Genomic DNA, 57,671 nt, shown 5'->3' on the forward strand with positions numbered 1-57,671 from the left:
CTCGGCGGCAGACGCCGCGGCGGTTTCGGGCTCGGGTGCCGCGACCGGCTCAACAGGTGCGACCTCGGTCGGCTGCCACTCCGGCGGCTCGGCGACCAGTTCGGGCTGCGCCAGCGAGGGAGCCGGCTCCGCATCATGGCTATCGAAATCGGCGACTGCGTCGGAGGCCTCCGACGTCGCCGCCGGGGTCAACTCATCGGAGATCGATCCGGCGAGGCCGTCATCCGGTCCGCCACTGCCGCGCCGGCGGCGGCCGCCACGGCGCCCGCGGCGCCGCGGACGGCGATCGCCATTGCCGGCCTGGTCGTCGCGGGCAGCGGTCTGCTGTTCGTCGCCTTCGTCCTCATCACCTTCGGCATCGGCGGCGGCAACCGCCTCGGTACCTTCTGGCAGGACATGCATGAGATCGCCGTCCTCGCGCGGCTGCTGGGCGCCTTCACGCGCCTCGCTGCCGCCACCGCGGCCGCGGCGCCGGCGGCGACGCTTGCGGCGCTGACCGTCGCCTTCGCCCTCGGCAGAGCCCGATTCATCACCGGCCGCCCGCTCGTCGGCGAGACCCTCGGTCTCGTCGGTCTCGATCTCGGCCTCGTATTCGAACAGTTCTTCCTCGTCATCGGCCTCTTCGGCCTGGGCCGGAGCCGCAGCAGTCTGCGCAGCAAGCAGCGCCTTGGCGGCTTCGAGCGTATGCACCTGCTCGCCGCGGTCGATGATGTAGGACTGCTGGCCGTGCACTGTGGCGTCCGCGACGATCGACAGCGAAACCCGGAAGGAGTCTTCGAGGTCGCGCAGATGGCCGCGCTTGTGATTGAGCACGTAGAGCGCGACGTCGGTACGGGTGCGGACCACCAGATTGTGGGTCGCGCCCTTCATCAGGATTTCCTCGATGCCGCGCAGGAGCTGCAGCGCCACCGACGAGACCGAACGGACGTGACCGCTTCCGCCGCATTGCGGGCAGGGCTCCGTCGAGCTTTCGAGCACGCTGGCGCGGATGCGCTGGCGCGACATTTCCAAGAGGCCGAAATGCGAGATGCGGCCGACCTGGATCCGCGCGCGGTCCTGGCGCAGGCAGTCGGACAGCTTGCGCTCGACCGCGCGGTTGTTGCGCTTCTCGTCCATGTCGATGAAGTCGATGACGATCAGGCCGGCGAGGTCACGCAGGCGCAATTGGCGCGCGACTTCTTCCGCCGCTTCCAGATTGGTCTTAAGCGCGGTGTCCTCGATATGGTGCTCGCGCGTGGCGCGGCCGGAGTTGACGTCGATCGAGACCAGCGCCTCGGTCTGGTTGATCACGATGTAGCCGCCGGAGCGCAATTGCACGGTCGGCGAGAACATCGCGTCGAGTTGGCTTTCGACGCCCATGCGCGAGAACAGCGGCTGGCCGTCGCGATATTGCTTCACCGCGCGCACATTGGCCGGCATCAGCATCTTCATGAAGTCGCGCGCTTCGCGGTAGCCGGCTTCGCCCGCCACCTGGATCTCGTCGATCTCCTTGTTGTAGAGGTCGCGCAGCGAGCGCTTGATCAGCGAGCCTTCCTCGTAAACCAGCGTCGGCGCCTGCGACTTCAGCGTCAGGTCGCGCACCGTTTCCCACATCCGGATCAGATATTCGAAGTCGCGCTTGATCTCCGGCTTGCTGCGGGAGGCGCCGGCGGTGCGCAGGATGATCCCCATGCCCTCGGGCACGTCGAGATCCTGCACCACTTCCTTCAGCCGCGAACGGTCCTGGGCGGAGGTGATCTTGCGGCTGATGCCGCCGCCGCGCGCGGTGTTGGGCATCAGCACGGCGTAGCGGCCGGCGAGCGACAGATAGGTGGTCAGCGCGGCGCCCTTGTTGCCGCGCTCTTCCTTGACGACCTGCACCAGCATCACCTGCCGGCGCTTGATCACTTCCTGGATCTTGTACTGGCGGCGCGGACGGAACGGGCGCTCCGGAACCTCCTCGAGCACGTCGTCGCCGCCAACTGACTCGACGACGTCCTCTTCCTCGCCTTCCTCGCCGTCATCCTCTTCGTCGTCTTCGCCGGCCTCGTCGCCCGGCCCGGTCTCGGGCGCGACCACCTCGGCGAGCGCGCCATATTCGGCGACCGCGTGCTCATCGGCGGCGGCGTGAACCTCGTCGGAAGCCACGTGCGGCGCGTCGTCGGCATGCGCGGCGTTTTCCTCGATCTGCTCCTCATGGGCGCGCTCGGGCTCATGATTGACCTCGACCGTGTCGATGGTCTCGGGCGCGGCCGACGCGGCGGAGGCTTCGACCACAGCAACGACGGGGTCGGACGGGGCGTCGGCAACCGCCGCCTCGCTCACCTCGGGGGCGCGGTCGTGATCATGTGCATGATCGTGGTCGTGATGGTCGTCGTGACCATGATCGTGGTGGCCATGATCGTCGTGGTCATGATCATGCTGATGCTCATGGTCCTCGTGATGCGCATGATCATGCGCCTCATGTTCGTGGCCTTCCTGGGCGACCACGCCGTGATCGTGGTGCCCGGCATCATGTTCATGATGCTCGGCATCGACGGGATGTTCGTGGGCCTCGATGGTAGGCAGCGCCTGCGTGTCGTTCGCGCCCTCGATCACCTCGCTCTGGACGCGCTCGCCATGGCCGCGGCGACGGGCGTTGCGATGGCGCGACCGGCGGCGATGGCCGCGGTTCTCGTGCTCTTCCTCGGCCTCGCGATGGGCGCGCTCGTCGGCTTCAATCAGCGCCTGACGGTCGGCGACCGGGATCTGGTAATAGTCGGGATGGATTTCGCTGAAGGCCAGGAAGCCGTGCCGGTTGCCGCCATACTCGATGAAGGCGGCCTGCAGCGACGGCTCTACGCGCGTAACCTTGGCGAGATAAATGTTGCCGCGCAGCTGCTTGCGCTGGGCGGTCTCGAAATCAAACTCTTCGACGCGATTGCCACGGACCACGACGACCCGGGTCTCTTCCGGGTGGGTGGCATCGATCAACATCTTGTTGGGCATTTTGGAGCTCTTGACGGCGGCGGGCGCGGATCATGGCGCGCGCAAACTGCGCCGCCCGGTGACGCGACGGTCCACCTGATTCGGGGGTGAGGGGAAGGCCGAAACGCATCTCGCGGCGCAGCGCCGGACGGGAACTCACCGGGATGATGCGACGGGCGAAGTTTTCACCTCGCGTCAGCGCGATCATTCGGGGGATCCTGGTCGGCAATACAGTCTGGCGCATTAAGCGTCGGCCCGTCTAAACATGTTGGCGGCGAAAAATACCGCCGTATCTTTTGCTGAAAGCCCCGCCTGGCGCCGAAGCGCCCGCCGGCCATCGCATATCGAGGCCCCAAGGGACCGGATAATCGGTTATGCCGTGTCTCAAACCGTCCCTCTGGCGAGGGAGTGTGCCTGGGACCGGACGCCGCTCGGGCTTGAATCCGCCACTCCGTGTCAGCCGCGCGCGGCGCTGGCTGGGGAGGGACCGGAAAAACACGGCGGGATCTTCGATCAGGAAGGTTCCACCGCTGCACCGGGAGGCTGAACGCGACACAACCGGGAGTACTAGCCGTCAGCACCTCGTACATACGTGGATTGACCGCCGCGTGCAAGGGAAGCGTCACGCCGCCGCAACACTCGGTTCTTTTCGCCGGAGCGTCATTAGGGAGCGATTAACCGTGTGGTTCTAATGCGGTAAGAAGCAGCTGGGAGGCTACGAATCGGGTGGCGAACCGCGCAAAACACCTTGTTTTTCTGGGATGCGGGCTGTTGTGCGCCGCAACATGGGTGTTTGCCATTGCCGGCGCCCCGAGCGCCGCCGAGGGACCGCAGAACGGCCAGCCTGCGCCGGCCGCGAGCGCCCCGAATTTCCCTGTCGCATCCGGCGCCAGGCTCGCCGGCGACGCCAAGCAGACCCGATTCATCCTCGACCTCGACCGCAAGATCGAATTTCGCGCCTTCCCGCTGGCCGACCCCTACCGCGTCGTGGTCGATATCCCGCAGGTCGATTTTCAGCTCGCGGCCGGCACCGGCTCGGCGGGGCGGGGCCTGGTGAAGGCGTTCCGCTATGGTCTCGTGATGCCCGGCGGCTCGCGGATCGTGTTCGACCTGACCGGACCGGTGAAGATCGCCAATTCCTACGTGCTCGATGCCGCCAACGGCCAGCCGCCGCGGCTGGTGCTGGACTTCGAGGAGGTCGACCGCACCAGCTTCGTGCAGTCGCTGGCGCCCGCGAGCCGGCCCGAATCGAAACCGGCGATTTCCGAATCCACCACGGCGACCATTCCGGCCGTTACGTCTGCGGCGCTGCCGCCGGTTGCGGTCACTGACGCGCGCCCGCTGATCGTGATCGATCCGGGTCACGGCGGCATCGACAACGGCACGCAATCCGGCGACCAGACCGAGAAGAACCTGGTGCTGGGCTTTGGCCTTGCCCTGCGCGACCGGATCGAGAAGTCGGGCAAGTATCGGGTGGTCATGACGCGGTCCGACGACACTTTCATCCCGCTCAACGATCGGGTGAAGATTGCGCGCTCCCAGTCCGCGGCACTGTTCGTCTCGATCCATGCCGACGCCCTGCCGCGCCGCGAGGGCGATGCCCAGGGCGCCACGATCTACACGGTGTCGGACAAGGCCTCCGACGCCGAGGCGGAACGGCTGGCGGAGGCGGAAAACAAGGCCGACGCCATCGCCGGCGTGAACCTGACCGACGAGCCGACCGAGGTCGCCGACATTCTGATCGACCTCGCGCAGCGTGAAACCAAGACGTTCTCCAATCGCTTCGCGCGTCTTCTGATGGACGAGATGAAGACCACCGTGCGGATGCACAAGCATCCGCTCAAATCGGCCGGCTTCCGGGTGCTGAAGGCGCCCGACGTGCCGTCCGTGCTGGTCGAGATCGGCTACGTCTCCAACAAGGGGGACCTCGAGCACCTGGTCTCCGAGAGCTGGCGGAACAAGGCGGTCGGCTCGATGGTGCAGGCGATCGACACGTTCTTCGCCAAACGGCTGGCAACTGCCGGGTCGGCAAAGTGAAATCGGCTCGCTGAAAAGCCGGGGCCGTTGCGCCGAAGCCCTAGTTTGGCCACAGCCGCGACGGTATAGACAATGGACCGCAGGTCCGCAGAATCGACCATATTGTCCGGCGGCTCTTGTATACTCGCGTGCGCAAGGTGGCTCGCTGGGCCCAAGCTTCGTTGTGTGAGGCTTTCGCACTTTTGGACAGGCGCTTCTGACGACTGAGCGCCGGAGGGTAGGAACGGAACGTCGATAATGCGCCTGCTCGTGCGGTTTATGGGTTTCTTGTTCGCCGCCGGAACCGTCGTGTTCCTGGTCGGTGTCGCCGCCGTCGCTGGCGCCATCTGGCATTTCTCCAAGGATCTGCCTGACTACTCGCAGCTGCAGGACTATGAGCCGCCGGTGATGACCCGCGTACATGCCGCCGACGGCGCGCTGCTCGGCGAATACTCCAAGGAGCGCCGGCTCTATCTGCCGATCCAGGCGGTGCCGAAACTCGTGATCAACGCCTTCCTCGCCGCCGAAGACAAGAACTTCTACGAGCACGGCGGCATCGACTATCAGGGCATGGCGCGCGCCGCGATCCTTTATGCGCAGAACTACGGCTCGAACCGTCGCCCGCAGGGCGCCTCGACCATCACCCAGCAGGTCGCGAAGAACTTCCTGCTCACCAACGAGGTCTCGTTCAGCCGCAAGATCAAGGAGGCCTTGCTGGCGATGCGCATCGAGCGCGCCTATTCCAAGGACCGCATCCTCGAGCTCTATCTGAACGAAATCTATCTCGGCCTCGGTGCGTACGGGATCGCGGCGGCGTCGCTGGTCTATTTCGACAAGTCGGTCAACGAGCTGACGATCGCGGAAGCGTCCTACCTCGCGGCGCTGCCGAAAGCGCCGGCGGCGCTGCATCCGGTGCGCAACCGTGACCGCGCGATCGAGCGCCGTAACTATGTGATCGATCGTCTGCTGGAGAACGGCTGGATCAAGCAGGCCGACGCCGACAAGGCGCGCAAGGACCCGCTCAACGTCACCAGCCGCTCGAACGGCGCGCACATCTTCGCCGGCGAATATTTCGCCGAGGAGGTCCGCCGTGACATCTTCGAGCGTTATGGCGAAAAGAAGCTCTACGAGGGTGGCCTGTCGGTGCGCACCACGCTCGATCCCAAGATCCAGGTGATGGCCCGCAAGACCATGGTCGCGGGTCTCGTCAATTACGACGAGGCTCAGGGCTGGCGCGGGGCGCTGCACAAGCTCGACATTTCCGGTGACTGGGGCGTCAAGCTTGCCGACGTGAAGTCGCTGTCCGACATCTCGCCGTGGCGGATGGCCGTCGTGCTCGAGACCAGCGATCAGTCGGCGCGGATCGGCTTCCAGCCGGGCCGCGAGCTCGGCGGCGCGGTCAGCAAGGAACGGCAGACCGGCATCATCACGATGGACGGTGTGCGCTGGGCCAAGACCAAGGGCAAGGCGCCGAGTGCGGTTTCGCAGGTGCTGCAGCCGGGCGACGTGATCTACGCTGACCCGCTGGTGACCAAGGACGGCAACGCGGTCGAAGGCCAGTATCGCCTGCGGCAATTGCCTGAAGTGTCCGGCGCCATGGTGGCGATGGATCCGTGGACCGGCCGCGTGCTCGCGATGGTCGGCGGCTTCTCGTTCGACCAGAGCCAGTTCAACCGCGCGACGCAGGCCTACCGGCAGCCGGGCTCGTCGTTCAAGCCGATCGTATACTCGTCGGCGCTCGACAACGGCTACACACCGTCGACCACCGTGATCGACGCGCCGATCGAGATCGATCAGGGGCAGGGCGCCGGCGTGTGGCGTCCGGAGAACTATTCGACCGGCAAATATTACGGCCCGACCACGCTGCGCAACGCGCTGCAGCGCTCGCTCAACACCGTCACAGTGCGGCTCGCGCAGGACATCGGCATGCCGCTGGTCGGCGAATACGCCAAGCGCTTCGGCGTCTATGACGAATTGCCGAACTATCTGTCGTATGCGCTCGGTGCCGGCGAGACGACCGTGATGCGCATGGTCACGGCCTATTCGATGTTCGCCAATGGCGGCCGCCGGGTGAAGCCGACGCTGATCGATCGCATCCAGGATCGCTACGGCCACACCATCTTCAAGCACGACACCCGCGAATGCCGCGGCTGCGACGCGCCCGGGGGCTGGAAGAGCCAGCCGGAGCCGCAGCTCGTCGACCGCCGCGAGCAGGTGCTCGACCCGATGACCGCCTATCAGATCACCGAGATGATGGAAGGCGTTGTCCAGCGCGGCACCGCGACCGTCGTGAAGGAGGTCGGCAAGCCGATCGCCGGCAAGACCGGCACCACCAACGACGAGAAGGACGTCTGGTTCGTCGGCTTCTCGCCAGATCTCGCAGTCGGCGTCTACATGGGCTACGACAAGCCGCGCAATCTCGGCCGCGCCGCCACCGGCGGCCACGTCGCCGCGCCGATCGCCCGCGACTTCCTCAAGCTTGCGCTCGCCGACAAGCCGCCGACGCCGTTCAAGGTTCCGGCCGGTATCAAGCTGATCCGCGTCGACGCCAAGACCGGCATGCGCGCCGGCCCCGGCGACGGCGGCAACACCATCCTCGAAGCCTTCAAGCCGGGCACCGCGCCGCCGGAGAACTATTCGGTCATCGGCGTCGCCGATGCCGATGGGCGCGGCCCAGCACCTGGCCCGCAGCCGTCGCAGAATGGGGCCCAGCCCGATGGCGGCTTCTTCATGCGTCCGGGAACCGGGGGGCTTTACTAGCGCGTTTTCAAGCGAAGTGGATACCGGTTCGCGTGAAGAAAACGCGTCAAAACAAAAACCTAGAGCCCCGTTTCGATCCAATCGGAACGGAAACAGCTCGGGCCTCCGGCACGGCCAAATCGCCGGGATATTGCGGCCAAGCCGATTGCGCTTTGCTGCGCCGGTCGCTACATCCCCCGGAACCTTTTTAGCCAACACCTGAAAGACCATGCGCGCGGAAATCGAACGCCTTGTTGAAGAGATCAAGCAGTCAGTCGGGCTGCTGAGGAGGCATCTTTGACGTCGAACAATCGACGGCACGTCTCGCCGAGCTGAACAAGCTCGCTGAAGACTCCAATCTCTGGAACGATCCCCAGAAGGCCCAGCGGCTGATGCAGGAGCGTACCTCGCTGGAGGACGCGCTCTCAGGCATCGGCAAGGTCGAGCGCGAGCTCGAGGACCAGGTCGGCATGATCGAGCTCGGCGAGGCCGAGAACGATGAGGGCGTGGTCGCCGAGGCCGAGAAGGCGCTCAAGGACCTCAAGAAGGAGGTCGCCCGGCGCGAGCTGGAGGCGCTGCTGTCGGGCGAGGCCGACAAGTTCGATTCCTATCTCGAAGTCCATGCCGGCGCCGGCGGCACCGAGAGCCAGGACTGGGCGCAGATGCTGCTGCGCATGTACACGCGCTGGGCGGAGAAGCACGGCTTCAAGATCGAGTTCCTGGAAGAGTCCCAGGGCGAAGAAGCCGGCATCAAGTCCGCCACCATCCAGATCAGCGGCCACAACGCCTATGGCTGGCTGAAGACCGAGGCCGGCGTGCATCGCCTGGTGCGCATCTCGCCGTTCGATTCCAACGCGCGGCGGCACACCTCGTTCTCGTCGGTGCAGATCTTCCCGGTGATCGACGACTCCATCAAGATCGAGATCAAGGAGTCCGATGTCCGCACCGACACCATGCGGTCGGGCGGCGCCGGCGGTCAGCACGTCAACAAGACTGAGTCGGCGGTGCGCCTCACCCATATTCCGACCGGCATCGCGGTGGTCTGCCAGGCCGGCCGCTCCCAGCACAAGAACCGGGCGCAGGCCTGGGACATGCTGCGCGCGCGGCTCTACGAGATCGAGCTGAAGAAGCGCGAGGAGCAGGCCGCTGCCGATCAGGCCGCCAAGACCGATATCGGCTGGGGTCACCAGATCCGCTCCTACGTGCTGCAGCCCTATCAGATGGTGAAGGACCTGCGCACCGGTGTGCAGACCTCCGATACGTCGGGGGTGCTCGATGGCGATCTCGATGAATTCATGGCGGCGACGCTGGCGCAGCGTGCCTTCGGCACCGGGCCCGGCTCCGTCGAGGATGTGGATTAGCCCATGCCGCGCGTCGCTTTCATTGGATTGGGACGCATGGGCCACGGCATGGCCGGCCGTTACCTCGATGCCGGCTTCACGGTCGCGGTGTGGAACCGGAGCAAGGCCAAGGCCGCCGACCTGATCGCCCGCGGTGCGCTGTGGGCGACCTCGCCGGAGGATGCCGCGATCGACGCCGATGCTGTCGTGACCATGGTCGCCGACGACGAGGCCTCGCGCGCGGTCTGGCTGACCAAGGACGGCGCTTCCGCCAACATGAAGGCCGGCACGCTCGCGATCGAATGCTCCACGGTCTCGTACCAGCACACGCTCGAGATGGCGCGCGAGCTCAACAGCCGCGGCCTGATCTACATCGATTGTCCGGTCACCGGCCTGCCGGAGGCGGCGGCCGCCGGCAAGCTGACGCTGCTGGTGGGGGCCGATCCGGCCGATCTGGAACGCGCGCAGCCTTATCTCGCGCCGATCGGCAGCACGATCCGGCATTTCGGCCCGGTCGGCACCGGCACCGTGTTCAAGCTGATCAACAACCTGATCGGCGCGGTGCAGATCGCAAGCCTCGCCGAGGGCGTCGCGATCGCCGAGCAGGCCGGCCTTGACATGCAACTGGTGGCCGAGGCGCTGGCGACCGGCGCGGTGGCAAGCCCGCAGGTGATCCGCCACTCCAAGCGGATGATCGACCGCAACTTCTCCGGCGCATCGTTCACCGCGGCGCTGCGCCACAAGGACGCCGATTACGCCGTGCGGCTCGCCGAGACCTTGCTGCCCGGCGTACCCGTTAGCCGCGCCGCGCTCGCCGCCTACGACAAGGCGAAGGCCCATGCGCCCGACGCCGACGAGGGCCAGATGATCGAGATCGTGTCGCGGCCGAAATAGGCGGGCCGCCATTCTCGGAAATCGGGTGGGAATATTCGCGGCGCTGCCCTAGTCACCTGTCCGACTGCAGGTGAGTGCCCGACATGCCTTCCGCCGACAACCGCATCGATCGCCGCGACTGGGGGCTGCTTATCCTGCTGTCGGTACTCTGGGGCGGCTCGTTCTTCTTCAACGGCGTGATCCTGCGCGAATTGCCGCCGCTGACCCTGGTGCTGCTGCGCGTCGCGCTCGGCACGATCATCCTGCTGCCGCTGCTGCGGGCCGCCGGAATCGAATTCCCGCGCGGCCTGTCCGGCTGGGTCCCGTTCGCCGCGATGGGGCTGTTCAACAATGTGCTGCCGTTCGCGCTGATCGTGTTCGGGCAGACCTATATTCCGAGCGGGCTGGCTTCGATCCTCAATGCGACGACGCCGCTGTTCGCGGTGGTCGTGATGGCGGCGGCCGGCGAGGAGCGGCTGCAGGCGCGGCGCGTGGCGGGCGTCCTGGTCGGGCTGATCGGGGTTGCGATCCTGCACGGCGATGCGCTCGGTTTCGACAGCCGGCAGGGCATCGGCATCCTGCTGTGCCTCGCTGGCGCCTTCAGCTACGGCCTTGCGGCGCTGATCGGGCGGCGGCTGCCGCAGCGGGTGCCGCCGCTGGGGACCGCGACGTTCCAGATGATCGCCTCGGCGGTGCTGATGGCGCCCATCGCCGCCGTCGTCGAACGGCCGTGGCTGTTGCCGATGCCGCATCCGGCGACATGGCTCGCCGTGCTCGGGCTCGCGGCGCTGTCGACGGCGCTGGCCTATATCGTGTTTTTCCAGATCCTGCAGCGCTCCGGCGCGACCAATGTGATGCTGGTGACGCTGCTGATTCCGGTCACCGCGCTGCTGCTCGGATATCTCGTGCTCGGCGAGCCGATCGCGCTGCGCGAGGTGATCGGCGCACTGGTGATCGCGAGCGCGCTGCTGCTGATCGACGGCCGCGTGCTGGCCTGGTTCAGCCGCGCGCCTGCTTCCACGCCGCATACCATCCGCTGAAGCGTCCGCTGTCGCGCTCGCCGCCGTGCCAGGCGGCATGGGCGGTGCCGTCGTCCGCGACCAGCACCACGGCATCTAGCCCCTTGGAGCGGCGCAGCGTGTCCATCGCCTGCGCCGGCGTCTGCGCGATCGGCCCTGCGACGTTGAACGAGGTGTTGACCGACATCTCGACGCCGATATGGCGGCCGAGCGCCTTCAGATAGGCATGGGTGAGGGGATCGTCCGCCTCGCGTACGATCTGGATGCGGCCGGTGCCGTCGGCATGCACCACCGCCGGAATCTTCGCGCGCGCCTCGGGCTTCGAATGCGCCGTGAGCACCATGTAGTTATAGGCGTTGTAGTCGGCATCGGAGGCGCCGTCTTCCAGCTCGAAATAGTCGAGCGCGGCCTCTAGCGTCGCCATCGGCGCCAGTGGCCGGATCGCCTCGCGATACTTGACGCGCTCGTTGAGCCGCTCGCGCACCTCGGGATCGCAGGGATTGGCGAGGATCGAGCGATGGCCGAGCGCGCGCGGGCCGGTTTCAGCGGCGCCCTGATAGATCGCGATCACGCCGCCTTGCGCGACCATGGATGCCATCAGGTCGGCAACCGCGTCGCGCCCTTCTGACGTCGCCACATTGCCGATCTCGGTCGAGGCGATGTCGTCGGCTTGCAACGCCGCGGTGATGTCGGCGTTCGAGGGCGGCAGGCCGCAATAGAATGCGTGCGACAGCGGCGCGCCGCGCGGCGCGCCCGCCATATGCGCGAACAGCCAGGCGGCGCCGATCGGCACGCCGGGATCGCCGGGCACCGGCGGCACCCACATATGCAGTCGCGTCTTGCGCTGCTGCGCCCGCTCAAACCACGCCTCGTCGAAATGCTCGAGCAGACGCATGTTGCCGAGCGCGTTCAGCGCGACGCCTCCGGTCAGCACCAGGCGGTCGGTGCCGGTGGTGCGCAGGAGATGGTCGATGACGTGGATCATCGCGTCCTCGAACACCAGTTGCGTCGCGGCTGCCTTATCGACGCGGTCCTTGGTGTCGGGGCGGTGATTGATGTCCTCGACGCGCAACACGGCGTCGGGATTCCAGAGCTGGTCAGGGCGCAGCGGCGGACCGAGAATGTCAATCAGCGGCGGATGATAGGGATCGTCGGCGGGATCGGCGTACCAATTGGCCATCGCGCGATTGAGCTGCACGCTGCCATTGGGCCCGAGCTGCAGCACCGCCTTCAGGCGCGAATAATACGGATTGGTGGCGCGGTTCATGTCGCCCCAGGCGGCGGCGCCCATGTAGCGGCCCTCGCTGGAGAGCCAGGTCCAGCCGCCCTGGCTCGACGAGATCACGGTGTAGAAGGCGCCGAGCGAGTCGAACAGGCTCTCATTGCAATAGAGCTGCTTCATCTCGCCATTCTCGGCGACATAGAGCGAGATCGAGCCGACGTCGCCGGTGCCGTCGAGCACCGCGATCGCGACCCGTTCGCGCGTATCGGCGAACGGAGAGGCCGTGAACGAGTACCAGGCGTGATTGTCGTGGTGCGGCATGCAGATCAGCGGCAATTGCTTGTCGAGCCCGTACATCCTGCCGAGCCGGCGCGACAGCCGCCGCACCTGATCCAGCTGGCGCAGATTGATTGCCGGAGCGATCGGGGCGCGCAGCAATTTGAGGCTGGCCGGCGCTTCCTCGAGCGAGGTGCGGATCAGCATCGCCAGCAGCGCCGGATAGTCCCATGTCGTGACGAAGGCGGCGATGTCGCCGACATCGCGGCCCATCCGCTGCAACACCTTGCGCATGTCGTCGAGTGCGTATTGCGGGAACTCGTTGGTGTGCTTGTTGCCGGAGAAGCGCTCTTCCTCGTTGTTGACGATCAGGCGCGGTCCGTCCTTCCGGGTGATCTCGACCAGCGCGACGCCGGTGTTGTGCGTGCCGGGGCAGGCGAGGCCTGCGATATAGACGGTCTCGCCGCGCTGCAGCTTCTCGCGGATCGAGGCGATCGTGCGCTGCGCGAACGCGCCATTGGCCTTGTGCAGGCCACGCTTCGCCAACGCAGACTCGCTGAGGCGGCGCGTGATCTCATAGCCCGCGGCCGCAAGATGCGGATGCCGCGGACCGGTACGGATGTCCGGCTTACGCAATCAGAACGCCTCGACTCGTGATCCCCAGATCGACCTTCAATCATAAATAGCGCCAGGCAACAATGCCGTTTCGCCCAACGGAAAAACCCAACGCTTGCCAGCACATGCGTCTCTTGCGAGACTTGCCGCCAAAACCAACGACAAAAATCGGGAGAAAACGATGCCGGCTCGTTTCGGATATATTGGCGCAATCGCGGCGTTCGCAAGTGCCGCACTGATCGCGACCTCGGCCACCGCGCAGAAGAAATACGATCCCGGCGCGAGTGATGGCGAAATCAAGATCGGCAACATCATGCCATACAGCGGCCCCGCGTCGTCCTATGGGGTGATCGGCAAGACCGAGGCCGCGTTCTTCAAGATGATCAACGAGCAGGGCGGCATCAACGGCCGCAAGATCAACTTCATCAGCTACGACGACGCCTATTCGCCGCCAAAGGCGATCGAGCAGGCGCGCAAGCTGGTCGAGAGCGACGAGGTGCTGCTGATCTTCCAGCCGCTCGGCACGCCGTCCAATTCGGCAATCATGAAATACATGAATGCCAAGAAGGTGCCGCAATTGTTCGTCGCCTCCGGAGGCACCAAGTTCGGCGACCCCAAGAACTTCCCCTGGACGATGGGCTTTCAGCCCAACTACCAGAGCGAGGGCCGCATCTACGCAAAGTACATTCGCGACAAATTCCCCGACAGTAAGATCGCGGTGTTCTGGCAGAATGACGATGCCGGCAAGGATCAGTTCAAGGGCCTGAAGGACGGGCTCGGCGACAAGGTCGGCATGATCATCGCCGACAAGTCGTACGAGGTCTCCGATCCCTCGATCGATTCGCAGATCGTCGCGCTGCACGATTCCGGCGCCGACATCTTCTTCTCCTGGGCGGCGCCGAAGGGATCGGCGCAGGCGATCCGGAAAGTGGGCGAGCTCGGCTGGAAGCCGAAATTCTTCCTCGCCAACACCGCGACCTCGGTCGCCTCGGTGCTGAAACCGGCCGGACTCGAGTTCTCCAAGGGCATCATCTCGACCGCCTATCTCAAAGACCCGACCGATCCGACCTGGGACAAGGATCCGGCGGTGCAAAACTGGCGCGCCTTCATGGACAAGTATTACCCCGACGGCGACAAGGCCAACGCCAACAACCTCTATGGCTATGTCCAGGCCGAGGCGATGATGCAGGTGCTGAAGCAATGCGGCGACAATCTCACGCGCGAGAACGTGATGAAGCAGGCCGCCAGCCTGAAGAACTTCCACTCCGACCTGATGCTGCCGGGCGTCATGGTCAACACCTCCCCCGACGACTACTTCCCGATCGAGCAGATGCAGCTGATGCGCTTCAACGGCGAGGCATGGGAGCTGTTCGGCGACGTGATCACCGGCGAGGTCGGGCACGAAGCGTCGCGGTAGGCGGTCGGTTGTTAGAACGGCGTTGCCAGCGCCGCAAACACCGCCGTCGTCCCGGCGAAAGCCGGGACCCATACTCCGCGGCGGACGTTGTTGAAGGGACTCGTCGTTTCAGCGACGCGCAATAACAAGAGCTTGGGGGAATGGGGCCCGGCCTTCGCCGGGACGACACTGAACGCGTGGCGCGATCTGTGAGTCACACGTCCGCATTTTCCGGCCGGCGGGCGCGGAGCGCCATGCCGCCGGTGACGCCGACACCGATCACGTACATCCAACCCTCGTGAAAATCGGACAGATGCGAATTGAGCAGCGAGCTTGTGATGTTCTGCACGACCACGGCGAGTCCGATCCAGCTCACGAGATCGCGGCCGGCGAACAGCCTGACGTGGCTGATCCAGAGCGCGTAGAGCAGCAGGATGCCGATCAGCCCCCACTGAACCCCGACATTAAGGGTCTGGTTGTGCGGGTTGTTGATCACCTCGGCCTCAAGGCCGGCTTGTCCGACGGCATCCTGCGTGAACATGTGCCTGATCGAGCCGGTGCCGTGGCCGAGCCACGGCGCCTCGCCGATGAACTTCACGGACTTCCGCCAGTAGGTCAGGCGCTGCGCCGTGGAAGCGATGCCTGACGTATCGTGCGCCCGATACTCGATACCGACATCGGCGATGCGTTGGCGCAGGTAGGGGGACGTGGTCCAGACCACGAGGCTGGTGACCGCGACGACGGCGAACAGCAGCCGGGTGGCGCGCCGCGACAAATGCAACAAGGCGAACAGGATCAACAGCACCGGCATGTAGACCAGCGCGGTCCGGGCCGAGACGACATAGAGCATGTTGGCGACGAACAGCAGCATCAGCGCGATGGCGCCGACTGCGATGCGCCATTGCCTGGCCCGCACCGCCGTCAATGCCGGCAGCGCCAGCGCGAACGCGCAGAGCGCGAACTCCTGGCTCTGGTCGAGGTAGTTCTTGACCGGCACGCCGTCGGAGGCGGTGTGCGCGAGCTTGAGCTGCGGCAGCGCCAGCACGATCCAGGACAGGATCATCAGCACCGAGGAGGACACCAGGAAGGCCAAGAACACCCAGAGCCCGCGCTGCGAGCGCTGGAAATAGCCGAGCAGGAACGGAAGCAGCAGCAGCTTGCTGAGCGGCTTGATGCCTTGCAGCCGTTCTACCCAGCTCGTCTCCGACCACGCCACGCCGATCAGCGCGAGTGCGACCAGCGCGATCGGCAACGCAAAGGCCGGCTGCGCGAGGTCGAGCACGAACTGCCGCCAGTCGATGGTCGGGATCACGGCGACAAGCCACAGCAGCATGAAAACGGCGAGTGCCGTGGTCGTCCAGGGTAGCGACGCCGCGGCCAAGGCGATCAGGGTATCGGTGGCGCGGACATAGGGGACTGAGCCGGACCAGGTGCGGACGCGATCGCGCCATCGTGCTGGCGGTTCGATTGCGAGACCAATGGCGTCGGAATCGGTGCTCATGACCGGTCACACGCCGTGCGCGGTTGCACCGTTGAAGGTCGCCATCGCGGCGGTGAGCGCCGCGGCGGCGGCCGCGACGTCCGGGCCAGCCCGATGCGACAGCAGGTCGCGCGCCTGGGTGTGGTGGCCGAACCGCTCGGCGAGCTCGGCCCGCCGCGCGCGGATCCGGTCGCGCCATTGCTCCTGCTGCGCCAGCATGCGCCGCACCGAGGCGCAGATCGAGCCGGTCGAGAACGGATCGAAATAATCGGCAAGCTCGCCCGCGACCTCGCGGAACACGGCAATATCGGAGCACAGCACGGGGGTATTGGCCGCGAACGCCTCGATGATCGGGACGCCAAAGCCTTCGGCGAGGCTCGGCATGATCAGGCCGTGCGCGCCCGCGATCAGTGCCGCCTTCTCGTGCTCGTCGACATAGCCGGAGAAGCGGACGTTCTTCGGCAGGTTGCGCGCCTGGTTGGCGCCGCCGGCATAGCCGATCACGACGAGATCGGCCTCCGGCAGCTTGCGGAAGGCGCGGATGACGGCCGCGAGGTTCTTGCGGGGCTCGTTCGAGACGATGACGACGAAGCTCGGCCGTGCCGGGACGGCGGTTGGCACCGGCGCAAGCGGCGCTTCCGCGCCGTCGAAGCGGGTCCGCGGATAGACCACTCGCGTCGAAATATGCGCATATTGCGGGAGCAGGGCGCGGAAGCGGTTCATGCTGTAGTTCGAGACGAAGGCGAGCTCGTCAGCCTGATTCACGCTGGTGAAAAGGCGCGACAGGAACAGGCGTGTTGCGATGTCATCCAGCTTGAGATCGGTGATCGGCAACAGGTCGTGCACGACGCAAATCACCCTTGCGCCCGGGCGGCGCTGGATCGCTACCCGGGTCGGGGTGTCGATGAGAATGACGTCATAGTCGCGCGCATCGACCCGCGGCGGCGGCAACCGCGTCAGGGCCGACGTGTCCTGATAGCTGTAGAAGCCGGGCTCGAGCAGGAAATCGCCGAACAACTCGAGATGGCGCAAATCGGTCGGAATGTATTCGAGGCCCTCGGTCCGGTTCTCGATCAGCTTGACGCTGGTCGGCAGCAGATGAATCGAGCGCAGGAAGGCGATGATGAATTCGAGCGAGGTCGCCGCGTTGAGCTTGTGCTTGAACCAGTCGACGGTGCGGCGCAGGCCGCCGCGCATGATCGGCGAGTTCATGTCGGTTTCATCGAGGTAACGATAGAGCGCGAGCAGCTCGATCAGCCGTGAGTCCTCGGGCAGCAGGCGCGTCCGCTGCTGCCTGCGGCGCAGCTTCCGGTACCGGCGTGTGGTCTCCACGACGAGGGTCAGGGCATGGCCGTCGCCGGCCAGCGAGCGGATCAATTCACGGGTGAAATGGAAGATGCCGCGCTTGTGGTTGGGCTCGCCGAGCGCCTCGCTGACGACCAGGATCTTTGTCATGCGCTGATTTCTCTGAGCTCGAGGTGATGCGGGGCGGGCGCATCCAGCGCGACGGTGCTGGCGATGCGGCCGTGATCGAGATTGATGATGCTGTTGCAGGTCCGGCGCAGCAGGGCGTGGTCGTGCGAGGCGATGATCACGATCGCCGCGGTCTCGACCATCTTGCGCAGCCGCTGCTCGGCCTTGGCCGAGAAATTCTCGTCGACCACGCTGAGCCACTCGTCGAGCAGCAGGATATCGGCGGGAAACGCCGTCGCGGTCGCGAACAGCACGCGCATCAGCATGCCCGACGAGAACATGCGCAGCGGCAGCCGCCGCATGCGCTCCTCCAGTTCGGTGAACGCCCAGATCTCGTCCAGGATCGCCGGCGTCGGCTTGCGTCCCGAGATCCGCAGCAGCAGGCTGATATTGTCGGCGGCGACGAAATCGAGATTGACGCCGGCGCCGAGGCCGAGCAGCGGCACGATGTTGCCGGAGATCTCGACGCGGCCGCTGGTTGCCGGGAACACGCCGGCGATCAGCCGCAGCAGAGTGGACTTGCCGGAGCCGTTCGGACCGGCGAGGCCGATGCGTGCGCCGGCTTTCGCCTCGATCGAGATGTCATCGACCGCGCGGATGGTCCGCATCTCGCTGGTCTGGCGGAACAGGCGGCCGAGCAGGCGGCGCTTCAGCGAGAAGTCGTAGGCGCCGTACAGCGGATAATCGAGGCAGACGTCGCGGAGGTGGATGCTTGCCATGCCCTAGATCCAGAATGCCGCTTTGCGCAGATGGGTCATGGTGACGATCGCGGCGACCGCGAGCGCGGCGAGGCAGGCCAGCACGTAGACCACGCTTGCCGTTGCGACATGACCGGTCGCCAGCGGGTCGCGCCAGATCGCGAACAAATGCGTCAGCGGATTGAGCCGCATCACGGTCGAGCCGCGATCGATCATCTCGGATGTCCAGATGATCGGCGAGGCCAGGAAGGCCAGCGTCAGCGAGGACTCGATGATCGGTTTGATGTCGCGGTAACGCGTCGCCAGCGCGCCGAGCACGAGGCTCAGGCCCAGCGTGCAGACCACGAACAGGGCGAGGCCGGGGAGGGCGGCGATGGCGCCGCCGACATCGCGCGGCGTCAGCACGAGCCACAGGAGCAGCGGCACGACCGCGTTATGGGCGGCGAACAGTGCCTGCCGGAAGGTACATTGCAGCAGAAAGATCACAGGGGGCAGCGCGCGATCCTTGATCAGGCTGGCCGAGCCCTGCAGCGCGGTGGTGGCGTCGAGCACCACGCTGTTGAGGAAGGTCCAGGCGGTAAGGCTCGCCGCCAGCATCGGCAGCCGCGCCACCGCGCTGGCGTTGGAAAGATGGCCGATGACCGAGCCGAGCACGGCCACCATGATCGCCATCTGGATCGACATCCAGAAGGGTCCAAGGAGGGAGCGGACGTAGCGATGACGCACGTCGGACCAGGCCAGTGTTGCCGCGATCTGGATCGCGCCGACGAAACCGGCCGTTCGGGGACGCGGGGCTGGGGCTGACGACCCCGCGTCCCTTGCGGCGGCCTCCTCGGTAACGACCTTGCGATACACCGTCTCGACTCCCTCCTTGAAGGCTGCGGTTGAGTATTTCGTCATAGCGCGATGGCGCGCGGCCTGACCCATGCGCCGGCGCCGCTCGGGATCGTTGATCAGCGTCTCGATGGCGTCTGCAAGCGCGGTGGGATCGCCGGGCGGCACCGTGATGGCCTCGAGGCCGTCGCGGGCGACATGCGGAACGCCGGTGTCGAGCGCGGTGTTGACGACGGGCCGGCTTGCGGCCATCGCCTCGAGCTGCGCCAGCCCGAAAGTCTCCGCATTGGTCACCGACGGCATCACGAACACGTCAGCGATGCGCATCAGCTTGACGCGCTCGCTCTCGGACACCGAGCCGAGCAGGCGGACGCGATCCTGCAAGCCGTAGTCGCGGATCAGCTGCTCGAGGTTGTCGCGCTCGCGGCCCTCGCCGACGATCCAGACCTCGAAATTACGAGCGTGCGCGGCGCGCACCAGCACGTCAAAACCCTTGTAGGGCACGAGGCGTCCGCAGGCGAGCACGAGACGGCCGCGGGCGTTGACGTCGTCGGCCTGGGCGGCCGGCCGGTCATATTTGGCGACATCGATGCCGAACGGAACGGCGTGGCATTTGTCGGAGAATTCCTGCAGCAGCGGCGTGGTTTCGATCAGCACCGGATCGGAGACGATGATCGCGGCGGCCCGGCGCAGCGTTCGCCGCATCATCGGCTCGACGAGGAAGCGCAAGGCCGCGTGCGAGACGATGTCGGCGTGCCAGTGCACGACCAGCGGGCAGGTGCGGCCGAGCCCGAATGCGAAGACGAGGTCGGCGAGCGGGAAGGGGGCGTGCAGCGCCAGCAGATCGTGCTCGGCGATGCGGCGCCACAGCCGCCACGGATAGGTCGGCGCCGCCGGCAGCGAGAGCACATCGCCGAACGAGTGCACGCGCTCGACCGCAACGTCGTTGACCACGATCTGCCGCTCGCCGCCGGAGCGCGAGCAGACCAGCACGGCGGCGTTGAACGTGTCCTTCAGTCCGGCGCAGATATCGCGGATCACCGTCAGCGTGCCGCCGAACAGGTCGGGATAGTAGACCTTGAAGATGTGGAGCACCGACGGACGCCGGGCCGGCTCGTTGACGACGATCATGGGTGGCTCGATCCGGATCATGCGACGAACAGGGCGACGATGAACGGCAGCGCCAGCGCGGCGGCGAACACCAGCGAGCGCAGCAGCGCCGGAAACACCGGCTCGATCGGGCCGCAAGGCGCCTGCGGCGTGAAACAGAATGGCGCCTGCGGCGTGAAGCGGAATGTGGTGGCGGCGAACCGACCGGATTCGTGAAACGAACAGGATTCGCGGGCCGAACGAAGAGACATTGGGTCGGATTCCCTTTTTGGATGAATTCTGGATACGTGGGAAAATTTCACACGTCAATCGCGTCGAACTAAAATGTGGGATTATGTCCCACATATGGCGGTGGATAACTTTTCTGAGAGACGAGGATCGGAACGCATGACGGTGCGATCGCACCGCGACGACGCGGGTGAGCGAATGCGGGAGTTTCTAAAGCGCCATGAGCCTACTTGTGGGTCGAGCAACGGCCTCCGCTTCACCTCGCCCCGCGTGCGGGGAGAGGTCGGAACGCATCGTCAGATGCGTTCCGGGTGAGGGGAGTCTCCGCGAGCTCAGCTATCACCGCAGATGCAGAGACAGCCCCTCACCCCAACCCTCTCCCCGTAAGAACGGGGAGAGGGAGCGCAGCACCATTGCGCTCGCCATTCGACCGAATCTCATCTTGCTCTAGCGGAGCGTCAGGCCGGCTCGGCGGTGCTGCGTTCGACCGGCTGCAACTGGCGCCTGATCGCGGCGATGTCGAAATGAATCCGCTCGGGTAGCATTGCCGCTGCGGGGCGCTGCAGATCCTGCTCGATCACGACGCGCTTGCCGCCGTCGGAGGTCAGCGCAATCGAGATCGATTGTGCGCGTGGCTCGGCGCGGAGGCCCGCATGCGCGCGGCAGGCATATTCGCCGGCGCGAAGGCCGCCGAAACCGAAGGCGAGCAGGCGGCCGTAGATATAGAGCGCGAGCAGGTCGGTTTCGTCGAAGCGGCGCGGCGATCCGGGCGCAACGCCCGGCAGACAGGGATAGCCGCCCGCCATCACCGTCGACACGAACTCCTCAAGGGGAACCTGGGCGATCCGGCAGGCTTCCGCGATCGCAAGGTCGAATCGGGCAGACGTCATGGAGCGGTCCGTGGCGATGGCGGCAGTGCCGGACTCCGTGACACCCGCTGGCGAGCACGCGAGCTGTGTCCGGGAGGTGATTTTGTTTTCCATAAGTGGGAAAATGTCACACGTCAAGTAAGGTGGGATTGTGTCCCACGGCGCGTGCGGCTAAAAGTTAGGCATGAATGCCAAGGCCCCGAAGTCGAAGGTGGGATCGTCCGCGCCGATCGCCGCAGCGAAGCTGCACGCGCCGCTGGCGCGCATGCTGCGCCCGCTGGTGCGGCTCTGCATCCGCGGCGGCATGACGTTCCCGGCGCTGACCCAGCTGCTGCGCGAGCTCTATGTCAACGTCGCCGAGCACGACTTCGCGCTCGAGGGCAAGGAGCAGACCGACAGCCGCGTCAGCCTGCTGACCGGCATCCACCGCAAGGAGGTGGCGCGGCTGCGCGGCGCCGGGGCGCCGGTCAATGCGGTGCCGGCGACGCTGTCGCGCACCAGCGCGATCATCGCGCGCTGGCTGGCGGCGCCCGAGTTCACCGATGCCAAGGGCGATCCACTGCCGTTGCCGCGGACCGCCGACGGCGGCGCGCCGTCGTTCGAGACGCTGGTCGAATCGATCACCAAGGATGTGCGGCCGCGCGCGGTGCTGGACGAATGGCTCGACCGCAAGCTCGTCACCATCAATGACGACGACGAGATCATGCTGGTCGAGGACGCCTTCGTGCCGCATGGCGACGACGATCGCAAATGGCACTATCTCGGCCGCAACCTGCACGACCATGTCGCGGCCGCCGAGCTCAACGTGTCCTCGGCCGCGCCGCGCTTCCTCGAACGTGCGGTGCATTACGACGGGCTGTCGGCGAAGCTGGCGAAACGGCTCGAGGGGCGCTCGCGCGAGCTGGCGATGGAGGCGCTCAAGGTCGCCAACCGCGAGGCCAACCGCGCCTTGGCGAAGGACAAGGGCGGCGACTATCGCTGGAATTTCGGCATCTACATCTACCGCGAGGGGCCGGATGGTCCGGTGGATGACGATGCCGACGAAGGCGGTGCAGCGTGAAGCGCCCGCCGATCATTTCGCGCCGCGCGCTGCTTGTCGGCTTCTGGCTCGCCGGAACGTCGCTCGCGGGCGCGCAGGTCAAGAAGCGCGGCAACGATCAGGGCATCGGCGGCACCGGCATCACCGGTTCCGATCAGGGCATCGGTGGCACCGGCATCGTCGGGGTGATCCAGCGGTTCGGCTCGATCTATGTCAATGGCGAGCGCGTCGCCTATGCACCCGACGTGCCGGTCAGAATCGACGGCGAGGCGGCGAGCGCCAAGGCGCTACGGATCGGACAGCTGGCGCGCGTGGTGGCGCGGCGCGATGCCGGCGGCACGCTGTCGACCAAACGCATCGATGTGACTAGCGAGGTGACCGGGCCGGTCGAGCAAGTGAAGCCGGGCGGGCTGACAGTGCTCGGCCAGACGGTCGCCTGGACCGGGCGCGAGAGCTGGCTGAAGGTGGGCGCGCATGTCGCCGTGTTCGGTCTGCGTCGCACCGACGGCGTCGTCGTCGCAAGTCTGGTGCAGGAGCGCCATGACGCCGCCGCGCGTGTCGCAGGGCCGCTCGAGCGTGACCGTGCCGGCGTCTTGCGGATCGGCGAGCTCAAGCTCGCCGGCGTCGATGCGGCGCTGGCCGGTCAGCGCGTGCAGGCCGAGGGACATGTCGCGCAGGGCGTGATGCAGGTGTCGCGCAGCCGCGCCGACGACTTCTCCGATCTCGCCGGCGCGAACCGGCTGCTGATCGAGGCCTATGTGCGGCGGGTCGGCAACGGCCTGCAGCTCGGCTCTGGTTTCGTTGCGCGCGACCATTCGCGGTTTTCGCCGGCGGCCGATACGCGCGTCGTCGTCAACGCGCAGTTGTCGGGCCCGCGCGAACTGCGCGTCGAATCGGTGCAGTCGGTCGGCAAGTTCCCGGGCTCGTCGGTGAAGAGCCCGGGCACGCCGGGCCGTGGCCCCGGCGGCGGCGGATCCGGACCCGGGCATGGAGCAGGACCTGGCGGGCCGGGCGGCCGCAGTGCGCCTGGTGGCGGCGGTCCAGGTGGCGGCCCCAGCGGGGCGCCGTCCGGCATGCCGGGCGGCAGCCCGCCAGGCGGCGGGCCTGCGCCCGATCCGCTGAGCGGTGGAACGACCGGCCCCGGCGGCTTCGGCCCACCCGGCGGACCGTTCGGCCCTGGCGGCGGTGGTGGTGGTCCGTTCGGGCCCGGCGGCGGATTCGGGGGTGGCGGACCGCCCGGCGGCATGGGCGGCGGCCGCCGCTGAAACCACAAACGCGATCGGCGCAAGCGAGACTGCTTGCGCTGATGTTCAGATCGATCGTTGTGCGATTGAGCTAGAGCATGATCCGGAAAAGTGCGAAGCGGTTTTCCGAAAAGATCATGATCAAACAAAGAGCTAAAGCGCGATGACGATTCGACCCAATCTCATTGCGCTTTAGCCGGCGCTGAGCCGGACGCCGGCGCGGAGGAATTTCTGCGGGTCGACCGCTTCGCCGTCGATGCGGGTCTCGTAATGCAGATGCGGTCCGGTGGAGCGGCCGGTCGAGCCGACGGCGCCGATCACCTGGCCGATCTTGACGTATTCACCGACCTTGACGCCGATCTCGGAGAGATGGCCGTAGCGGGTCGAGAGCCCGTTGCCGTGATCGACCTCGACCATGCGGCCATAGCCGCCGGCCCAGCCCGCCGACACCACCTTGCCGTTGGCCGTGACACGCACCGGATCGCCTTGCGCGGCGCGGAAGTCGAGGCCGGTGTGCATTGCCGGCCGGCCGAGGAAGGGATCGGAGCGCACGCCGAAGCCGCTGGTGAACTCGACTTCACCGACCACGGGCTTGCGGTAAGGCACCAGCGCCAGCGTCTGGTTCAGTCGCTGCATCTGTGCCCGGTTGATGTTGATGCGATAGAGCTGGCGTTCGAACGCGCCGGCGTCGGCAGAGAGTTTCACGGGGACAAAGGGTCCACCCATGCCGGAGCGCGGCGTCGCCGCCTCGAGCTGCGCCATGTTGAGGCCGAGATCGGAGATCACGCCGCGCATCCGGCGCACCTTGGAATCGATGCTGTCCTCGACCGAGGCGAGCGCGGCAACCTGGCGTCGCTCGACCTGGTCAAGCGAGGTCTGCAGGCGGACCAGCACGTTGTCGACGCCCTGGGCCTTCGCGAACTGGTTCGGCTGCGTCTTGGCGATCAGCGGCGCGCGCGATTCCAGCCGTGCCTCGCGATCCGGCGGCGCCACGAAGATCACGGTGTCGCTGATCGGCGAGGGTTTCAGCGTACCTGAGGACGGCGCCGCCTCGGCGCGGCCCTGCGGCTTGATTGATCCGGTGGTCGTAACATCAGGCATCGCGCCGAGTGCGGTGGCGCGCGATTCCAGCGTCGACTGCCGCTTCATGATCTGGTCGAGCTTCTGGTCGAACTGCTCCTGGTCGAGCAGCTGGCGGCTGGTGGTGCGGTCGACCTTGGCGCGCAACTCCGAGATGCGGTCCTCATAGGCGTATTGCATCTCGGCCTGGCGCGCGATCAGCCGGGTCAGCACGTCGTCACGGAACGCGAAATAGGTCGCGGTCGCCGCCGACCACATGCCGAGCAGCACCACGGTGCCGACGATGATCCAGAACACCACCGGCCCGAACCGGACCTGCTTGCCGGCATGGACCAGGGTATAGCCCTCGCCGGAGGCCGCCACCGCCGCGGCGGCAGGTGCGGGGTGATGGGCTGCCGGACGGCGCGCCGGCGTCCGGCCATGGTCCTGCGGATGATGGTGTTTGTGGTGACCGGACCGGCTCGACATCGGCACTCCCGCGGCCGGTCGGACCAAGCTCCGGACGGCTTATTTGCGGGGCCGATTTGAGCCCGTCATGGTTAATTTTCAGGAAACGGAACCCGTCCCGTCAGAGCGCCCGGGCCGCCTCCAATACCGTTTCGGCGTGGCCGTCGACCTTCACATGACGCCAGATGCGGGCGATTTTTCCGCCGGAATCGACCAGAACCGTCGTGCGAATAATTCCCATGAAGGTCCTGCCATACATGGATTTTTCGCCCCAGGCGCCATAAGCCTCCAGCATCTGGTGGGCCGGATCGGAGACCAGCGGCACCGAGAGCTGGTGTTTGTTTCGAAATGACTCCTGCACCTTAACCGTGTCGGCGGAAATGCCGACCACTTCGGTCCCTGCAGCGGCGAACGCGCTTTTGAGCCGGGTGAAATCGATCGCCTCCCTGGTGCAGCCGGGGGTGTCGGCGCGGGGGTAGAAGAACAGCACCACCTTCTTGCCGGCAAAATCCTTCAGCGAAACGCTGTCCCCGCCGTCGCGCGGCAGGTTGAAGGTCGGTGCAGTGACGCCCTCGGCAAGTGTGACGGCGGACGAACTGGTCACGGTTGCGGCCGGCTCTCGCTTTAACGGTTTGGATGCCGCCTTGTGCGAGGCTTTGCTTCGAACACCCGCTGCGGTCGCCCTGGTCGTTTTCTTGGCCGCTGCCTTCTTCGCAACCGCTGTGCGGGTTTTCGTCGCGGACTTCCCAGTGCTTGCGCTTGCGGCGCGCGCAACCTTTGTTGCGACCCGCTTCCCGGTTGTGTTGGAGGATTTCTTGCGCGTTTTCTTGGACATACGCCTTCCTTTCGTCGCTTTCCGAAGCTCAACCATTGGGGTATTGCGGTCTTATTGGCGGCGGCCGGATTCGCACCGGCCGCTGGGCAAGTTTGATGGCCACGGAGTATGGTGACAAGGAATTCGACGCGTGACCCGTCCGCTTGCTGAATTGGCTTTTGATTGGTTGGTTTGGTCCGCTCTGGGGGCCATCGGCGAGTAACATGATTAGGCGAGGATAGGCGGCGATGCCGGCACAGGAGCGCTCGATACGTATCGACGGGCGCCCCGATGGCGGCGATCAGCTTCGCCGTCAGCACCGAGAGGCAATGGCAAGGAACACGTCGCCGCAGGGTCCAAATCCGCGCGCCGGGGCTGACTTCTCGCAATGGGAAGACGACGCTGCGTGGGACGAGCAGGATGAGGCGGCGGGCAACCGTGCGCGGCAATTGCTGGCGCGTTCCAACACCAACCTGCATCGCTTCACCGATTTCTGCTCCGGCATGCAGCGCTGGCTGAACGGCGAGCGCTGGATCCGTCGCATCGGACTGGTCCTCGTGGTGCTGGTCGCGATGTTCGCGACCTGCTTCGGCGGGCTGTGGTGGCGGCTCGGCGCCGGCCCGATCAATCTCGACATGGCGACGCCGTGGCTCGCCGCGGCGATCGAGGAGAATATCGGCCACGGCAATACGGTCGAGGTCGGCGGAACGCAGATCGAGCGCGCCGGCCGCGTCAGGATCGCGGTGCGCATCCGCGACATCATCGTCCGCGACCGCGACCATGCGGTGGTTGCGAGCGCGCCGAAGGCCGAAGTGCGCCTGTCGGGAACCGCGCTCTTGATGGGCCAGTTGCGGGCCGAGAGCCTCAATCTCGTCGATGCGGAACTGTCGGTGCGCATCACGCCCGACGGCAATGTCACCGTGTCCGCCGGCGACACCGCAAAACCGCTGGCCACCGGCGTTGCCTCCAAGCGGGAGGCGGGGATGCCGCCGACATTCCCGCGTCCGACACCCGCAGCACCGCCGCCGCCGGTTACCTCGCCGCCAGCTGCCGCCGAGCCCTCGGCGTCGCCCGATTCGGCCCAGAGCGGGCTGCTCGCCGGTCTCGACTGGCTCGACAGCCTCAGTATGACCGGGCTCGACGGGCAGAACCTCAACGAGATCGGCCTGAAGAACGGCAATCTCGTCGTCGACGATCAGCAGCGCGGCAACAAATGGAGCTTTGAGAACATCAGCCTCAGCCTGCGGCGCCCGAGCGGCGGCGGCGTTGCGCTCAGCTTCGGCGAGGAGGGCGCAAAACCCTGGTCGGTGCGCGTGCTGGTCGGACCGCAGCAGAATGGCGTGCGCTCGGTCGACATCAAGGCCGACAAGGTTTCCTCCCGGAACATCCTGCTCGCGCTCCGGACCAAGGATCTGACCTACACCGCCGACCTGCCGCTGTCGGGCGAGATGAAGGGCGAACTCGGCCGCGACGGCCTGCCGACCTACTTCCGCGGCAAGATCAATGTCGGCGCCGGCAACATCATCGACACCGACACGCCCGACTACCCGATGCCGATCGACTCCGCCGAGATGAGCGTGGAATGGGATTCGGGGCGGCGCGTGCTGCTGGCGCCGATCAAGGTCATCTCGGGCGCCAACCGCATCACGCTGCTCGGCCATCTCGAGCCGCCGAACGACAACGTCACCGACTGGCAGGCCGGCCTGTCGGGCGGCACCATCGTGCTGGCCGGCGCCGACAAGAACGAACCGCCGCTGATCTTCAATCGCATCAACATCGGCTTCCGGTTCGACACCGACAAGAAGCGCGTGCTGCTGACCCAGGCCGACATCTCCAATGGCGAGATCGGCGTCGCCGGAACCGGCAGCATCGACTATTCCGGCGAGCCGCGGCTGCAGCTCGGATTCGCCGGCACGCCGATGTCGGCCTCGGCCCTGAAACGGATGTGGCCGATCATCATCGTGCCCGAGGTGCGCGAATGGGTGCTCGAGCGGATCGACCGCGGCACGCTCCAGCGTATCGATGTCGGCGTCAATTCGCCGGTGCACAACCTGTCGCGCAAGGGACCGCCGATCCCGGATGACGGCCTCTCGGTCAACATTGTCGCCTCGGGTGTCACGGTGCGTCCGGTGGATCAGATGCCCGCGGTGCATGACGCGGATCTGAAGGCCAGAGTGACCGGCCGCACCGCGACCGTGACCATCAACCAGGGCATTGCGGACACGCCGGCGGGCCGCAAAATCACGCTGTCGGACTTCACCTTCGAGGTGCCGGACATGGCGCCGAAGCCGTCGCCGTCCAAGGTCAAGTTCCGGGTCGACTGTCCGGTGCCGGCCGCCGCCGAAATCCTCGCGTCCGACCGGCTCAGCGATCTCTCCGGTCCGCCGATCGATCCCAACGCCAGCAAGGGCAACGTCTCCGCGACGATCAATCTCGGCATGCCCGTGAAGGGCGAGCTGACCAAGGCCGATACGCTCTACTCGGTCACCGCCGACATCTCAGGCGTTGCCGTCGACAAGCTGGTGATGAACCAGAAGCTCGAAGCCAACACGCTGAAGGTGATCGCCAGCAATGCCGGCTTCCAGGTCAAGGGCGACGTCAAGATCAACGGGCAGGCGGCCTCGCTCGACTACCGCAAGCCGGCTGAGGGCGATGCCGACGTCAAGCTGCAGGCGACGCTGGACGATGCGAGCCGCGCGCGCCTCGGGCTCGATCTCGGTCCCGCGGTCTCGGGCGCGATCCCGATCAAGCTGAGCGGCAAGATCGGCAGCGGCGACAACCCCACCACCAAGATGGGCGTCGAAGCCGACCTGACCCAGCTCAAGCTCGACAACATCCTGCCGGGCTGGGTCAAGGCGCAGGGCCGGGCCGGCAAGGCGACCTTCAACGTGGTGCCGAAGGGGCAATCGACCAGGTTCGAGGACATCTCGATCGACGGCGCCGGCGTGTCGATCAAGGGCGCGCTCGAGGTCGACCAGAACGGCGATCTCATGAATGCCTACTTCCCGACCTACGCGCCGTCGGAAGGCGACAAGACATCGCTGCGGGCCGATCGCGGTCCCGACGGCGTGATCAAGGTGACGATGCGCGGCGACGTGTTCGACGGCCGCGGCTTCCTGAAGTCGGCGATCTCCGGCCGCGACGGCGATCCCAAGAGCAAGACCAGGACCACCGATTTCGATGTCGACCTGAAACTCGGCGCGGTTGCAGGATTCAACGGCGAAGCGCTGCGCAGCGTCGACGCCAAGGTCTCGCGCCGCAACGGGTTCTTCAAGGCGTTCACGCTGAGCGGCAAGGTCGGCCGCGACACCCCCGTCACGGTCGATATGCGCGGACGCCAGCAGGGCCGCGAGGTGATCTATCTGCAGACCAGCGACGCCGGTGCGTTCCTGCGCTTCATCGACACCTATTCGAAGGTGGTCGGCGGCCAGCTTACGCTCGCGATGGAGCCGCCGATCCCTGAGCCAAGCCCAAGGGAGGGGCTCATCAATATCACCGGCTTCTCGGTGAAGGGCGAAACCCAGCTCGATCGCGCCGTTGCCGGCGGGCCGGTCAGCACCCAGAACGGCATCGGGTTCGACGCGCTGCGCGCCGAATTCACGCGCCAGAGCGGCCAGCTGTCGATCCGCAACGGTGTGGTCAAGGGACCGACCATCGGCGCGACCATCGAAGGCAGCATCGACTATATCGGCAACCAGGTGCGGATGAACGGCACCTTCATTCCGATGTACGGGTTGAACAACATGTTCGGCCAGATCCCGTTCTTCGGAATTTTCCTCGGCGCCGGCAGCAATGAAGGCCTGATCGGCGTGACCTACGAAGTGGTGGGAACGCCGAGCCAGCCGGTGCTGCGCGTCAATCCGATCTCCGCGCTGGCGCCCGGCTTGACGCGCAAGATCTTCGAGTTCAAGCAGTACGGCCCGAACGATCTGCCGACGACGAACAACTAGAACGCTCGCTCATCGACGCCTGCTTTCAAGGTCGGTCGAGATCGCGCGCTGACGCGCGGCGGCGGGTTCCTGTCCGCATTCATCCAAGGCTGCGACCAAGTCCGAGCGACCCGCCGTCCGGATGACGTTCGCGCAGGAACCTTGCCCTGTCTGGGATGTTGGAGAGCAATTCAACAACTCAGGAGGAACTCTCATGAGAACCCTGTTATTGGCTGGTGTACTGGCGGTCGCCGGTTTCGCTATGGCCACGCCGATCTCCATTGCACCCGCGTCAGCTCAGGTTGCCGTTGATACTCCGCTCGGCGGCGTAAGAGTTGGCCCGGAGCCCCGTTACTACCGAGACTACGATCGACCCGCTTATCGCGCCTACGGGTATGATCGCGGATATCGCGGATGCCGCACCGTCACGATCGAGCGTGACGACGGATCGGTCCGGAGAGTTCGTCGCTGCGGCTAGCAGTACCGGACCAGAGGATCGACTTCCGGGCTTAGGAGGCCGCTCGAGTCGGTTCTCGCAATCAAGGAATTGGAGCCATCGACTAGGGCCGCCGCTGTTGGCGGCCTGTTTCATTTCGCGAATGCCGCCGGTCGGCCCAAAGGCGTTGGCCCAAGGCCGGCATGCGTTCATGTCGGATTCCACATCGCCTCCGCAGGGCAAGCGGACGCGTCCGAGCTCACCGCCGCAGCGCCGGCACCACCAGGAACGGGATCAGGCCGAGCACCACATTGACCAGCGCGAAGGCGATCAGCGGATTGTAGCTGTGGGTCCAGTCGTGGATCAGGCCGCCGCCCCATGAGCCAAGGCCGGAGCCGAGGCCGCTGCCGATCATGATCGTGCCGTAGATCGTGCCGACGCGCTCGCCGCGGAAGATCTTCAGCGCGGTCGCGGTGATCAGCGGGCCGCGCGAGCCGATCATGCTGCCGAAGCAGATGATGAAGCCGGTCAGCAGCCAGTAGTTCGGATACCATTGCAGCAGCCAGAGCAGGATGATGCCGAGGATCGAGATGCCGTAGCTGAACAATACCGACGGCCGGCGGCCGATGATGCCGTCGAGGGTGGACACGCCGAGCATGCCGACGAACAGCGCGACGCCGGAGAAGCCCCAGGCGGTTGCCGCCTGCAGCGGCGGGAAGCCGACATCGATCAGATAGGCGACGATCTGCGCGGTCAGCGCATACATCGCGATCGCGGTGAAGAAGAAGGTGGAGAACAGCGCCCAGAAGGCGTGGTGGCGCATCGCGCTGAGCAGCGTCCAGCCTTCGTCGGCCAGACTGCTTTCCGCCTTCCTGACGATATGAGGCGAACCGCCGGCAAATAGCCGCCACGGCAGAAAGACCAGCGGAACAAGCAGGCAGAGCGCGCCGATGCCGAACACCTGATAGGCCTCGCGCCAGCCGATCCGGTCGATCAGAACTTGCGACAGTGGCAACAGCAGCAACAGGCCGGCGCCGGTCGCCGAATACATCACGGCCATCGCGGTCGGCAGGCGTGGTCCGAACCAGCGGCCGAGCAGGATCGAATTCGACACATTGCCGATCAGCGCGGTGCCGAAACCGACGCAGAGGCCGACGCTGAGCTGGAATTGCCAGAGCGCTTGTGCGCGCGAGGCGACGAGGAAGGCGCAACCGAGCAGCGACAGGCCCAGCGCATAGACCACGCGCGGACCCGAGCGGTCGAACAGGCGTCCGACCAGTGGCGCGGTCAGGCCGCTGGCGAGCCAGGTCAGCGAGTAGACCGACACCACAGAGGCGCGATCCCAGCCGAAATTTTCCGAGATCGGTTTCAGGAAAACGGTGAAGCTGTCGCTAAGGCCGCGCCCAAGCACCGACAGCACGAAGCAGAGCGCGAGCACGTTCAGCGCGATGCGGGACTGCTTCGCCGGCGTGGCAAGCGTGTCGTCCGGAGGCGTGGTCTGGTCCATCGGAAAGATGGGAGCGCGCTTTCCGCACTCCCGACAACCGACAAATGCGAATGCGCCTATGCAGGCTTCAACAGGACGTGGCGCTTCTTGCCGAGCGACAGTTTCACCACGCCTTCCGGCGTGAGATTGGCCGAAGTCAGCAGCATCTTCTCATCGGTCACGGCTGCATCGTTGACGCGAAGGCCGCCGCCCTTGATCTGCCGGCGGGCTTCGCCGTTGGAAGCGACGAGCTCGGCCTTGACGAAGGCGACCAGCACGCCGACGCCGGCTTCAAATTCGCCGCGCGGAATTTCCACCGTCGGCAAGGTTTCGGCCAACGCACCTTCCTCGAAGGTGCGGCGCGCGGTCTCGGCGGCTTCGTTCGCTGCACCGCGGCCATGGAGCAGGGCGGTCGCCTCGGTCGCCAGCACCTTCTTGGCCTCGTTGATCTCGCCACCGGCCAGCGCCGCAAGCTTGCTGATCTCGCTCATCGGCAGGATGGTGAACAGCTTGAGGAACTTGACGACGTCGGCGTCCTCGACATTGCGCCAGTACTGCCAGAAGTCGTAGGGCGAGAACTGGTCGGCGTTAAGCCATACCGCGCCCTTGGCGGTCTTGCCCATCTTGTCGCCGGAGGCGGTGGTGAGCAGCGGCGTGGTCAGCGCGAACAGTTGCGGCGTGCCCATGCGGCGACCGAGATCGACGCCGTTGACGATATTGCCCCACTGGTCGGAGCCGCCCATCTGCAGCCGGCAGCCGGCGCGGCGCGACAGCTCGACGAAATCGTAGGCCTGGCAGACCATGTAGTTGAATTCGATGAAGCTCATCTCCTGCTCGCGCTCGAGCCGGAGCCGCACCGAGTCCATGGTCAGCATGCGGTTGACCGAGAAGTGCCGGCCGATGTCGCGCAGCATCTCGATCCAGTTCAATTTGGTCAGCCAATCGGCATTGTCGAGCATGATGGCGTCGGAAGGCCCATTGCCATAGCGCAGCACCTTGGCGAACACGCCGCGGATCGAGGCCTTATTGGCTTCGATCTCCGCAACCGTGCGCATTGCGCGTGTCTCGTCCTTGCCAGAGGGGTCGCCGACCATCGTGGTGCCGCCACCCATCAGCGTGATCGGCTTGTTGCCGCTCTGCTGCAGCCAATACAGCATCATCATGGTGAGGAAGTTGCCGATGTGCAGCGACGGCGCGGTGCAGTCATAGCCGACATAGGCGGTCGCCTGGCCCTTCGCGGCAAGCGCGTCGAGGCCCTCGAAATCGGAGCACTGGTGGACGAAGCCGCGTTCCTGTAAAGTGTTCAGGAAATCCGATTTAAATGCAGTCATTTGTCGGCGAGCCAGATCATTCTTGTTTTACGGTTTTTGCATCTATTTGCGGAACCTTGATGCTTGAGGCTGCCGCAGGCGGACGCGCAGTGGCATTATAGGATGTACTTGTTTGAGACAAGCCGGGGGTTCCCGGCTGGGGCGCTTCCAGCATGATGTTAACGGCACTCGGTCTGATGAGCGGCACCTCGCTCGACGGGGTTGACGTGGCATTGATCGAAACCGACGGCCGCCAGATCAAGGCCTTCGGGCCCTCGGGCTATCGGCCTTATACCGAAGGCGAGCGCAGCCTGCTGCGCCAGGCGCTGACTGAGGCGGTCCACCTGTCGCGGCGCGACGCCCGGCCGGGGATTTTGCGGCAGGCCGAGCAGGCCGTCACCACGGCCCATGCCGAGGCGGTCGCCAGCTTCACGGCTCAGCACCGGATCTCGGCCCAGGACATCGACATCGTCGGGTTCCATGGCCAGACCGTGCTGCACCGCCCCGAGCGCAGGTTGACGGTGCAGATCGGCGATGCCCTGGCGCTCGCCAAGGTGATCCACATTCCGGTGATGCACGATTTCCGCGCCGCCGACGTCGAGGCCGGCGGGCAGGGCGCGCCGTTCGTGCCGGTCTACCACCGCGCGCTGGCGCAATCGCTGAACCGCGAGGGGCCGATCGTCGTGGTCAATATCGGCGGCGTCTCCAACATCACCTATATCGACGGCACGGACACGCTGATCGCCTGCGACACCGGGCCGGGCAATGCGCTGCTCGACGACTTCATGTTCCGTCAGATGCATCAGCCGTTCGACAACGCCGGCAAGTTCGCCGCGCTGGGCAGGCCCGACGAGAGTTGGATCGCACAGGCGCTGAAGCTGCCGTTCTTTGCGCTGCCGCCGCCGAAATCGCTCGACCGCAACGACTTCGCCGGCCTCAAGCTCGGCGCCGTGGCGCCAGCTGATGGCGCCGCGACACTGACCGCATTCACTGCCGCGGCCATCGCCCGCGTCGTGCCGTTGCTGCCGAAACGGCCGAAAAGCTGGATCATCTGCGGCGGCGGCGCCTCCAACCTCACAATGCTGCGGATGCTGCGCGAGCGCCTGGCGCCGGCGACCGTCGAGCCGGCCGAGGCGCTCGGCTGGGCGGCGGATGCGATCGAGGCGCAGGCGTTCGGCTTCCTTGCCGCGCGCGGCATGAAGGGCCTGCCGCTGAGCTACCCCGCCACCACGGGGGTGCCGATCCCGATGACAGGGGGCATTATCGCGCGACCGTGATTTAGATGCAAATGCATCTATCTTGACAGTTCCATGCCGTTGCATTTAATTCGATGCAGTTGCATTGAACGCGAGGTCCGTCATGGCCGCCCTGAAACTGATCAGCCACAAGCTCTGCCCCTATGTGCAACGCGCGGTGATCGCGCTGCGTGAGAAGGGCGTGCCGTTCGAGCGGATCGACATCGATCTCGCCAGCAAGCCGGACTGGTTCCTGAAGATCTCGCCGCTCGGCAAGGTGCCGGTGCTGGTGGTGACGCGCGACGACGGCAAGGAGGTCGCGCTGTTCGAGAGCAACGTGATCTGCGAGTACATCGAGGAGACTCAGGCCGGCGCCAGGCTGCACCCACAGGATCCTCTTGTCCGCGCCGAGCATCGCGCCTGGATGGAATTCGGCTCGGCCATTCTCGGTGATCTCTGGGGGCTCGAGACCGCCACCGATGCGGCGGCCTTCGAGAGCAAGCGGCAGGCGGTCGCGGCGAAATTCGCGCGCGTGGAGGCTGCGCTCGGCGCCGGTCCGTTCTTCGCCGGCCAGAATTTCAGTCTGGTGGATGCGGTGTTCGCGCCGATCTTCCGCTATTTCGATTTGTTCGACCAGCTGACCGATCTCGCCGTTTTCACCCACACGCCAAAACTTCGGGCCTGGCGCAGCGCGCTGGCGCAGCGGCCGAGCGTACGCAGTGCGGTGTCGCCTGACTATCCGGCGCTGCTGCATGCGTTCCTGGTCGGCCACCGCGCGCATATGCTGAAGCTCGCCGCGTAAGCCATGTCGCATTCGGTTGCCTGGATCGCGCTCGTCTTCGCCGGCCTGCTGGACGTCGGCTGGGCGATTTCGATGAAATATGCCGAAGGCTATACGCGGCTCGGCTGGACGCTGGTCTCGCTGCTGCTGCTCGCCGCGTTCGTGTTCCTGCTCGGACGCGCGCTGCAGGTGCTCGGCGTCGGCGTCGCCTACACGGTTTGGACCGGCATCGGCGCGGCCGGCACGCTCGCCATGGGCGTGCTGCTGTTCAACGAGGCGCTCAACCCGATGAAGGTCGCGGGGATTGCGCTGGTGCTGGTCGGAATTGCGGCGCTGAAGCTGGCACCGGAATGAGAGTAGGGACCGTAGAGGAGGGACCGTAGCCCGGATGAGCGCAGCGATATCCGGGTTCTTGTCGGCCGCGACCCGCATGTCGCTTCGCTCATCCGGGCTACGTGGAATCCGTAGCCCGGATGGAGCGAAGCCCGCGGAGACAGTGATCCCGGATGTCGCTGCGCTTCATCCGGGCTACAAATACAGCAGCGCGGCTCAGCGCACGTTGGCGAGACGCATGTCGAGATAGCCGGTCACCGTCTCCATCAGCGGCTCGAGCTTGCCGTCGAAGAAGTGGTTGGCGCCGGGGATGACCTGCTGGTCGATCACGATGCCCTTCTGCGTCTTCAGCTTCTCGACAAGCGTGTTGACGTCCTTGGGCGGCACCACGGCATCCTTGTCGCCGTGCACGATCAGGCCCGACGACGGGCAGGGCGCAAGGAACGAGAAGTCGTAGAGGTTGGCGGGCGGAGCGATCGAGATGAATCCCTCGACCTCCGGCCGGCGCATCAGAAGCTGCATGCCGATCCAAGCGCCGAACGAGAAGCCCGCAACCCAGCAGGCGCGCGCTTCCGGATTGATCGCCTGCGCCCAGTCGAGCGCGCTCGCGGCGTCGGACAATTCGCCGGTGCCGTGATCGAACGAGCCCTGGCTGCGGCCGACGCCACGGAAGTTGAAGCGCAGCACCGAGAAGCCGCGATGCGCGAACGCGTAGTAGCACTGATAGACGATCTGGTGGTTCATCGTGCCGTGGAACTGCGGATGCGGATGCAGGATCATCGCAATCGGCGCGTTCTTCTGCTTGGCCGGGTGGTAGCGGCCCTCGAGGCGGCCAGCGGGGCCGGTGAAAATGACTTCAGGCATTGTGTTCCCTTGATTGCCGCGTTCCCTTGATTGACGTCGATCAATCAACCGGTTGGAGCCATCTTTTCAGCGACGGTTCGCGAACAGAGCAGCTCGTGATGAAATCGGCGCAGGCACCGCCGCGCGGCACGCTGGAGGCCTTCTAGCATGACGCAAGGGGCAAAAATCAAGGAAATTGTGCCGCTTGGCGGTCGCGAATCCGCGCGCGCAGCCAGTGCGTCGGCGGCGATCCGGATCGACACGCCGGATTGCTTCGAAGGCTACCTGAAGTTTCTCATAATGCTATCGCGCTTGGGGGACCGCGAACGTCGTGTCTCGCGGCAGCAAGGCTCCTGGCGCGAGTGAAAAATCTCCCGTGCCGGTGACGTCTGATCTGGTCTCGGTCGTCAACTGTCGTTATCTCGCAGTGAAGGCCGCAACCACGGTGGTTGCCGCGGATAGCTCCATGGCCGATCGCGTCTATCTCGACTGGAATGCCACCACGCCGCTTCGCCAGGAGGCGAAGGCGGCGATGGCTGCGGCGTGGGAATTGATCGGCAACCCGTCCTCGGTGCACAGCGAGGGACGGCGGGCGCGACGGCTGCTTGAGGATGCCCGCAATGCCGTGGCGAAGGCGGTCGGCGGCCGGCCGCAGGACGTGGTGTTTCTCTCCGGTGGGACCGAAGCCAATGCGCTCGCACTGACGCCGGGATTGCGCCGCGCCGCGGGCGCGCCGGTGCAGCGGCTCCTGGTGTCGGCGATCGAGCACGCGTCCGTGCTCGCGGGCGGTCGGTTTGCGACGGAGGCGACCTCCGCAATCCACGTCACGCGTGCCGGTGTGATCGATCTCAACCATCTGCGCGCACTGCTGGCCGATGGTCCGCTGGCTCTGGTCTCGGTGATGCTGGCGAACAACGAGACCGGTGCCATTCAGCCGGTGGCTGATGTCGCGGAAATCGTCCATGCGGCTGGCGGGCTGCTGCATGTCGATGCGATCCAGGCGTTCGGCAAGATCCCGTTCGATCTGGCCTCGACGCAGGCCGACCTAATGACGCTGTCGGCGCACAAGATCGGCGGACCGAAGGGCGCAGGCGCGCTGGTGCTCGCCGAGGGCGTCGAGGGTGTGGAGGCGTTTCTGCGCGGCGGCGGGCAGGAGCTCGGGCGGCGGGCAGGCACCGAGAATATCGCCGGCATCGCCGGGTTCGGTGCGGCCGCCAAGGCGGCGATGACGGCGCTGAAAGCCGACGCGGCCCGCGTCAGGGGACTGCGCGACCGGCTCGAGCACGGGCTGCGGCAGACGCCGGACGTGCTGGTGTTCTCCGATGACGTCAAGCGGTTGCCAAATACCGTTTTGTTCACGGCACCGGGCATGAAGGCCGAGACGGCGGTCATCGGGTTCGACCTTGGGGGAATCGCGGTCTCGTCCGGTTCCGCCTGTTCGTCGGGCAAGGTCCAGCCATCCCACGTGCTGGAGGCAATGGGGTACCGTTCAGAGGTGTCCCAGGGAGCGGTGCGGCTCAGTCTTGGCTGGTCTACCACGGAGACAGACGTGGATTTGACCCTCAAGGCTTGGCGAAAGCTTGCCGATACCTTAGTTAAGGGGGAGCGACGAAACACAGCTTGAACTGTTCTAAGCGGATTTCGTCGCCAAAGCATCGTAAGAGATTTTCGGAACTTGAGATCCACCGCGGTCCTTGAAACCGCGAGCGGAGGATTGAATGCCTGCTGTACAAGAGACGGTCGAGCGCGTCCGGCGCATCGACGTCGACCAGTATCGATATGGGTTTGAGACGCTGATCGAGTCCGACAAGGCCCCGAAGGGGCTGTCGGAAGACACCGTCCGCTTCATCTCCGCAAAGAAGAACGAACCGGCCTGGATGCTGGAATGGCGTCTGGAGGCGTATCGCCGCTGGCTGACCATGACCGAGCCGACCTGGGCGCGCGTCGACTATCCGAAGATCGACTACCAGGACATCTACTACTACGCGGCGCCGAAGCCGAAGAAGACGCTGTCCTCGATCGACGAGATCGATCCGGAAATCCTCAAGACCTACGAGAAGCTCGGCATCCCCTTGCGCGAGGTCGCGATCCTCGAGGGCGTCGAGCCGCCGCCCGGTGGTGAGCAGACGCCGAACCGCAAGATCGCGGTCGACGCCGTGTTCGACTCGGTTTCGGTCGCGACCACCTTCCAGAAGGAGCTGAAGGCGGCTGGCGTGATCTTCATGCCGATCTCAGAGGCGATCCGCGAGCATCCCGAGCTGGTGCAGAAATATCTCGGCACCGTGGTGCCGACCTCGGACAATTACTTTGCGACGCTGAATTCGGCGGTGTTCTCCGACGGCTCGTTCGTCTACGTGCCGCCGGGCGTGCGCTGCCCGATGGAGTTGTCGACCTATTTCCGCATCAACGAGCGCAACACCGGCCAGTTCGAGCGGACGCTGATCATCGCCGACAAGGGCTCCTACGTCTCCTATCTCGAGGGCTGCACCGCGCCGCAGCGCGACGAGAACCAGCTGCACGCCGCCGTGGTCGAGCTCGTCACGCTCGACGATGCCGAGATCAAGTATTCGACGGTGCAGAACTGGTACCCGGGCAATTCGGAAGGCAAGGGCGGCATCTACAATTTCGTCACCAAGCGTGGCGACTGCCGTGGTCGCAATTCGAAGATCTCCTGGACCCAGGTCGAGACCGGTTCGGCGATCACCTGGAAGTATCCGAGCTGCATCCTGCGCGGCGACAATTCGAGCGGCGAGTTCTACTCGATCGCGATCTCGAATGGTTTCCAGCAGGTCGATAGCGGCACCAAGATGATCCATCTCGGCAAGAACACGTCGAGCCGGATCATCTCCAAGGGCATCGCCGCCGGCAAGTCGCAGAACACCTATCGCGGTCTCGTCAGCGCGCATCGCAAGGCCACCGGCGCGCGCAACTACACCGCCTGCGACTCGCTTCTGATCGGCGACAAGTGCGGTGCGCACACCGTGCCCTATGTCGAGGCCAAGAATTCCTCGGCGACGTTCGAGCATGAAGCGACGACGTCGAAGATTTCCGAGGACGTGCTGTTCTACTGCATCCAGCGCGGGCTCTCGCAGGAAGAAGCCGTCGGCCTCGTCGTCAATGGCTTCGTGAAGGACGTGCTGCAGCAACTGCCGATGGAGTTCGCGGTGGAAGCGCAGAAGCTGATCTCGATCAGCCTTGAAGGTTCGGTTGGCTAATCCATCCCGCTAACGGCGCGGCCGACGCGCCTCGGGGTGATGCTCAGGAAAAATCAGATGTCTCTGCTTGAAGTGAAAGATCTGCAGGTTCGTGTCGAGGAGCGTGAGATCCTCCACGGGCTGTCGCTCACGGTCAACCCGGGCGAGGTGCACGCGATCATGGGGCCGAACGGCTCCGGCAAGTCGACGCTCTCCCACGTCATCGCCGGCAAGCCCGGCTATGAGGTCACCGGCGGGCAGATCCTGTTCAGGGGCGAGGACCTCCTGGAGATGGAGCCCAACGAGCGCGCCGCCAAGGGCGTGTTCCTGGCGTTCCAGTATCCGGTCGAGATTCCCGGCGTCACCACCTGGAATTTCCTGCACGCGGCGCTCAACGCCCAGCGCAAGGCGCGCGGCGAGGACGAGATCTCGTCGCCGGCCTTCCTCAAGAAGGTCCGCGAGGTCGCCAAGTCGCTGAACATTCCGCAGGACATGCTGAAGCGCGGCGTCAATGTCGGCTTCTCCGGCGGCGAGAAGAAGCGCAACGAGATTCTGCAGATGGCGCTGTTCGAGCCGGCCGTCTGCATCCTCGACGAAATGGATTCCGGCCTCGACATTGACGCGCTGCGGATCGCGGCCGACGGCGTCAACGCGCTGCGCTCGCCGGAGCGCGCGATGGTCGTGATCACCCACTATCAGCGGCTGCTCAACTACATCGTGCCGGACTTTGTGCACGTGATGTCGAAGGGCCGGGTGGTGAAGAGCGGCGGCAAGGAACTGGCGCTGGAGCTGGAAGAGTCCGGTTACGCGCAGTTCGAAGACGCTGCCTGACAAACACGGGTTTTGTGATGAACGTTGTTGCAAAGACCGAGACCGGGCGTGCGCTGGGCGATGCATTCGCCGTGGTGCGCGACCGTCTGCCGGGCGAGGGCAAGATCGCCGATCAGCGGCGCCAGGCCTTCGAGGCTTATGAACGATCAGGCCTGCCGCATCGCCGGATCGAGGACTGGAAATACACCGACCTGCGCGCGCTGATGCGCGAAGTGCTGCCGCTCGCGGCGTCCCCGGATGATGCCGCGCTGAGCCGCGCCAAGGCTGTCGTACAGGCCCGCGCGATCGAAGGCGTCCGGCGCCTGGTGCTGGTCGACGGCGCATTCGCGCCTGATCTCTCCGATTGGCAGGATCTGGAGAAAGGGCTCTCGATCAATCCGCTGCGCCTTGCTCTGGAAGCCGGCGACGAGATCGTCGCGACACAGGCTCTCGCGTCCGATGTCGCCAACCCCATGATCGCGCTGAATGGCGCGATGGCGACCGACGGGGTCGTCATCGACGTCGCCAACGGCACGGTGCTGAGCCAGCCGCTGCACATCGTGCATGTCGCATCCGGCACTGCGCCGGCCTCGACGTTCACGCGGTCGCTGCTCCGGCTCGGCCGCGATGTCGGCGTTACGCTGGTGGAGAGCTATCTCGCTGCCGACGGCGCCAAGGCCTACCAGACCCATGACGGACTGGTTGTTGCGATCGGTGACAATTCACGGCTCGATCACGTGCGCCTGGTCGAAGACAGCGTCGATGCCTTCAACATTTCCTCGGCGACGGTGTCGCTCGGCGCGCATGCCCATTTCAACACCTTCGGCCTGACCTCGGGTGGGCACGTCAGCCGTTACCAGCTGACGGTGACCTGCGCCGGCGAGGGCTCGACGGTCGAGACCAACGGCGTCAATCTGATCAACGGCAAGCAGCACGCCGACACCACGCTGTTCATAGATCACGCGGTGCCGCACTGCGCGAGCCGCGAGGTCTTCCGTGCCGTCGTCGACGACCGCGCCCATTCGGTGTTCCAGGGCCGCATCATTGTCCGCCCCGACGCGCAGAAGACCGACGCCAAGATGATGACCCGTGCGCTGCTGCTGTCCGACGACGCGGAGGCCGACAACAAGCCCGAACTCGAGATCTTCGCCGACGACGTCACCTGCGGTCACGGTGCGACCACCGGCGCGCTCGACGAGAGTCTGCTGTTCTACATGCGCGCCCGCGGACTGCCCGAGAAGGAAGCGCAGGCGCTCCTGATCCAGGCCTTCGTCGGCGAGGCGATCGAGACCATCGCCAGCGACGAGTTGCGCGAGGTCGCAATTGCCGCCGCGCAGCGCTGGCTTCAGGCGAGGGCGTGAGCATGCACAAGGCGGTCGCCAACGGCAGTTACGACGTCGCGCTGGTGCGACAGGATTTCCCGGCGCTCGCCATGCAGATCTACGGCAAGCCGCTGGTCTATCTCGACAACGCGGCCTCGGCGCAGAAGCCGAATGCGGTGCTCGACCGCATGACCGAGGCCTACAAGAGCGAATACGCCAACGTGCATCGCGGCCTGCATTACCTCGCCAATGCCGCGACGGAGGCCTATGAAGGCGCCCGCGGCAAGGTCGCGCAGTTCATCAACGCCCGCCGCAATGAAGAGATCGTCTTCACCCGCAACGTCACCGAGGCGATCAACCTGGTGGCGTCGTCCTGGGGCGGAGTGAACATCAAGGAGGGCGACGAGATCGTCCTCTCGATCATGGAGCACCACTCCAACATCGTGCCGTGGCATTTCCTCCGGGAGCGCCATGGTGCCGTGATCAAGTGGGCGCCGGTCGACGACGAGGGCAATTTCCTGATCGAGGAGTTCGAGAAGCTCCTGACCCCGCGTACCAGGATCGTCGCGATCACCCAGATGTCGAACGCGCTCGGCACGCTGGTTCCGGTCAAGGACGTGATCCGGCTGGCGCACGCCCGCGGCATCCCGGTGCTGGTCGACGGCGCGCAAGGCGCGGTGCACCTGCCGATCGACGTCCAGGACCTCGATTGCGATTTCTACGCCTTTACCGGCCACAAGGTGTACGGACCGACCGGCATCGGCGCGCTCTACGCCAAGCACGAGCATCTGGTGGCGATGCGGCCGTTCAACGGCGGCGGCGAGATGATCCGTGAGGTGGCCAAGGACTGGGTCACCTACGGCGATCCGCCGCACAAGTTCGAGGCCGGGACGCCGCCGATCGTCGAGGCCATCGGGCTGGGGGCTGCGATCGACTACGTCAATTCGATCGGCAAGGAGCGCATCGCCGCGCATGAGCATGAGCTTCTCACCTATGCGCAGGAGCGTCTGCGCGAGATCAACTCGTTGCGCGTGATCGGAACCGCCCGCAACAAGGGACCGGTGATCTCCTTCGAGATGAAGGGCGCGCATCCCCATGACGTCGCGACCGTGATCGACCGCCAGGGTATTGCGGTGCGCGCCGGCACGCATTGCGTGATGCCGCTTTTAGAGCGGTTCAACGTGACGGCCACCTGCCGTGCATCCTTCGGGATGTATAATACAAGGGAAGAAGTCGACCATCTGGCGCAGGCGCTGATCAAGGCGCGGGAATTGTTCGCATGACCGATACAGCCGAAGTCAAGACGGCCACCATGGAAACCACCTCGGCGCTGCCGGCGGAGGAGACCGAGCGCATGAGCGGCGAGATCGTCGCGGCGCTGAAGACGGTGTTCGATCCCGAAATCCCGGCCGACATCTACGAACTCGGCCTGATCTACAAGGTCGATCTCAAGGATGATCGCTCGGTCGACATCTTGATGACGTTGACCACGCCGAACTGCCCGGCCGCCGGTGAGCTGCCGCAGATGGTGGAGAACGCGGTCGCCAGCGTTCCAGGCGTCGGCGTCGTCAACGTCAATCTGGTGTGGGATCCGGCGTGGACGCCGGACCGGATGTCGGACGAGGCACGCCTCGTCCTCAATATGTGGTGATGCGTCACCGCGTTTTCGAGCGAAGTGGTTGCCGGTTCGCGTGAAGAAAACGCGTCAGAACAAGAGGTAAAGGTTCTGATCAAGTCAGAACCTTTACGGATTGGACTTAGGCTCAAGAAGACCGGCAATTGATTTGCCGCTGGGACTGACCACATGAGTGACATGACGCAAGCTTCACCGACCCCAGCCAAACCGAAGCGGCCGCGCCCGCAGGTCATGAAACTGACCGATGCCGCCGCGGAGCGGATCACCGAGCTGACCAAGCGCGCCGACTCCGAGATCGTCGGGCTGCGCGTCGGCATCAAGAATGGCGGCTGCGCCGGACAGTCCTATACCGTCGAATACGCCCACGAGATCCGTCCGACCGATGAAGTGGTCGAAGACAAGGGCGTGAAGATCCTGGTCGATCCGAAGGCCGTGCTGTTCCTGCTTGGAACCGAGATGGACTATGTGGCCGACAAGATGCAGGCCCAGTTCGTGTTCAACAACCCGAACCAGGTCTCCGCCTGTGGTTGCGGCGAATCGGTGCAGCTCAAGCCGGCCACGGTCTGACAGCGTCGTCCGGGCCGGGTGCGCAATTGCGCACGGGGGCCGGGACCCAAACCACCAGCATTGATTGTTGATCCGATCGTCGCCCATACTGCCTTATCGAGAGGCTGCGGCGTATAGGTCCCGGCCCCCCATGCGCAATTGCGCACTCGGCCGGGACGACGGTGGGCACATGGACCGCGAATTCCTCACCGACCTGTTCGCCGATTTCGGCCCGGTCACGCTGCGCCGGATGTTCTCCGGCTACGGTATCTCGGCTGACGGCACCAATTTCGCGCTGGCCCTGCGGGCTGGGCTTTATTTCCGCGCCGACGATCAGACCATTCCGCAATTCGAGGCGGAAGGCTGCGGGCCGTTCCAATATCAGACACGGTCGAAGACCGTCACGGTGAACTCCTACTGGCAGCTGCCGGCACGGCTGTTCGACGATTCGGAAGAACTCGCGGTCTGGGCACGGTCGGCGCTCGGCGCCGCCCAGCGCGCCGCGCTGCGCAAGCGGCCGAGGAAACGAGCGGCTGCGCGAAAGCCGAAGGCGCCTGCGAAGAAGACTGCAGGCAAGAAAGCGGCGACCAAAAGAGCGGCAAAGAAAGCGGCCAAGACGACGAGTAGGCGCGCTACGAAGAAAAAGTCCTCATCCTAAGACAGCCACCTCCGTCCACATCATTGCGAGGAGCGATAGCGACGAAGCAATCCATGGGTCCGCATATGCGGTTAGGTGGATTGCTTCGCTTTGCTCGCAAATGACGATGGAGGCAGTTGAGCGACCAGATCACGCCACGCGGGTCTGGATCTCGGTGCTGTATTCCGGATCGGCCTCGCAGATCACACGGTTGCGGCCGGCGCGCTTGGCGGCATAGAGGCAGGCGTCGGCGCGCTCGATCAGCGAGTCCGTGTCGTCAGTCGGCTTCAGCATGGAGACGCCGACCGAGATCGTGACACGGCCGAGGATCTCGCCGGTTGACTTCTTCTTCAGCTCCTTGGCCATCACGGCGCGGCGGATGTGGTCGGCGACCGTCAGCGCCTGCCGCAGCGCCGTGTTGGGAAGCACCACGGCGAATTCCTCGCCGCCATAACGAGCGGTGATGTCCTGGCCCTTGATGTTCTGCTTCAGCGACTGTGCCACCAGCCGCAGCACCTGGTCGCCGGTGAGATGGCCGTAGGAGTCGTTGAACGATTTGAAGTGGTCGATGTCGAACATCAGGAGCGACAGCGGCTCGCCGCTGGCGAGCGCGGCCTGCACCGCCATGTCGATCGAGCGGTCGAAATATTTCCGGTTGCCGAGGCCGGTGAGCGGATCGGTCAGGCTCTCGGCACGGATCGCCTCGAGGCTGTGTTGCAGCTCGCTGATCTCCGACTTCGACAGCGCGAGCCGGCTCTCTAATGCCTGATTGGTCTCGCGCATCTCGCGCGTCGATTTTGCCAGGCTATCGACGATTGCCTTGATGTGATCGCGGGTGGTCGCGCTCGCAAGCTTATCGCTGGCACCGACGAGGCTGGCGTCATAGGTCGCGGACACGCCGAGCGCGTCGGTGATCAGCTTCATGACGGCGTCGATCTCGCCGATGACGCGCGCGCCGACCTTGTCGATGCGGTCGGAGGTCTTGATGTGCGAAAGGTAGGTTTCGTATATCTGTTCGAGATCGGATTCAGAGAGCTTGCCGCTGCGTGCCAGCGTCTCGTTGATGACCTTGTTGAGCGGCGCGTTGTATCCGGTCGCGTAGACATACCAGATTTCGTAGTTGCGGGGGACTGCGGTCTGGCGAAGCGAGCGGATCTGGCCAAGTGCGACTTCGGCAAAGGCCAACGTACGTTCGTGTTCGTCCAGCAGCTTGACCACTGTCACGTCCTCAATGCACGCAATGCCGATTAAACCCGGCAGCAATGACTAAACTATTGGGGCGAGGGTACGGGACGAGAGTGAAGGCAAGGTAAACAGTGGAACTTCGGGGAAGTCCGCTGCAACGACCATGCGGCGCGCCCGATCTTTGTCCGCCTTGAGCGCCACCTTCGGGCGCTTTTCGTTTGCTCGCGATTGCGATGCGCAAACTGCGCGCATTTGCTTCAAACGCCGGGGATCAGCGCGTGCGCCGGTCGCGGGTGGCAACAGAGGTTGGCTGGACTACCGCCGCTGGCGCGGCGGCATCGGAGCAGGCCTTATGCGCGTGCGCGCACAGGTCGCAGCAGGAAGGCGGGCAGGTGCGAATGATCGGCGGGCTCGTGGTCCACCTCGCGCTGCGGTCGCCGTGGCTCGGCACGCCCGATCGACGGCACGTGCGACGGAGCGGCCTGCGGAGCCGAATTACGGCCGTGGCGCGGTTCACGCTCCGGCTTCGCTGCGCGCTCCTCGCGGGGCTCCCGCTCGTGACGCGCTTCGCGCGGCTCGCGCTCACCGTGGCGCGCTTCACGCTCACGGCGCGGCTTGCGGCCGCCGCGGGCACCATCGCGCGAACCTTCGCGGCCACGCGAGCGGCGCGGCGCGGCGTCCTCGTCAGAGGCTTCGCTGTGAACGGTGTAGTCGCCCTCGGTGCGCGGAATCTGCTGGCCGATCAGCTTCTCGATCGCGGCCATCGACTTGCTGTCGAGCGGCGTGACGATGGAGATCGCGGTACCGGTCCGACCGGCGCGGCCGGTGCGGCCGATGCGATGGACGTAGTCGTCGGGGTGATGCGGCACATCGAAGTTGAAGACGTGGCTGACGGCGGGAATATCGAGACCGCGGGCGGCGACGTCGGAGGCCACCAGCAGGGGCAGCTCGCCCTTGCGGAATTGATCAAGCGCGGCCATGCGGGCGCTCTGGTCCATGTCGCCATGCAGGGCGCCGACGCTGAAGCCGTGCTTCTGCAGTGACTTGTGAAGGACGGCGACTTCGCGCTTGCGATTGCAGAAGATAATCGCGTTGTTGAGGTCCTTGGCGTCGCGTAGCAGGCGGCGGAGGATCTCGCGCTTCTCGTGCGGCTCGCGGCCGGCGGGCACCTGGGATTGGGTCACGGTCACCGCGGTCGTCGCGGGCTTGGAGACCTCGATCCGGGCCGGGTTGTGCAGGAAGGTCTCGGTGATGCGGCTGATTTCCGGCGGCATCGTCGCGGTGAAGAACAGGGTCTGCCGCGTGAACGGGACGAGCTTGCAAATGCGCTCGATGTCGGGAATGAAGCCCATGTCGAGCATGCGGTCGGCTTCGTCGATCACCAGCAGCTCGACGCCGGTGAGCAGCAGGCCGCCGCGTTCGGTGTGGTCGAGCAGGCGGCCGGGCGTTGCGATCAGGACATCGACGCCACGCATCAGCTTGGAGTCCTGGTCGCCGAACGAGACGCCGCCGATCAGCAGGGCGACGTTGAGCTTCTGGCCGGCGCCGTATTTGTCGAAGTTCTCCTTCACCTGCGCGGCGAGTTCGCGGGTCGGCTCGAGGATCAGGGTGCGCGGCATCCGTGCCCGGGCGCGGCCCTTCTCGAGGATCGTGAGCATTGGGAGAACGAAGGCAGCGGTCTTGCCGGTGCCGGTCTGGGCAATGCCGAGGACGTCGCGCCGGGCGAGAACGTGCGGGATTGCCTGTTCCTGGATGGGAGTGGGGTTGGTGTAACCGGTAGCCGCAACAGCGGCGAGGACCTTATCGGACAGGCCTAGATTGGAAAAAGACATTGAGCCTCTGGTCGAAACCGCCGTTCGGAATCGAAGGTAAAAGGCTGTCGCGTTCGGCCCCGAAACGGCTCGCTTTTCTATAAAGCTCGGGGGCTCTGACTAACGCTGACGGACGGCAAACCTGACGAATCGCGTTTCGATCCGAGGGCCGCGTTGCCTCGCAACATAGGGGCGAAACCGGTAAAGTCAATCTTGGAACCGGCCGGATAGCCGAAAAAGCTTAACGTTTTGACTGAAATACGCGTCTTTTTCGTCATTTGGCGGTCAAATGAATCACGACTCCCGCCCCGGACGGCGAGGCCACAGCGGGGGCTTCCGCGCTGTTTTTCATCCTGAATCCGCCGGGCGTCAGGCCTTCGGAAGCGCCGAATATCCGGTAGAAAGTGGCGAGGCTGCCGAACCCGCAGGTGAGGGCGATGTCGGCGATCGGCCGCGGCGGCTTCTCGCGAAGCAGCCTTCGGCTCTCGCTCAGGCGCCGGGCGGTGACGGTCTGCGAAAAGCTCGTCCCGGTCGCTTCGAACAAGACGTGCAGGTAGCGGACCGAGACGCCGAGCATGCCGGCGACCATCCCTGGCGACAGGCTTGGCCTGGCAAGATGGCGCGTGATCAGGCGGCGCGCGAGGCTGAGCCGGCCGACGCGCAGCGCCTGTTGCGCCCGGCGGCTGCCCGGCCTGATCACACTGCGCTCGATCAGCGCAAGGTCCGCCACGATCTTAACCAGCGCAGGAATGCAAGCGTTATCACCGGCCTCCGTCGCCTCCTTGAAGTCGGCGAGGCAAGCTTCGAGCAGCGGCGCCCAGCCGTGATTGCTGGTCGCCGCTGAGCCCTGACGGGCTGGCTTAGATGCCGGGATTTGATCCGCCCGCAGGTCCGCGGCATCGAGACAAATGCGCGTCGCGCCTCTAGCTAGCGTTTCCTGGCTGTGATCCCCGTGCTTACCGCGCATCGTGACTGATCCCTCGCCTCTGCATGAGAGCGCGCGTCGCCGGTAAGGAAATTTGCGGTGCCGAACCCGGACGAAGCGCCGCAGTGGTTCTGGCGAAACGGCCGGAAAATATCTTCTCAATGCGCGCAGGCTGATCACTTCGGTTCAACGAACGTCGGATCGCGCGGCGGTGTGAAGTTCAGGGAGGTGAAGGGCGCGCGGCCGAGCTACGGCAAATTGCGAGCGCGGTGTCCCGGCCGGTCCGGACGGGCGCTCAGGCCGTTTGTGCGCGATAGTCGCCCGGCGTCATGGATTCGGATGCATTGAAGAGGCGGTAGAACGTCGCAAGGCTCTCGAAGCCGCAGGCAAAGGCGACCTCGGCGATCGTCTGCCTGGGCTGCTCGCGGAGCAGGCGGCGGCTTTGTTCGAGCCGGAGCGCGGTGACGGTCTCCGAGAAGCTCATCTCGGTCTCCTCGAACAGGATGTGCAGATGACGGACCGAGATGCCGAGCAGGCCGGCAATCAGGGTTGGCGACAGCGCTGCACGCGCCAGATGGCGCCGGATCAGGCGCCGGGCCAGCGACAAATGGGCGGTTCGCAAGGCCTGCTGCGCGAGCCGGCTCTTCGGCCGCATGATGCCGCGCTCGATCAGCGCTATATGGGCCAGGGCCTGCACCGTCGGAGCCGTGCCCGCCGTCGCGGCATCGTTGCTTTCGATGAGGTCGCGGAAGCATGATTCCAGCAGAGCCCGCAGCGCGGTCTCATCCTGCAAGGGCCTGGGGACCAGTTCGCCGAGCTCGGCGCCCGACGGGACGATGTTCGCCACCGGGACCTTGATGATGCGCAGGTGGAAGCCGTCATCGTGCAGGGGGACAGTGCGATAGGGCAGGTCCGAATAGCTGGTCGCGAACATGCCGTCGCGAACGGAAAATTCATCGAGCCGCGCGCCGCCGAACCAGCCGCCGCCGCCAAGCTGCTGGTAGATGCACAGGCTGTTGCTGGCCGCGTCGGCGATGTCGCCCGTGCGCCGCTCGACACGGTACGGCGAGGCCCGTAGCTCGACCAGCCCGGCATCGCCGAGCTTGCGCAGCGAGAACTCGCCGAAGAAGTCGCGGCGCCGGTCGGCTTCCAGCTCGGCAGTGACGCCGAACAGCCCCTTGGCGCGAACCTCGCGCCAATAGTCGAAGCGATCCTTGGGATCGACTTGATCAGTAGACCATGTGTGCACGGAAAAGCCGTTGCGACGTGCGGAGAGCTCGAGCCGGATGGAGGTTCGAATCTATCACGCGGGCCGTAAAAAGAAACTTGACCTAAGACAAATCGGACCCCTCATTTCGGCCTGGCGTGGCCGGCCGGAATGGCCGTCCGCGGCCGGCCTTGAACCGGCCAAACGGCTGGTCCGACTATTAGGCGGCGGTCGCACGGGCGGCGCGTTTGTCGTGCAGGCGGGAAAACGGGATGAAGAGCTGGCTTTCGAGACTTTCGGCGATCCTTTGGGCGGTTGCATTTGTCGTATCGGCCGCACCGGCCCAGGCCGAAAAGCGCGTCGCGCTGGTGATCGGCAACAATGACTACAGGAACGTGCCCAGGCTGCAGAAGGCGGTCAACGACGCCCGCACCATGGGCGACACGCTGAAGCAGCTCGGCTTCAGCGTTATGGTGGCCGAGAACCTCAATCGGCAGGCGTTCTCCGAGACGCTGCTCGCGTTCGACCGCGCCGTGGAACCCGGCGATACAGCGTTCTTCTTCTATGCCGGCCACGGCTTCGAGATCGCCGGCCAGAATTTCCTGCTGCCGACCGACGTCCCGGCCGCGACCGAAGGCCAGGAGGAATTGGTGCGCGACGCCTCTGTTCTCGCCGACCGCATCGTCGAGCGCTTGCAGAACAAGAAGGCGCGGACCTCGATCCTGGTGTTCGACGCCTGCCGCAACAATCCGTTCGAGCGCGCCGGCACGCGCGCGGTCGCCGGCGGCGGTGGCCTCGCGCCGATGACGCAGCTGCCGGAGGGCGTGTTCTCGGTGTTTTCGGCGGGGCCGCGCCAGACCGCGCTCGACCGCCTTTCGAACGACGATGCCAATCCCAATTCGGTGTTCACGCGGACCTTCGCCAAGGAGCTGCTGCAGCCCGGCGAGAATCTCGTGCAGGTCGCGCAGCGCACGCGGCGCCTGGTCAGCGAGATGGCCGAGACCGTGAAGCACAAGCAGATCCCGGTCTATTTCGACCAGATGGTCGACGATGTCTTCCTGAACGGGATCGCAAAGGGGCAGGCCGAGGCGGTCAAGCCGTCCGCGCCGCCGCAGCAGGTGGCCGCGCTGCCGCCGGTCGCGGTGCCGAAGCTGCCGAAGGAGGATTCGATCAACGCGCCGATCGCGAGCTTCTCGCGGCACAATGGCGGCTGGACCGTGGTGTTCTCTATCGCCGATCCGACGCTCGGGATTTCCTGGCGGATCGGCGACAGCGGCGATTTCCGCGAAACCGGCTTCATCGACACGCTCGATCCGCGCACGCGCAAGCGGATGCCCAATCCGTCGGTCGAGCTGCCGGCCGATGCGCCGGCCGCCACGATCGAGATTCGCTATGTCGATACGCAAGGCATGATGCAGGGGCCGTTCCCGATCAAGTTCGATCCCGACGCCGCGCTGATCCGCGACCAGCGCAAGATCCTCGACATGACCGCGACCAGCTGGCTGTCATTCCGCGAGTTCAACGGGCTGCTGGTCTACTATACGCACCTGATGTCGTATCGCTGCGCGATCCGCGAGGTGCGCATCGGCATCGACACTGCGGTGCCGGACAAGGTCCTGAAGATGCCATCCTGCAATTCGCGCGATCCCAGCGCGATCCCGTCTGACGCGCAGCCCTATCTGAAGCTCGCGCCGCAGACCAGGGCGGTCTCGGTCGAGCTGACCTATCGCGACGGCAGCGTGTCGGAAATCAAGACCTTCAGGCGATAGCCTTGCATCCTTGTTGCCCGATCGATCCGCGTTACAATCTGGTTCTGAGGGGCGAGGCAGCGGTGAGGACGGCATCATGGATGCAGGCTATCCGGCAGGGCCGAACACGCGTCAGATCAGGGCGCGCTGCTGCGTGGTCGGTGGCGGGCCGGCCGGCATGATGCTTGGCTATCTGCTCGGACGCGCCGGGGTCGATGTCGTGGTGCTGGAGAAGCACGCCGACTTCTTCCGCGACTTCCGCGGCGATACCGTGCATCCGTCGACCCTGCAGGTGATGGACGAACTCGGCCTGATCGACGGCTTCCTGAAGCTGCCGCATCAGGACATCCGGACGCTCGACGGCATGTTCGGCGGCACCTCGGTGCGGATCGCCGACCTCCGCCGCCTCAGCGTCAAATACCCCTTCATCGCGATGATGCCACAGTGGGACTTCCTCAATTACCTGCGCGAGAGCGGCAAGCGCTTCCCCTCGCTGAAGGTGCTGATGAAGGCCGAGGCGACCGATCTGATCCGGCGCGGCGATGCTGTCGCAGGCGTGCACGCGAACACACCCGACGGCCCGGTCGAGATCGAGGCGGATCTGACCATCGGCTGCGACGGACGTCATTCGATCGTGCGCGAGCGCGCAGGCCTCGACGTCGAGGAGATCGGCGCGCCGATGGATGTGTTGTGGTTTCGCGTCGGGCGGCGTCCGGACGAGACCGAGAATTTGTTCGCCCGCGTCGAGCACGGCAAGATGATGGTGACGTTCGATCGCGGCGACTACTGGCAATGCGCCTATGTGATCGCCAAGGGCCAATACGAGGCGGTGAAGGCGAGGGGATTGCCGGCGCTGCTCGACGACGTGCTGCGGCTGGCGCCGATCCTCAAGGCCGGCATTGCCGATGTGAAGAGCTTTGACGACGTCAAGCTGCTCACGGTCGCGATCAATCGCTTGACGCGCTGGACCCGTCCCGGCCTGCTCTGCATCGGCGACGCCGCGCATGCGATGTCGCCGATCGGCGGCGTCGGCGTCAATCTCGCGGTGCAGGATGCCGTCGCGACCGCCAACATCCTGGCGGCGAAGCTCGTTCACGGCGTACCGTCGGAAGACGAGCTCGATGCGGTGCGACGGCGCCGCGAATTCCCGGTGCGCGTGACACAGCGCATGCAGGTGATCGCGCAGAACAACATCATCAGCGCCGCGCTGAAGGCCGGCGATCAGCCGGTGCCGTTGGCGCTGCGGTTGATCACGGCAATGCCATGGCTGCAGGGTCTCACCGCACGTATGGTCGCCGTCGGGGTGCGGCCGGAGCACGTGCATTCGCCGGCGGCGGGCTGAACGGCGCGCCGTGCGGCCGGAAGGAATTCATCAGGGATAACAGCTGCTTAATTCGATTGATGAAAGTTGCTCGACCGCAACAGGAAGACAAGATTCGAAATGCACGCGGGTGAATTCCGCTCCGGCACCTTCAGCGATTTTCTTTTGGTAAGGGTCTCTCTGGAAAAGCTGTGCCCATCAGACAACCTGGGGGGCTGCTGTGTTTCGTACCAAATTCATTGCCGTCCTGACTGCAACCACGGCGCTCGGCGTCAGCGCCGCATCGGCCGCCGACCTTGCCGCCCGTCCGTACACCAAGGCACCGGCCTATGTGGAAACGATCTACAACTGGGCCGGCTTCTACATCGGCGGGCACCTCGGCGGTGCCTGGACCAACGAGCAGTGGGTCAACAGCGCCAACACCTCGCCGTTCGGCGACCTCTCGCCGGGCCAGGGCTTCCGTCAGCGCGGCTCGGGTTTCATGGGCGGCGGTCAGATCGGCTACAACTGGCAGGCCAACAATTTCGTGTTCGGTGTCGAGGGCACGATCTCCGGGCTCGACAATTCCGGCCGCGTCACCAACACGGTGTTCGGCGTCGGCCGCGACGATCAGTTCAGCTGGCGCTCGAATGTCATGGCGACGATCGTCGGTCGTGCCGGCTACGCGATCCAGAACAACTTGCTCTATATCAAGGGCGGCTATGCCGGCGTGAACAACCGCCTGTCCGTCGTCGACAACCTTCCGCCGTCGACCGGCTCCGGCAGCCAGACTCATTGGGCCAGCGGCTGGACCGTCGGCGGTGGCTGAGAATACGGCATCACCCGCAACTGGACCATCGGCGTCGAATACAATTACGCGGCCTTCGAGCGTCAGGCCTATCAGCTCGCCGGCACCGCCGCAGGGACCTATACGTTCGATGCCAAGCCGCGCGACATTCAGTGGGCGGTGGTGCGCGTGAACTACAAGTTCGACGCGCCGGCCATCGCGCGCTACTGAACTACTCTGAGGCGAACAGGATGCGAGGGCCCCGGCGATGCGCCGGGGCTCTCGTGTTTCAGGGCGCTCGTGTTTTCAGGCCATCACCGAATAGCCGCCGTCGACGGGGATCGCGGTGCCGGTGACGAAGTCCGACGCGGGCGACGCCAGGAACACGGCGATGCCTGCGAAGTCGTCGATCGCCCCCCAGCGTGCCGCCGGCGTGCGAGCAAGCACGCGCTCGTGCAGCCCGGCCACCTGCTGGCGCGCGCCTTTGGTCAGGTCGGTATCGATCCAGCCGGGCAGGATGGCGTTGACCTGGATGTTGTCGGGAGCCCAGGCGTTGGCGCAGGCGCGGGTGTACTGCACGATGCCGCCCTTGCTCGCGGCATAGGCCGCGGCGAAGCTCGCACCGAAGATCGACATCATCGAGCCGATATTGATGATCTTGCCGTGGCCCGACGCCTTGAGCGCCGGATAGGCCGCCTTCGAGCACATGAACGCGCTGGTGAGGTTGGTATCGATCACCTTGCTCCACTCCTCCAGCTCGAGCTCGTGCGGAGGCTTGCGGATGCTCATGCCGGCGTTGTTGACGAGAATGTCGATCCGGCCGAGCTCGCGGACGACCCGTTCGACCATGGCCGCGACGGCAGCCTTGTCGGTCACGTCGGTTGCCACCGCGATCGCCTTGGCGCCGCGCTTGCCGAGATCCTCGACGGCGGCCTTTGACTTCGCCTCGTTGCGGCCGACCACGGCAACCGCCGCGCCGGCGTCCGCCAGGCCGCGCGCCATGCCAAGCCCGATGCCGCCATTGCCGCCGGTGACGATGGCGACCCGGCCCGAGAGATCAAACTGTCCGTTCTTCATTGTTGTTGTCCGCTGAGGTTTGAACCGGGCGCGAGAGTGCCCGATCGTCACGGCGCTGACCAGATCGGCCACAGCCGGTCCGCCCTGCGCCGGCGGGCTTGCGCGTGGGGCGATTTCCATGACGTTCGGGCAACAAAAAAGCCCCGGACAATGCCGGGGCTTTTGCTCTGCTATCTCAGCAGGGATCAGTACGCAGCTCAGTACTTGGCGACAACCGGACCGGTCCAGTTGAAGCGGTAGACCAGCGAGGTGCTGATGGTCTGGACAAGCGGCTTGAAGGTGATGTCGCGGCCGTTCGAGATGTTGGTGCCGTCGACCAGCTCCGAGATGTTCTTGTTGTCGTAGTAAGCGGCGCGATACTCTGTCTTCATGAACCAGCCCGGCGCGGTGATGCCGAAGATGTTCAGGTTGTTCTCGACGCCGCCGCCGACGAACCAGCCGCCGCGATCGAAGTCGTTGGTGTGCAGACCGGAGGGAAGCGCGCTTGCGGTGTTGAACAGCGTGGTGCCCTTCCAGTGCGAGCTGGAGTAACCGGCGTTGACGTAGGACAGGACGTTCGGCGCGATCAGGTAGCCGAGGCGCGCACCAGCCGCCCAGCTGTAGTCGTTCTTGATGTTGCCGGCGACGAACGGACCCTGATCCTGGATGGTGCCCTTCAGGCTGCCGAACTGACCGTCGGCGAACACGCCGATGACCCAGCTGTTGGCGGTCTGCCAGTCGTAACCGGCGCCGACGGTGCCGTACCAGCCGTCGCCGCCCTGGCGCTGGTTGAAGCCGAGGATCGGCGCACCCGTGACGGTCGACTGGACGCCCGTGTCGGCATCCCAGACGCCGCCGCCGCCACCGCCGAAGATGTAGAAGCCGGTCCAGCTCGGAGCGACCGGAACCGGGGCAGGAGCCTTGGTGTAGGGGCGGGCGGCCAGGTCGGCAGCCGACGCCGATGCCGTCATCGCAGCAACCGCGGTCAGAGCGAGCAAAATCTTCTTCATATCCAAATCCTCGACTAGCGTTCGATCAGGTCGCTCAGGGGAGTGCGCTGGCACCGATTCCCGAAACTCATGTTGGGACTATACGTGGTTCCGTTGGAAATGCTGTTGCTGGTGAGACACATCCGGCCGAAAACGAAGCCACTGGGGCTCTCCGAACGGGCAAAATGGCAACGGCCGCCCCGATCTGGGGGCGGCCGGAAATTCGTTTCAGATCAATCGGTTGGGCCTAGACGTCGAGCAGGTCGTCGCTGGCGAATTCGGCCTTGTCGGAAATGAAGGCGAAGCGGGCTTCGGCCTTGGTGCCCATCAGCCGCTCGACCGAGTCGGCGGTGCCCTCGCGATCGTCGGCCAGCAGCACCACGCGCAGCAGCGTGCGCTTGGCCGGATCCATCGTGGTTTCCTTGAGCTGCGTCGGGTTCATTTCACCGAGGCCTTTGAAGCGGCTGACCTCGACCTTGGCGTTGGCGTTGAACTCGCTCTTCAGCAATTGGTCCTTGTGCACGTCGTCGCGGGCATAAACCGACTTGGTGCCGTGGGTCAGCTTGTAGAGCGGCGGCACCGCCAGATAGAGGTGCCCCTGGTCGATCAACGGCCGCATCTGCCGATAGAAGAAGGTGATCAGCAGCGAAGCGATGTGCGCGCCGTCGACGTCGGCGTCGGTCATGATGATGATGCGCTGATAGCGCAGATCCTCTTCGCGGTAATGCGCGAGCATGCCGCAGCCGATCGCCTGCACGAGGTCGGAGAGTAGCGCGTTAGCCGTCAGCTTGTCCTTGCCGGCAGAGGCGACGTTGAGAATCTTGCCGCGCAGCGGCAATATTGCCTGGGTCTTGCGATCGCGCGCCTGCTTGGCGCTGCCGCCGGCCGAGTCACCTTCGACGATGAAGAGCTCGGAGCCTTCGGTACCGGCGTCGGAGCAATCGGCGAGCTTGCCGGGCAGGCGCAGCTTCTTGCCGGCGGTCTTGCGCGCGGTCTCCTTTTCCTGGCGGCGGCGCAGCCGCTCCTCGGCGCGATCGATCACGAAATCGAGCAGCCGGTTGGCCTGGTTCGGATTGCCCGACAACCAATGGTCGAACGGATCCTTCATCGCCTGTTCGACGATGCGCTGCGCTTCGGCGGTGGCGAGGCGGTCCTTCGTTTGGCCCTGGAATTCAGGCTCGCGCACGAACACCGAGAGCATGACGGCCGCGCCCACCATCACGTCTTCCGAGGTGATGGAGGCCGCACGCTTGCCCTGGCCCGCGCGTTCGGCGTGGTCCTTGAGGCCGCGCAACAATGCGCTGCGCAAGCCCGATTCGTGCGTACCGCCATCGGGCGTCGGCACCGTGTTGGTGTAGGACGACAGGAAGCCGTCGGCATCGGCCGTCCAGGCCACGGCCCATTCGCACGCGCCATGCGCGCCGCTGCGGCCGGATTTGCCGGAGAAGATATCCTGATGCACCAGCGTGTCGGCGTGGATCGCCGCGGCCAGATAGTCCTTCAGGCCGCCGGGGAAGTGGAACTTGGCTTCCGCCGGGACGTCTTCGACGCCCTTCAAGAGCTCCTGGTCGCAGTGCCAGCGAATCTCGACGCCGCCGAACAGATAGGCCTTCGAGCGCGTCATCTTGAACAGACGCTGCGGCTTGAAAGCCGCCTTGGCGCCGAAAATGTCGGTGTCCGGCTTGAAGCGGATGCGCGTGCCGCGGCGGTTGTTGACCTTGCCGAGGTCTTCGAGCTTGCCCTTGGGATGGCCGCGCTCGAAGGTCATGCGATGCAACTGACCGCTGCGCGCAACCTCGACCTCGAGCCGCGAGGAGAGGGCGTTGACCACGGAGACACCGACACCGTGCAGGCCGCCCGAGGTCTCGTAGACCTTGGAGTCGAACTTGCCGCCCGAGTGCAGCGTGCACATGATGACTTCGAGCGCCGACTTCTTCGGGAATTTCGGATGCGGGTCTACCGGAATGCCGCGGCCATTGTCGGTCACGGTCAGGAAGCCGTCGGCGGTCAGCTCCACGTCGATGAAGGTGGCGTGGCCCGCCAGCGCCTCATCCATGCAGTTGTCGATCACCTCGGCGAACAGGTGGTGCAGGGCCTTCTCGTCGGTGCCGCCGATATACATGCCAGGGCGCCGGCGGACCGGTTCCAGCCCCTCCAGCACCTCGATGTCAGCCGCCGTATAGCCGGCTTCGGCGCCTCCGGCGGATCGCGAAGCAGCCTTCGCCGGAGCGCGTCCCTTCGGTTCCGGGGCTCCGAACAGATCGTCGGCAGATTTACTTTTGGCGTTCGACTTCAATGATTTGGCCATGGTTCTTCAAGTGGCGCACCGGTCACGGCGCGGCGAATCGGTTGCTCTGACTATGCCACGGATGGGCTGCAAATGGGGACGGCCGCACCCTGGAGCCCG

Annotated in this window: 44 protein-coding genes and 1 pseudogene (1 of these 45 only partly in view); 25 read left to right on the forward strand and 20 right to left on the reverse strand. The window is 65.4% G+C overall.

Translation table 11 applies throughout. The features are described from left to right. A protein-coding gene (locus QA639_RS20480) for an Rne/Rng family ribonuclease (protein WP_428841059.1) crosses the window boundary here: on the reverse strand, positions 1 to 2,304 show its 5' portion. The gene continues 228 nt to the left of window position 1, outside the view; 2,304 of the gene's 2,532 nt are visible here — the first part of the coding sequence; the start codon lies at positions 2,302 to 2,304; its stop codon lies beyond the left edge, outside the window. Between the two features lie 27 nt (positions 2,305 to 2,331). Here QA639_RS20480 and QA639_RS20485 point away from each other — a divergent pair, with 27 nt between their 5' ends. The 6 genes from QA639_RS20485 (at position 2,332) to QA639_RS20510 (ending at position 10,954) form a co-directional block, all read left to right on the forward strand. Next, positions 2,332 to 3,057 carry a hypothetical protein gene (locus QA639_RS20485; RefSeq protein ID WP_028332241.1) on the forward strand — a complete coding sequence of 242 codons (726 nt, stop codon included), beginning with the start codon at positions 2,332 to 2,334 and terminating at the stop codon, positions 3,055 to 3,057. 615 nt (positions 3,058 to 3,672) lie between these two features. Beyond that, positions 3,673 to 4,983, forward strand: a complete 1,311-nt coding sequence (locus tag QA639_RS20490; protein ID WP_283087180.1) for an N-acetylmuramoyl-L-alanine amidase — start codon at positions 3,673 to 3,675, stop codon at positions 4,981 to 4,983. 237 nt (positions 4,984 to 5,220) lie between these two features. Continuing rightward, positions 5,221 to 7,722 (forward strand): penicillin-binding protein 1A, encoded by a 2,502-nt coding sequence (locus tag QA639_RS20495; RefSeq protein WP_028332239.1) that lies wholly within the window; start codon positions 5,221 to 5,223, stop codon positions 7,720 to 7,722. A gap of 208 nt (positions 7,723 to 7,930) precedes the next feature. Continuing rightward, positions 7,931 to 9,062, forward strand: a protein-coding gene (gene prfB / locus QA639_RS20500) for a peptide chain release factor 2 (protein WP_152977819.1) whose coding sequence is annotated in 2 segments (ribosomal slippage) — positions 7,931 to 7,999 and positions 8,001 to 9,062 — 1,131 coding nt in all. Because the reading frame shifts where the segments join, the coding sequence is not laid out codon by codon here. Between the two features lie 3 nt (positions 9,063 to 9,065). Further along, on the forward strand, positions 9,066 to 9,935 hold the full coding sequence (locus QA639_RS20505; protein ID WP_028332237.1) for an NAD(P)-dependent oxidoreductase: 870 nt from the start codon (positions 9,066 to 9,068) through the stop codon (positions 9,933 to 9,935). Between the two features lie 83 nt (positions 9,936 to 10,018). Next, positions 10,019 to 10,954 (forward strand): DMT family transporter, encoded by a 936-nt coding sequence (locus QA639_RS20510; RefSeq protein ID WP_028332236.1) that lies wholly within the window; start codon positions 10,019 to 10,021, stop codon positions 10,952 to 10,954. Here QA639_RS20510 and QA639_RS20515 read toward each other — a convergent pair. Beyond that, entirely contained in the window at positions 10,914 to 13,067 is a 2,154-nt protein-coding gene (locus QA639_RS20515; protein ID WP_283087181.1) for a carbamoyltransferase C-terminal domain-containing protein, read from the reverse strand. The two genes, QA639_RS20510 and QA639_RS20515, sit on opposite strands and share 41 nt — an antisense overlap. A 160-nt stretch (positions 13,068 to 13,227) precedes the next feature. On the opposite strand from QA639_RS20515, the gene QA639_RS20520 reads away from it, so the two are divergent. Beyond that, complete coding sequence (locus QA639_RS20520; protein WP_050386556.1) at positions 13,228 to 14,463, forward strand: ABC transporter substrate-binding protein; 1,236 nt, start codon at positions 13,228 to 13,230, stop codon at positions 14,461 to 14,463. A 193-nt stretch (positions 14,464 to 14,656) separates the two neighbouring features. On the opposite strand, the gene QA639_RS20525 is transcribed toward QA639_RS20520, so the two are convergent. From QA639_RS20525 to QA639_RS20550, 6 genes are all read right to left on the reverse strand, one after another. Further along, entirely contained in the window at positions 14,657 to 15,943 is a 1,287-nt protein-coding gene (locus QA639_RS20525) for an O-antigen ligase family protein (protein WP_283087182.1), read from the reverse strand. Between the two features lie 6 nt (positions 15,944 to 15,949). Beyond that, positions 15,950 to 17,377, reverse strand: a complete 1,428-nt coding sequence (locus QA639_RS20530; protein WP_283087183.1) for a glycosyltransferase family 4 protein — start codon at positions 17,375 to 17,377, stop codon at positions 15,950 to 15,952. Continuing rightward, positions 17,374 to 18,114, reverse strand: coding sequence for an ABC transporter ATP-binding protein (locus QA639_RS20535; protein ID WP_283087184.1), 741 nt, complete (start codon positions 18,112 to 18,114; stop codon positions 17,374 to 17,376). Before QA639_RS20535 ends, QA639_RS20530 begins: the two co-directional genes overlap by 4 nt. 3 nt (positions 18,115 to 18,117) lie before the next feature. Continuing rightward, complete coding sequence (locus tag QA639_RS20540; protein WP_283087185.1) at positions 18,118 to 20,058, reverse strand: glycosyltransferase; 1,941 nt, start codon at positions 20,056 to 20,058, stop codon at positions 18,118 to 18,120. 17 nt (positions 20,059 to 20,075) lie between these two features. Continuing rightward, complete coding sequence (locus QA639_RS20545; RefSeq protein WP_283087186.1) at positions 20,076 to 20,288, reverse strand: hypothetical protein; 213 nt, start codon at positions 20,286 to 20,288, stop codon at positions 20,076 to 20,078. Between the two features lie 435 nt (positions 20,289 to 20,723). Further along, positions 20,724 to 21,155, reverse strand: a complete 432-nt coding sequence (locus QA639_RS20550; protein ID WP_157344953.1) for a hypothetical protein — start codon at positions 21,153 to 21,155, stop codon at positions 20,724 to 20,726. Positions 21,156 to 21,318: 163 nt separating this feature from the next. On the opposite strand from QA639_RS20550, the gene QA639_RS20555 reads away from it, so the two are divergent. Both QA639_RS20555 and QA639_RS20560 read left to right on the forward strand, forming a co-directional pair. Then, positions 21,319 to 22,194 carry a DUF6502 family protein gene (locus QA639_RS20555; protein ID WP_157344955.1) on the forward strand — a complete coding sequence of 292 codons (876 nt, stop codon included), beginning with the start codon at positions 21,319 to 21,321 and terminating at the stop codon, positions 22,192 to 22,194. Further along, positions 22,191 to 23,438: a DUF5666 domain-containing protein gene (locus QA639_RS20560; RefSeq protein ID WP_028332226.1), complete on the forward strand. Its 1,248-nt coding sequence runs from the start codon at positions 22,191 to 22,193 to the stop codon at positions 23,436 to 23,438. The genes QA639_RS20555 and QA639_RS20560 overlap by 4 nt, the downstream gene beginning before the upstream one ends. Positions 23,439 to 23,609: 171 nt before the next feature. Here QA639_RS20560 and QA639_RS20565 read toward each other — a convergent pair whose 3' ends face one another. Next, a complete protein-coding gene (locus tag QA639_RS20565) occupies positions 23,610 to 24,965 on the reverse strand; it encodes a M23 family metallopeptidase (protein WP_080666947.1) in 1,356 nt (451 codons plus the stop codon). Between the two features lie 100 nt (positions 24,966 to 25,065). Beyond that, positions 25,066 to 25,779, reverse strand: coding sequence for a peroxiredoxin (locus QA639_RS20570; RefSeq protein ID WP_283087187.1), 714 nt, complete (start codon positions 25,777 to 25,779; stop codon positions 25,066 to 25,068). 227 nt (positions 25,780 to 26,006) lie between these two features. On the opposite strand from QA639_RS20570, the gene QA639_RS20575 reads away from it, so the two are divergent. Then, positions 26,007 to 29,708, forward strand: coding sequence for a YhdP family protein (locus tag QA639_RS20575; RefSeq protein ID WP_283087188.1), 3,702 nt, complete (start codon positions 26,007 to 26,009; stop codon positions 29,706 to 29,708). Between the two features lie 674 nt (positions 29,709 to 30,382). Here the strand turns inward: QA639_RS20575 and QA639_RS20580 are convergent. Both QA639_RS20580 and tyrS read right to left on the reverse strand, forming a co-directional pair. Continuing rightward, complete coding sequence (locus tag QA639_RS20580) at positions 30,383 to 31,630, reverse strand: MFS transporter (RefSeq protein WP_283087189.1); 1,248 nt, start codon at positions 31,628 to 31,630, stop codon at positions 30,383 to 30,385. A 56-nt stretch (positions 31,631 to 31,686) separates the two neighbouring features. After that, positions 31,687 to 32,940, reverse strand: coding sequence for a tyrosine--tRNA ligase (tyrS, locus tag QA639_RS20585; protein WP_283087190.1), 1,254 nt, complete (start codon positions 32,938 to 32,940; stop codon positions 31,687 to 31,689). Between the two features lie 152 nt (positions 32,941 to 33,092). Here tyrS and QA639_RS20590 point away from each other — a divergent pair, with 152 nt between their 5' ends. The 3 genes from QA639_RS20590 to QA639_RS20600 all read left to right on the forward strand — a co-directional run bounded on the left by QA639_RS20590 (position 33,093) and on the right by QA639_RS20600 (position 35,289). After that, positions 33,093 to 34,196 (forward strand): anhydro-N-acetylmuramic acid kinase, encoded by a 1,104-nt coding sequence (locus QA639_RS20590; protein WP_028332219.1) that lies wholly within the window; start codon positions 33,093 to 33,095, stop codon positions 34,194 to 34,196. Positions 34,197 to 34,278: 82 nt separating this feature from the next. Further along, positions 34,279 to 34,956, forward strand: coding sequence for a glutathione S-transferase family protein (locus tag QA639_RS20595; RefSeq protein WP_028332218.1), 678 nt, complete (start codon positions 34,279 to 34,281; stop codon positions 34,954 to 34,956). Positions 34,957 to 34,959: 3 nt separating this feature from the next. Then, positions 34,960 to 35,289: a DMT family transporter gene (locus QA639_RS20600; protein WP_283087191.1), complete on the forward strand. Its 330-nt coding sequence runs from the start codon at positions 34,960 to 34,962 to the stop codon at positions 35,287 to 35,289. A 195-nt stretch (positions 35,290 to 35,484) separates the two neighbouring features. Here the strand turns inward: QA639_RS20600 and QA639_RS20605 are convergent, their stop codons facing one another. Next, positions 35,485 to 36,132 (reverse strand): alpha/beta hydrolase, encoded by a 648-nt coding sequence (locus tag QA639_RS20605; protein WP_016843213.1) that lies wholly within the window; start codon positions 36,130 to 36,132, stop codon positions 35,485 to 35,487. Positions 36,133 to 36,279: 147 nt separating this feature from the next. Here QA639_RS20605 and QA639_RS20610 point away from each other — a divergent pair, with 147 nt between their 5' ends. The 9 genes from QA639_RS20610 (at position 36,280) to QA639_RS20650 (ending at position 44,277) form a co-directional block, all read left to right on the forward strand. Next, positions 36,280 to 36,477, forward strand: coding sequence for a hypothetical protein (locus QA639_RS20610; protein ID WP_157344967.1), 198 nt, complete (start codon positions 36,280 to 36,282; stop codon positions 36,475 to 36,477). A gap of 100 nt (positions 36,478 to 36,577) precedes the next feature. Beyond that, complete coding sequence (locus tag QA639_RS20615; RefSeq protein ID WP_283090606.1) at positions 36,578 to 37,735, forward strand: cysteine desulfurase family protein; 1,158 nt, start codon at positions 36,578 to 36,580, stop codon at positions 37,733 to 37,735. A gap of 94 nt (positions 37,736 to 37,829) precedes the next feature. Beyond that, the gene (gene sufB, locus QA639_RS20620; RefSeq protein WP_038380064.1) at positions 37,830 to 39,326 is read left to right on the forward strand and encodes a Fe-S cluster assembly protein SufB; all 1,497 of its coding nucleotides are present in this window, start codon (positions 37,830 to 37,832) and stop codon (positions 39,324 to 39,326) included. A gap of 57 nt (positions 39,327 to 39,383) precedes the next feature. Beyond that, positions 39,384 to 40,136 carry a Fe-S cluster assembly ATPase SufC gene (gene sufC / locus QA639_RS20625; protein WP_028332213.1) on the forward strand — a complete coding sequence of 251 codons (753 nt, stop codon included), beginning with the start codon at positions 39,384 to 39,386 and terminating at the stop codon, positions 40,134 to 40,136. A gap of 17 nt (positions 40,137 to 40,153) precedes the next feature. Beyond that, positions 40,154 to 41,476 carry a Fe-S cluster assembly protein SufD gene (gene sufD / locus QA639_RS20630; protein WP_157344969.1) on the forward strand — a complete coding sequence of 441 codons (1,323 nt, stop codon included), beginning with the start codon at positions 40,154 to 40,156 and terminating at the stop codon, positions 41,474 to 41,476. Continuing rightward, entirely contained in the window at positions 41,473 to 42,720 is a 1,248-nt protein-coding gene (locus QA639_RS20635; RefSeq protein ID WP_028332211.1) for a cysteine desulfurase, read from the forward strand. Before sufD ends, QA639_RS20635 begins: the two co-directional genes overlap by 4 nt. Continuing rightward, positions 42,717 to 43,088 carry an SUF system Fe-S cluster assembly protein gene (locus QA639_RS20640; protein ID WP_028342143.1) on the forward strand — a complete coding sequence of 124 codons (372 nt, stop codon included), beginning with the start codon at positions 42,717 to 42,719 and terminating at the stop codon, positions 43,086 to 43,088. The genes QA639_RS20635 and QA639_RS20640 overlap by 4 nt, the downstream gene beginning before the upstream one ends. Before the next feature lie 162 nt (positions 43,089 to 43,250). Further along, the gene (locus tag QA639_RS20645; RefSeq protein ID WP_050384272.1) at positions 43,251 to 43,640 is read left to right on the forward strand and encodes a HesB/IscA family protein; all 390 of its coding nucleotides are present in this window, start codon (positions 43,251 to 43,253) and stop codon (positions 43,638 to 43,640) included. 169 nt (positions 43,641 to 43,809) lie between these two features. Then, positions 43,810 to 44,277, forward strand: coding sequence for a TfoX/Sxy family protein (locus QA639_RS20650; RefSeq protein WP_283087192.1), 468 nt, complete (start codon positions 43,810 to 43,812; stop codon positions 44,275 to 44,277). Positions 44,278 to 44,406: 129 nt separating this feature from the next. Here the strand turns inward: QA639_RS20650 and QA639_RS20655 are convergent, their stop codons facing one another. The 4 genes from QA639_RS20655 to QA639_RS20670 all read right to left on the reverse strand — a co-directional run bounded on the left by QA639_RS20655 (position 44,407) and on the right by QA639_RS20670 (position 49,426). Next, positions 44,407 to 45,474 carry a GGDEF domain-containing protein gene (locus tag QA639_RS20655; RefSeq protein WP_050384274.1) on the reverse strand — a complete coding sequence of 356 codons (1,068 nt, stop codon included), beginning with the start codon at positions 45,472 to 45,474 and terminating at the stop codon, positions 44,407 to 44,409. A 317-nt stretch (positions 45,475 to 45,791) separates the two neighbouring features. Then, on the reverse strand, positions 45,792 to 47,273 hold the full coding sequence (locus QA639_RS20660; RefSeq protein ID WP_283087193.1) for a DEAD/DEAH box helicase: 1,482 nt from the start codon (positions 47,271 to 47,273) through the stop codon (positions 45,792 to 45,794). 253 nt (positions 47,274 to 47,526) lie between these two features. Next, entirely contained in the window at positions 47,527 to 48,219 is a 693-nt protein-coding gene (locus QA639_RS20665) for a helix-turn-helix transcriptional regulator (protein ID WP_283087194.1), read from the reverse strand. A 253-nt stretch (positions 48,220 to 48,472) separates the two neighbouring features. Beyond that, on the reverse strand, positions 48,473 to 49,426 hold the full coding sequence (locus QA639_RS20670; RefSeq protein WP_283087195.1) for a helix-turn-helix transcriptional regulator: 954 nt from the start codon (positions 49,424 to 49,426) through the stop codon (positions 48,473 to 48,475). 230 nt (positions 49,427 to 49,656) lie between these two features. Between QA639_RS20670 and QA639_RS20675 the strand changes: the two genes are divergently transcribed. The 3 genes and pseudogenes from QA639_RS20675 (at position 49,657) to QA639_RS20685 (ending at position 53,450) form a co-directional block, all read left to right on the forward strand. Next, positions 49,657 to 51,153 (forward strand): caspase family protein, encoded by a 1,497-nt coding sequence (locus QA639_RS20675; RefSeq protein ID WP_283087196.1) that lies wholly within the window; start codon positions 49,657 to 49,659, stop codon positions 51,151 to 51,153. 76 nt (positions 51,154 to 51,229) lie between these two features. Further along, positions 51,230 to 52,474, forward strand: coding sequence for an FAD-dependent oxidoreductase (locus QA639_RS20680; protein ID WP_283087197.1), 1,245 nt, complete (start codon positions 51,230 to 51,232; stop codon positions 52,472 to 52,474). Positions 52,475 to 52,673: 199 nt separating this feature from the next. Beyond that, positions 52,674 to 53,450: pseudogene (locus QA639_RS20685) on the forward strand (outer membrane protein). A gap of 75 nt (positions 53,451 to 53,525) precedes the next feature. On the opposite strand, the gene QA639_RS20690 reads toward QA639_RS20685, so the two are convergent. The 3 genes from QA639_RS20690 to parE form a co-directional block, all read right to left on the reverse strand. Further along, a complete protein-coding gene (locus QA639_RS20690; RefSeq protein ID WP_016842941.1) occupies positions 53,526 to 54,296 on the reverse strand; it encodes an SDR family NAD(P)-dependent oxidoreductase in 771 nt (256 codons plus the stop codon). 197 nt (positions 54,297 to 54,493) lie between these two features. Then, on the reverse strand, positions 54,494 to 55,285 hold the full coding sequence (locus tag QA639_RS20695) for an outer membrane protein (protein ID WP_028332202.1): 792 nt from the start codon (positions 55,283 to 55,285) through the stop codon (positions 54,494 to 54,496). A 226-nt stretch (positions 55,286 to 55,511) separates the two neighbouring features. Next, positions 55,512 to 57,572: a DNA topoisomerase IV subunit B gene (gene parE, locus QA639_RS20700; protein WP_028332201.1), complete on the reverse strand. Its 2,061-nt coding sequence runs from the start codon at positions 57,570 to 57,572 to the stop codon at positions 55,512 to 55,514. Between the last annotated feature and the right edge of the window lie 99 nt (positions 57,573 to 57,671).

It is taken from the genome of Bradyrhizobium pachyrhizi (assembly GCF_029714545.1).
Lineage (GTDB): Bacteria > Pseudomonadota > Alphaproteobacteria > Rhizobiales > Xanthobacteraceae > Bradyrhizobium > Bradyrhizobium pachyrhizi.

Bases quoted from the DNA above. Each gene is read 5' to 3' on its own strand.
- QA639_RS20665 (WP_283087194.1), bottom strand. From the start codon at position 48,219: ATGCGCGGTAAGCACGGGGATCACAGCCAGGAAACGCTAGCTAGAGGC.
- tyrS (WP_283087190.1), bottom strand. From the start codon at position 32,940: ATGACTGCATTTAAATCGGATTTCCTGAACACTTTACAGGAACGCGGC.
- QA639_RS20580 (WP_283087189.1), bottom strand. From the start codon at position 31,630: ATGGACCAGACCACGCCTCCGGACGACACGCTTGCCACGCCGGCGAAG.
- QA639_RS20645 (WP_050384272.1), top strand. From the start codon at position 43,251: ATGACGCAAGCTTCACCGACCCCAGCCAAACCGAAGCGGCCGCGCCCG.
- QA639_RS20510 (WP_028332236.1), top strand. From the start codon at position 10,019: ATGCCTTCCGCCGACAACCGCATCGATCGCCGCGACTGGGGGCTGCTT.
- QA639_RS20530 (WP_283087183.1), bottom strand. From the start codon at position 17,377: ATGACAAAGATCCTGGTCGTCAGCGAGGCGCTCGGCGAGCCCAACCAC.
- QA639_RS20590 (WP_028332219.1), top strand. From the start codon at position 33,093: ATGATGTTAACGGCACTCGGTCTGATGAGCGGCACCTCGCTCGACGGG.
- QA639_RS20535 (WP_283087184.1), bottom strand. From the start codon at position 18,114: ATGGCAAGCATCCACCTCCGCGACGTCTGCCTCGATTATCCGCTGTAC.
- QA639_RS20505 (WP_028332237.1), top strand. From the start codon at position 9,066: ATGCCGCGCGTCGCTTTCATTGGATTGGGACGCATGGGCCACGGCATG.
- QA639_RS20550 (WP_157344953.1), bottom strand. From the start codon at position 21,155: ATGACGTCTGCCCGATTCGACCTTGCGATCGCGGAAGCCTGCCGGATC.
- QA639_RS20545 (WP_283087186.1), bottom strand. From the start codon at position 20,288: ATGTCTCTTCGTTCGGCCCGCGAATCCTGTTCGTTTCACGAATCCGGT.
- QA639_RS20695 (WP_028332202.1), bottom strand. From the start codon at position 55,285: ATGAAGAAGATTTTGCTCGCTCTGACCGCGGTTGCTGCGATGACGGCA.
- sufD (WP_157344969.1), top strand. From the start codon at position 40,154: ATGAACGTTGTTGCAAAGACCGAGACCGGGCGTGCGCTGGGCGATGCA.
- QA639_RS20540 (WP_283087185.1), bottom strand. From the start codon at position 20,058: ATGATCGTCGTCAACGAGCCGGCCCGGCGTCCGTCGGTGCTCCACATC.
- QA639_RS20595 (WP_028332218.1), top strand. From the start codon at position 34,279: ATGGCCGCCCTGAAACTGATCAGCCACAAGCTCTGCCCCTATGTGCAA.
- sufB (WP_038380064.1), top strand. From the start codon at position 37,830: ATGCCTGCTGTACAAGAGACGGTCGAGCGCGTCCGGCGCATCGACGTC.
- QA639_RS20680 (WP_283087197.1), top strand. From the start codon at position 51,230: ATGGATGCAGGCTATCCGGCAGGGCCGAACACGCGTCAGATCAGGGCG.
- QA639_RS20555 (WP_157344955.1), top strand. From the start codon at position 21,319: ATGAATGCCAAGGCCCCGAAGTCGAAGGTGGGATCGTCCGCGCCGATC.
- QA639_RS20615 (WP_283090606.1), top strand. From the start codon at position 36,578: ATGGCCGATCGCGTCTATCTCGACTGGAATGCCACCACGCCGCTTCGC.
- QA639_RS20575 (WP_283087188.1), top strand. From the start codon at position 26,007: ATGCCGGCACAGGAGCGCTCGATACGTATCGACGGGCGCCCCGATGGC.
- QA639_RS20650 (WP_283087192.1), top strand. From the start codon at position 43,810: ATGGACCGCGAATTCCTCACCGACCTGTTCGCCGATTTCGGCCCGGTC.
- QA639_RS20495 (WP_028332239.1), top strand. From the start codon at position 5,221: ATGCGCCTGCTCGTGCGGTTTATGGGTTTCTTGTTCGCCGCCGGAACC.
- QA639_RS20525 (WP_283087182.1), bottom strand. From the start codon at position 15,943: ATGAGCACCGATTCCGACGCCATTGGTCTCGCAATCGAACCGCCAGCA.
- QA639_RS20640 (WP_028342143.1), top strand. From the start codon at position 42,717: ATGACCGATACAGCCGAAGTCAAGACGGCCACCATGGAAACCACCTCG.
- QA639_RS20485 (WP_028332241.1), top strand. From the start codon at position 2,332: ATGATCGTGGTCGTGATGGTCGTCGTGACCATGATCGTGGTGGCCATG.
- sufC (WP_028332213.1), top strand. From the start codon at position 39,384: ATGTCTCTGCTTGAAGTGAAAGATCTGCAGGTTCGTGTCGAGGAGCGT.
- QA639_RS20570 (WP_283087187.1), bottom strand. From the start codon at position 25,779: ATGTCCAAGAAAACGCGCAAGAAATCCTCCAACACAACCGGGAAGCGG.
- QA639_RS20605 (WP_016843213.1), bottom strand. From the start codon at position 36,132: ATGCCTGAAGTCATTTTCACCGGCCCCGCTGGCCGCCTCGAGGGCCGC.
- QA639_RS20600 (WP_283087191.1), top strand. From the start codon at position 34,960: ATGTCGCATTCGGTTGCCTGGATCGCGCTCGTCTTCGCCGGCCTGCTG.
- QA639_RS20565 (WP_080666947.1), bottom strand. From the start codon at position 24,965: ATGTCGAGCCGGTCCGGTCACCACAAACACCATCATCCGCAGGACCAT.
- QA639_RS20610 (WP_157344967.1), top strand. From the start codon at position 36,280: ATGACGCAAGGGGCAAAAATCAAGGAAATTGTGCCGCTTGGCGGTCGC.
- QA639_RS20690 (WP_016842941.1), bottom strand. From the start codon at position 54,296: ATGAAGAACGGACAGTTTGATCTCTCGGGCCGGGTCGCCATCGTCACC.
- QA639_RS20520 (WP_050386556.1), top strand. From the start codon at position 13,228: ATGCCGGCTCGTTTCGGATATATTGGCGCAATCGCGGCGTTCGCAAGT.
- parE (WP_028332201.1), bottom strand. From the start codon at position 57,572: ATGGCCAAATCATTGAAGTCGAACGCCAAAAGTAAATCTGCCGACGAT.
- QA639_RS20675 (WP_283087196.1), top strand. From the start codon at position 49,657: ATGAAGAGCTGGCTTTCGAGACTTTCGGCGATCCTTTGGGCGGTTGCA.
- QA639_RS20660 (WP_283087193.1), bottom strand. From the start codon at position 47,273: ATGTCTTTTTCCAATCTAGGCCTGTCCGATAAGGTCCTCGCCGCTGTT.